We start from the raw sequence: 57,671 nt of genomic DNA on the forward strand, positions 1-57,671 counted from the left end.
CTCGCCGACGAAAACGACACCTTGCCCACGACCGCCCCGCCGGAACACCCACCGGCGGGGCGTCGCCGTCACACCACATCGGCACCCTGAACGCCGCCCTCATCGGCATTTTGAGCGTCGGGCAACACCGGGTCGGGACCTGCGGTGATCTTCCACATCGCACGGGTCGGGTCGCGCAGTTCGTGATGGTCTTCGAGGTGGCCGGTACGGATCTGGAAGGCGGCGTGGCCGTCGGGGGAGAGCATCCGCCAGGGCCTGGGGCCGGGCACAGGTTCCCACTCGTGCGCGGCGAAGAGGCGGGCGGGTGTGTGGCCGGTGTAGCGCGGGCCGCCGGAGAGGTGGTCGCGGAAGTAGTTGTCCAGTCCGTCGGTGAGTGTGCCGGTGAACGCGCGGACGATCTCGTCAGGGGTCCCCCGGTCGAAGGTGGTGATCCATGTGGGGACGCCGAGCGGGTCGGCGGCGTAGGTGAAGGTCCAGCCCTTCAAGGGGGAGTTCACGGCGCGGAGGCGCTGGCAGGGGCTGGTGTAGTACACGTCGAAGTTGACGAGGGCCTGCGTCCATCCCGTCCTGCCGTCCAGGAGGGGGCGGACGGTGTCGGTGCCGGTGGTTCCGGCGAGATAGCCGGGCGCGACGAGCACGTCTCCGCTGCCGGGGGAGGCATATGGCATAAGGGTTTCCGGTGGGGCGCGGGCGCCGGCGCCCGGCCGCGACGGGCGGTCGGCGCGGGCGGCCTTGCGGACGGGTCTGCGGCTGGGCATGCGGCTCACCGCGTGCGGGAGGGGTGGGAGAGCGCGGTGATGTGGGCCGGTACCCGTGGTGGCGGCTCGGGCGGGTGCGAGAACATCCCGGTCACCGTCGGTGCGTTGGGGGAGTGCTGGCGCGCGGCACGTGCACGACTCGCCACGTCGGACCGCTCGTTGGACTGGTCCGCGGTTGCGTTGGCCTGGCTGCGGCGGCCGAAGTCGTGCAGCTCGGCGTAGACCGGAGCGAGTTGCCGGGCGGCCGGGGTGAGGGCGTAGGCGAAATGCCGTTCGGGCCCGAGACGGGTGACGAGACCGTCGTCGAGGAGCTGCTGGGTGCGGTAGTGGAAGGACCCGCTGGCCAGCCCGGTTGCCTCGCGCAACGCGCCCGGCCGCAACGGACCGTACTGTTCGAGCGCCGTGAGGACCTGGCCGGTGCCCTTGCCGCGTAGCCGGGCGAGTGCGTCCTCGATCCGGTCGCCTAGCTTCCAGGCCCTGTTGTCGCGTTCGAAGTGGCGTGCGTGCCAGGAGGCGAGAGCGCGGTGGGCGGGGTAGGCGCGCTGTCCCAGGCGTGAGGGGGCATAGCCGCCGCGCTCGGGCTTGTCCAGCAGGCCGCCGGACCGCATGCGCAACAGGACCTGGTTCGTCTGGGGACCGTTCAGCCACGGCATGGCGGCCGTCAACTCCCGTGCGTGCAGTGGCCCGTGCTCGCGCAGGGTCTCCAGCGTCCAGGAGGTCCACAGCGGGGCGAGGACGCCGACGGCGTGGCTGATCCGGTCCGCGAGGGAGCCGGCAGGGGTGGGGTGCGGCATGGTGGTTCTCCGGGAAGGGCTCAGCGCCGTGGACGAGCAGCGGAGCGGGCGGGCACGGCGGCACGGGCAGGCGCGGCGTCGGGCGTGGTGCTCGGCTGTTGCCGGACGTGCGGGGTGCGGATACGGGCGGCGTGGGCCCGCCGTGCGCCGGGCTGCTCGTGCGCGGCGCGGTGCAGCGCGGCGGTAACGGCCGCGTGCTTCGCGTCCAGCGGGGTGGGAGCGCCCGTACGGGGCTGGGCGCGGGCGGTGACCGGTTCGAGCTGGACGAGGTGCTCGACGTCGCGGTGGATCATGTGCCGCTCTCGCACGAGGGGAGTGGGCTCGTTGAGCGCGGCGGCGGTGGCGGCGATGAGGTGGCTGGGGGTGTCGGTGGTGAAGGTCGCCTCGGCTCGGGTGAGGTATCCCTCCGGTCCGGCCCACAGCACCACCGTCTCGTCGTGGCGGCCGTAGGTGTGGGTGTCGATCCAGGCCCCGGCCTGCCGGTCGGGCGACCGGAGTTCCACCGTTCCGGGCTCGGAGGCCCGCAGCCGCTCCCACCCCGCGTCGAGCAGCGGCGTGACGCTGTCGGCCCAGTAGATCGACGGCCGCGCGAGGAAGTGCTCCCCGTCCGGCTCCCAGCCCCGCGCCAGCGCACTGGTGAAACCGGCGGTGATCTCCGGTGGGAAGTTCTGGTTGAACGAGGCCGTCCACCGAGCGGGGCCGACGGCGTCTTGGGAAGCGGAGACTTTGAAGGGCTCGTAGTCGTCTCCGAACCAGCCGAGCCGGATCCGGCCGTCCGGGCTGGTGATCAGCAGTTGGCAGAAGGTGTCGTCGTCGAGGGAGTGGTGCGGCCAGTGGGCGACCGGTTCGAACCCGGGATCACCGAAGCCCCCGGAGCCGGCGAGGTAGCGCGGGGTGACGCGGTACTCGCGCCAGCGCTCGTCCTCCGGTTCGTCGAGCATGAGAAACGTTCCTCTTCTGGGGAGTTGGTCAGCGAACGCGCCGGTGCGCCTGCTGCGGGGCAGCGGTCGCGGGCACCGCTTCGGGCGCCCCGCCCTGGGTGGTCGGCCGACCGGCGTGGGCGGAGCGGGCGCGCGCGGCGAGAGCGCGGCGGTCCTCCGGACCGCTGTCCGTACGCTGCTGGTCACGCTTGAGGCGATGGGCGGCGGTGTTGTAGGCGGCGTGTGCCTGCCGTTCGCCCACGGCCAGCAGGTAGATCTCCCGCTTGTGCTGGGAGGCGGCGGGAGCGTCGCGGTACTGGATGACCATCCGCCACGTCGTGTGCGGGTCGACGTAGACCTTGTGGCAGCCCGCCAACTCCCGTTGCAGTGCGGCGCCGCGTTCGTTGCCGTGGACCAGGTGCTGGAGTTCGAGCAGTGCCAGGTCCCGGATCTTCTCCGGCGCATCGCGCAGGTCGGCGAGAGCTTCGGGGTGGGCGGCGAACGCGTAACGGGCGCTCACGAGAGCCGCCTGGACCGGGTAAAGCCGGTGCCGGGCGTCGGCGTTACACCCGGCAGGGGCAGTTGGTTGCTGGCCGGGGCGTTGGTGGTGGTCCGGGACAGGGCTGCGGCGGCACGCCGGTCGGGCGCGCTTGCGGGTGCCGGGGCCAGCGGGAGCGGAGTGTCCCGTTTCCGCAGCCATGCGTCGGCCGCCTCGGAGCTGGTGAAGGCGCCCTCGCGCACCGTGTAGGTGGCGAAGCTGGGTGCGGTCTCTTCCAGGAAGAGCCGGTAGGGCCGCTCGGCCGAGTCGGGGTGACCGTCGTGGACAAGGACGCTGACCTCGATGCCCTCGTCGGTCCGGCTGGGGTTGTGCGTGTAGTCGTCCAGCAGCGTGTACCGGCCGCCCGGATTGGTGCGCAGTACGTCCTCCAGCCGGGAGGTGAGCGCATCGGCCGGGCGCGGACCGAGCGCGGCGCCCAGCTCGATCTCCTCGGGCGGACAGCCACGGGAGATGAGCCAGTTCTGCGCGATCGGCACGGTGGGCTGCCGGGTGTGCTCGAAGGTGAAGGAGTCCTCGAAGAAATCGCGCTGGACGCGCATGCCGACGTATTCGGCCGTACCGGGAACGTCCCAGACGGCAGCGCTGTCGTAGAGCAGCAGGAACGTGTTGCCCTTGGTGTGGTGCGCGGCCAGCTCGTCGTACATGTCCTCGGAGAGCGCCGCGGTGAAGAAGTCGTCCTCCACGCGTTCGGAGGCGGGCGCGAAGCCGTCGATCCGGTAGCCCGGCCCCGTCACGCCGCCACCTCGTACGCCCCGGGGTCTGGGGAGGCCAGCAGCCGGTGGTTCGGGCGGGACGGGCTGGTGGTGCAGGCGCTGAACGGGCCGTCCGGCGCGCGCAGTTGCATCAGCCCGGGGTCGAGGTGGTCGCGGTGCCACAGGGACGGTCCGGCGAGCCCGGCCTCGGCGTCGGTGAACTGCTGCCAGGCCAGCCACAGCGCGTGCAGCCGGGCAACGGCCTCGGGGTGCTCGGTCCACTGCGGACACCATGGGCGGGTGGAGGTGATCTCGCGTCCGTAGACCGGCAGCAGCAGGTCCTCCACCCACACCTTCAGCGCCGCCAACTCCTGCGCGTACGAGGTGCCTGCTAGCGCCAGAATGAAGACGGAACCAGAACCTTCCCCGTCGCTTTTCCTGCTTGGAGCGCCACCGGTTCCCCGGCCGGGCTCGTCCTCTTCGCCGTCCTGCGACGGCCGCTCGTCGGTGAGACGGGCGAGGGTCTCGCCCTGCTTGCGGGTCTCGGCGACCAGACCACTGACCGTGGAGACGAGGTCGTCCAGGTTGTGATCCGGTATCCGTACCGGCTCGTTCTCGTCGGCGGACTCCGACATCGACATCCCCTTTCCTGCTCGGGTGTTGGGAGTGTCGAGGATCCGGAGAAGGGAGGGTTTGGCCCGGCCGGGGAACCGGGTGTAGAGGGGCGGCTCAACCGCCGGAGCGGTGGCGGCAGGCGACCGTGGGCGGATCGAGGATCCCTATCGCCCTCGCGGCCTGCTGCGGCACGACACCGTTACCCAGCGCCGTAAGTTGGGCCGGGCGTCCGAGGCCGGGGGTGGTGGTCACCCAGCCGTCTCCGAGGCCCTGCATCCATTCCACGAACCGCGGTGAGAGGCGGCCCGCGTCGTCGGTCGGCGCCGGTGCCGGGCGGGTGAGGCTCTCCCATCGGGCGATGGCGTCGCCGTACCGTTCCCACTCCCGGGGTCCTTCTTCGTCAGTGCGGAGGTGTCGAAGAGGGCGGGAGCCGGATGCGCCGGAAAACGGGCCGCGGTTGCCCGGCAGCTCAGTTGCGCCGCCGCCGAGGGGAGCGTCAGGTCGCCATTGCCGTGGCGCTGGCGCGGCGAGCGCTTGATCCCGTCGGATGCCTTCGGGGTCGGCAGCAGCCACTCGACCTCGTCCGCGAGGTTCGGGCCGTGCCCGCCCTGCTTCCGTTTCGCCGGGTGCTGGCTCTCGCCGCTGGAGGCGAGGTTGCTGATCGGCGTCTTGAGTTACAGCATCGCGTTGCCAGGCGACGAGAAGCTGTTTCTAAGCTCCGAAGGTCTGCTGCCCTCCGGCAACTTGCCGGAGGGCTGACGTACTGTGACAATCTCCAGGAAATTCTCAATCGTGCTCATCCGTGCTCCGCGGAAAGGCCTCCAACGACGGCCCGTCCCAGTAGCGGCGTGAGGAACAGCGCAGCTCACACGGGTGGTGCCCACGCGCACCGGCCGCGCCAGCCAGTACGCCGGGCGGAGATCTTCACTCGCGCGGAAGGCAGGTCAAGCGGGTCAAGCTCGTCAACGATCCCCGCGCCTTCCGTGGCATCACGCCGTCGCCGCACTCCTCATCGCGACACGTACGCACCATCGCCGAAGTCCGCGCCGCACAGGCGAGCCAGCACCCACACCGTGCCGATGTCCATGCCCCGCCCGGCCTCGTCCGCTGCACCGGCGCGGCTGATTGGAGTGGTGCACCCTCACAAGCCGCCCCGCTCTCCCGGGCGGGGCGGCGGACGGAGTCAGGATCCGGTGGATGTCCTCCGGCACTCTTGACCTTGCACCCACAGGCTGCCTTCGGCCCAGCCGCTCTGGCAGGTGTACCGGGCCTTGCTGCCGCGGTCGACGACGACGAAATTGGAGATTGGGCCCCAATGACTGGGAGTGCACTCCTGTGCGAACAGGCTGGGCAGGTCGGTGGCGTCGACCTGCGCGCAGGTAAAGACCTGCGCCTGTACTGCGGTGGTGTGCGGTGCTGCGGCGGCTGCGGTAGCCACAGGGGCGGTCACCGCGAGAAAGACCGCGAGCGGCGCGCTCGCGAGGAACCGCCTGCCGGTACGACGGGCTTGCGGTGTTGCAGTCACGTCAGTTCTCCTTGCGGACGGTCCGGACCTGGTCGTGTCCGGACAGCTCATACCCGGCACCACCGGTTGTTCCCGGCGGGTTCACGGGCGTCCTGAACCGGATGGCTCAGTCCCCGCCCCCATCGGCCCGCAGGCATAGGAGAGTTGAGCCAAACCACCCTGCGGGCAGGCGTACGGAGCACGCATCGTTCCCTGATGCGCGCCGCACAACTTTCCAGTCTCCGGGCCGCGGCCGACAGTGTGCTTCAGACCAGGTCGCCAGGCCGCAGGTCCATACGACGTTCACGAGCCAGCTTCGCTCGGCCTTACGCCCAGGACTGACGCGGCCTCGGTAGCGGTGTTGAAAGCCCAGCTCGACGTAGGCGACGCTGTAGTGGCCACCGCTTTCGCCCGCCTGCCCGGCCGCGTCCGTGTAAGCGCTCATGACCCGATCGAGGTTGGGTCGGGACACAGTCTTGACGGGGCGGAAGAGGACTTCGTCGGACAGGTGCCGCACCAGACCGGTAAGAGAGGCCAGTTGCCTGGAGGCCCCGATCAGGTCCGGCTGATCTGTGGGAGAGGAGGGCACGGTGATGTCGGCGCGGAGCCGTTCCATGTTTTCGGCCACGAGCAGGAGCTGGGCCTGCTCGGACTCGGTGCGCTCGGCTGCTGCGGTCACGGAGAACTCCTTCGGGAACGTCGGGCAGAGGGGGCGGGAGAGGGCGCCGCCGCGCTCGGAGGCGCCTTGTTCTCGGCGCGGGGGGGCGGAGCTGCCAGCCCGTGCGGCGGCGGCACGGGCCGCAGGCGGCGGGCCCGACGGTTGTCCCGTGGCCTGCTCGGGCTCGGGGCCGGCATCGGCTGCGGCCCGGCGACGGCGGACCTCGTCGAGCGGGACGAGGGCGTGCAGCGCGTGGCTGATGAGCCGGCCGGGCGCGAGGGACTCGTCCTCGGCCAGGGCGCCGACCTGCCGTGCGGACGTGGCGGCCGTGCGCAGGAGGGAGGAGTCGAGGACCTGCTCTGCGAAGTGGTCGGCCGATCCCGCGACCGGAACGTGGCAGATGCGGCGTACGCGTTCGGCATCGAGGGAGCCGTCGGTGAGGGCGCCTCGGCGCTGGCACTCCCACAGCACCGTCAGTTCGTCCACGGGCTCGCCCCGGTGCCGCAGTGCCCCGAGGGCGCGGTAGACCTGCTGGTGGCCGGGGTCGGCGAAGTCATCGGGGCGGAGCCAGCCGACCATCCGGGAGAGCTGCTCGGGGTGGGCGGTGAGCGCGCCGAGGAGGAACTCCTCGTCGGCCAGGACCCGTTCGGCGACCTGTCCCGTTGCCGGGGCTGTCGGTTCGGGGCTGGCGGTGTTCGGCTCCACGGGCCGGGGTTCGAAGCCCCAGCGTCGGCTGAGGTCGTCGAGTACGTCGTGCAGGACCTGGGCGTGGTGCAGGGTCTCGTCCACGCCGCTGGCGCGGGCGGTGTCGGCGCGGGCGGCCTGGTGCAGGCGGACGGCGTGCTGGGTGACGCTGCGGTGGATGGCGCCCTCCAGCACCATCCGGCCGTAGACCGGTGCGTGCGCGGGGCGTGGACAGGCGGAGGCCAGGGAGTGGACGTAGGCGGTGGTGACGCCACGCGTACGGGTACTCGCCTCCTCGCGTATGTCGTTGAGCCAGGCCAGGGGGACCGGCGCATTGGGCGCGAGCTTCGTTGCCGGGTGGCTGCCCGTGCGGAGGGTGAGCATGGCGGCGTAGAGCGCGGAGTGCGCGGGCCGGTAGAAGTGCTCGGGGCGTAGCCAGCCGGCCAGGCGGCCGAGCTGGCGTGGCTCCAGCAGCACCGCGCCCAGGACGGCCTGCTCCGCCCGCAGCAGCGGCGTCATCCTGGCCCTTGGCGGGGCTCATCGCGCGCGAGCTGGGTGACGGCACGGTTCGCGGCGTCCAAGTCCGCTGCCAGGGCGTCCAGTTCATGTACGAGTGCGGGGTCGTCGGCGGGGACGGCGCCGCTGGGAGCGACCAGCCACCAGCGCTCGCCACGGCGTATGGCGGGGGTGTCGGCCAGTTGCTCGGAGGAACGGATGCTGGCCCAGGTGGGTTCGGGGCAGGTCATAGGGCACCTTGACGGGAGGAAGGGCCGGGCGGACGGGCGGTGTGGCGAAGCCCGTTCGTCTCGTCGGGGTGCTGCAGAAGGCGACCGCGGACCCGGTCATGCGGCCGGTCCGTACTGGTCCCGGCCGGCCCGTCCTTGGCCAGGGCGCGCTCGGTGATGGCGGCGGTGGCCTGCTTCGAGGCGGCGCTGAGACGGTCGGCGTCCGGCTCGCGGTACCAGGGCTTGAGATCCAGCAGCGCCGGTCGGACCCCGGTCGCCAGCAACAGCGCACTGCCCTTGGGCAGAGCACGGATCTTGTCCGGTGGGAGCACGCGTTCTTGCCGCATGCTCACGGAGGAGGAGTGGCCGGAGTCGCTGTGGGAGACCGAGAGGGTCTGCACGTCGTGATCGCCCGCCAGGCGGGAGAGTTTGTCGGCGAAGTCCGCGTCATCGATGCCGGAGCCGATGAGCTTGATCGTCGCCGCCGACCACAGGGCATCCATGCCGGTCTCGCCCCACACCCGCTGGCCCTGCCGGTAGGACTGCAGGATCGTGATCGGGATGACCCCACGGCTCCCCAGGTGGGAGTAGAGGTCGGGCAGGTCCTGGATCTTGCACACGTTCGCTGCCTCGTCCAAGACGCTCAAGAGCGGCGGGTCGAGGCGTCCGCCATCGCGCTCGGCCTGGATGACGGCCGCCCGCATCACCGCATCAGCGGCGGCGGCGATGATCGCCGAGGCTGAGCCGCCGCCGTCCTTGGAGAGCAGATAGAGCGTGTCGCGGCTGGAGGAGAACGCTTCCGGCTTGAACTCCCGCAGCTTCGAGGTGCCTTGGGGCGGGGTGACCCAGGCGGCGATGCGCGGATCGAGCAGGCAGCTCGCGTACTGCCGGGCGTTCTCGAAGATCCCGTCGCGGGTCTCCACGGCTCCGGCGACGGTGCCCTGCAACTGGGCGGCGACGGCGTCCAGGCCGGCATCGGTGAGCAGGTCGATCGGTGTGCGGTCGGCGGGGGAGGCGAGCCAGGCGGTCACCTCGGTCACCGGCCGCCCGCCCCGCGCCGCCGCGAGGAACAGCGCGGTGAGGGTGTTGGCGGCGGCGGTGGACCAGAAGTCCCCGGCGCTGGACTCGTCGATGGAGGCGGTGACGAAGTGCTGCGCCAAGCGCCGTGCGCCGGTCAGGTCGTGCGCGTCGGAGAGGATGTCCCACCACATCGTCTGCTCGGCGTGCGCGATCTGCTGCGGATCCAGCGTCCACACCGTGCCCACCCGGGCGCGCTCGTCGAGCGTCGCGGTGTAGGCGTCGTTGGCCGCCTTGTTGGAGGTCAGCAGTACCGCGCCGGGTGCGCGGAGGATCGCGGGTATGGCGAGGCCGGAGGTCTTGCCGGAGCGGGGCGCCATGATGGCCAGGAGGACGTCCTCCCAGGAGGAGCGGACCTCCGCCGAGCCGGGCTGCAGCGAGCCGAGCAGCACCCCGCGGTCGTCGGGAGCGATGTCCGCCGGCTTGGTGCCGGTGAGGCTGGGGCGCAGACCGGTGGCCTTGGCGGCGCCCTTCTTCGGCAGCAGGTCACCCAGATCGCGGTGGTCGGCGAGGCCGGGCTTGGTGGTGCGGAAGCGCAGCCACAGCTTCGCACCGACGGCTGAGGCCGTGAGCAGGAGCACGGCGGGGATGGCGTAGCAGCCGGTCAGCAGGGCGGGCATGGAGAGGCGGGGCCACAGGTTCTCGGGGTGGAAGAGGGCCTGGAGCGGTTCGAGCGGGGCCCACGGGCCGGAGCCGAAGGCGGAGTTGGCGATGTTGCCGGACAGCCAGGCCAGGCTGCCGCCGCCGATACCGAGGGCGGCGAGGGCGAGCAGGAGATACAGCAGGACGTCCGTACCGGTGGTGGTCGAGGGCGTCCTGGTACGCGCATCAGACAAGACGAGATCCAGAAACGTGCGAGAGCGGAGAGGAAGGCGCGGAGGAACAGGAAGGCTCTGGAGGCGGTCACGGAAGAGGGCTCCTAGCGGTGGTGGCGGGGCTGCGGGGCGTGCTCGGGACGGACCTGCGCGGCGGGCGGCCCCGGTACGGCGGAGGTCGGGCGCGCGGGACCGGGGCGTTGTGGGGCGGTGGCGTAGTAGCGGGCGACCTGGGCCTGCCAGCGCAGCTCCGGGGGCGGGCCGAGCGCCCGCATCTGGCCGCTGGCGCCGTGCAGCTCGTCGCTGAGATCGGTGAGCGTGGCGGCGGCGTTCTCGAACCGGCAGGCCAGCTCAAAGCCCTCGTCGACCCCGGATGCCCTGGCCTGTTCGGCGGCGGCCTCGAAGAACTGGCCGAGCCGTGCGAGGACGCCGTCTGCTTCGTCCAGCACGTGCTCGGTCGCCTCGGCGGCCTGCTCGTAGGTCTCGGCGCCGGCGAGTCGGTCGGTGAGATGGAGGATCTGGTGCCCGTAGGTGCGCTTGCCCTGCGGATCGGTGGGCGTACGCGTCACATGGGGGTCGGGTGGCACGGGGTTCCCTGGGGTCAGAAGTGGGGGTTCTCACTGGGGCGGTCGGCCTCGTCGGCGGCCTCCAGCAGTTCGGGCAGGTCCGCGGGTTCGGCATCGCGGTTGTCGATCCACCACCCGGCGCGTGTCAGGGGCCGTACGGCCTTCTCGATGGCCTGCCACTCGGCCTCGTCCATCTCGCCTTCGGTGACCAGCGTGGTGTAGGCGGCGGTTACGAGCTGGTGGCGGCAGCGGGCGGCCCAGCCGACCGCGCGCTCGCTGCCATCCAGCGGCGGCATCCGGTACCGCTCGACCCAGGTCTCGGCCTCGGCGGCCTCTTCGGCGCGCTTGTTCGCCAGCCACACGGCCTTCGACTCGGAGTCCTGGTCCTTGGAGGCTCGCCAGCACGCGGAGCAGTCACGGGAAGCGAGCCAGCGCGCATAGCCGGCACGCCGGTCGGCGGGACGCTCGGACAGGTCGACGTCGCAGGTGTGGCCGCAGGCGTGGTCGATGGGCCAGACGGTCTTCACGGGCATGGAGCAGGCTCCTTACAGATCGAGCGGAGTGTGTTCAGCGGGTGCGGCGATGTTCGGACGGCTGCGCCAGGGCCGGAGGAGCTGGCTGGTGGAGAGCCGACTGTGGGGTGGGCTCGGGGTGTTGGGGCGAGGAGGCGGTGGCTGCACGGGAGCAGGCAGCGTGGTGCTCCGGCAGCTCCTTGTGTCCTTCGCGCGCCGGTACGTCGGAGGGGGCGGGGGCGTTCCTGAATACCCCGCGGCTCATGTCCTCCAGCTCCATCACGGCGTTCATGACGTGATCGTTGAGGGAAGTGACCAGGTGCTTCATGCTGCGCAGATGCAGGGCCATCTCCCGGCCCTGGGCGGAGTCGAGGCGGTCGCACCACGTCGTCGCGGTGTCGACGAGGTCGTCCAGCTCTTCTACCGCGCCGATGCCCTCGTCCATCGCGCCCCGGATGACTTCCGAGATCCCAGCGGCCTCGCGCAGTTCGCGGGCCTCGTCGTTCAGCGCGTCCGGCGGTTGACCAGGACGGGGAGCGGGCTCCTTCCTGTCCGGTGGCACCACGGCGCGGGGATCGGCGGCGACCGGCAGTCCCGCGTCCTGGAACTCGTGCGTGGCGGCGGCCACCGCTTTGACGGCTGTGTGGTGGGCGGTATCGGACGGCAGCAGATACACATCCAGCCGCGCGTTGTACGCGAAGTGGTGCTTGCGCAGGACCTCATCCAGGAAGGGCCGGTCATCGGCGACGGCAGCGGCGATCCCGAATTCGGGGGTGGCGCCGAAGGCGACATCGGGCTCAAGCTCCAGAGACACAGGAACGTTTCTCCTAGCGGTGGTGCGCGGACTGCCGGGACACAGCCGGGCTGGGGCGGTACGTGCTCTCGACCAGCGGGCCGACCTGCGCGGCGGCGGTGCCCCTGCGGGCTGGCGAGACGGCGGTCGCCGCCTGGGCCCGTCGCTGCTGGGCGGAGGCCGCCGCGAGGGGCGGCTCCTGCGGCGGCCCGCCGGACTGCGGCGGATGCTCACCTGGGTGGAGGTCGTAGGCGGCATCCGCGCTGACGTTCTGGCGCGCGGCCCGCAGTGACTGAACCGCGAGCTGGGTGCGGCGTACCGGATCGCGGCCGGGCTCGGTCAGCGCGTAGAGGCGGCTGTCGGGGATAGGCTCGAAGCCGACCCTGCGCAGCAGATGGTCGATGACGTGGTGATCGCGGGAGGGCGCGGCCACGACGCCGGCATCGGGATGGTGGCCGATGGTGATGTGCGGAGCTTCCGCCACGAGCTGCACCTCGCAGGGTCGGGGACGTGCGGGTGGCGAGGATCCGCCCGGAAGCGGGATTTGGCGGTGCCGGAGATTTCCGCTAGCGCGCCCGGTGCCTCCTCTCGGGACCGGACGGCGCGGACCTCGAAGGACCGGGCGGCGCGGTCGGTGAAGCGGTGGGCGCGGCTGCGGTGGTGGAGCGGGCGCGGGCGGCCTCGGCCTGAGCCGTCCGGCCACCGCCCGTGCCCGCGCGCGCCCGGGTTGCCTGGTCGATCTCGACCAGGACGTCAGCGTTGTCGGCGAAGGCGAGCGCGTAGTGCCAGCCCTCGGCGTTGCGCAGGATCTCCGCCCTGTGCCGGAACTCGGCGCTCTTGGGGTGGTCGGGGAGGACCATCTCTTCCGCGTACTCCCAGGCAGCGCGCTCCTGGCGGCCCCCTTCGACTGCTTCGTGCAGGGCGGTGAGCTGCGACCTGCGGCGCGCGATGGTCTCGAAGTCGGGGTTCTCGTAGTCCTGGTGGAGGGCTCGGAAGTCCTCCTCGGCCTGGGCGAGCAGTTCGGGCCCGTGGTCGAGGAAGGGTTCGAAGGCGGCCCAGGCTTCGGCGTCCCGCTGGTGCTCGCGTGCGTCGTACCGGTCGTCGAGTGGTTCGTGGTTGGCGTCGCACAGGCTGTCGGAGACGGCGTCCCAGTCCTCCAGCGCCTTGCGCCCTCGCCCGGCGGCCTCAGGGATCGCGGCGAGGAGAGACTCGCGGGTGGTCGGGTCGAGCGGCATCGTGTGCTCCTTCGCAAGGTCGGGGGCGGACGGCGCCGAATCCGGTGTTCGGCACCGCCCGTCTTGGTGTTCTGGCTGGTCAGCCGCTCATCCGGGCGTCGGTGTCGAACAGCTCGCGCTCCCGTGGATGGAGCAGGTGTTGGGTGATGAAGGAGCGGCCTGCGACTTTCCACAGGCCGCGTCCCTTGGTGAGGGCGGAGACGGCTTGTGCCTCGACGCCGGTCAGGCCGAGCAGGGAGGCGGCTGCGGCGAGTTGGTCGGCTTCCTGGCGGTAGATGATCCGTGTGGAGCAGTCGGTGAGCAGGCCCTCGGCCAGGGCGCGGCCCCGGGAGCCCGCGTCGCCTGCGGTGAGCAGGTCGCTCAGCCGGTGGATGACCATCAGGTTCGCGATGCCGAGCCCACGGCTCAGCTTCCACTGGGACTGCATGCGCTCCAGGAGCGGAACGTGCCGCATGACGCGCCAGGCTTCGTCGTAGATCACCCACCGCCGACCGGCATCGGGGTCGGCGAGGGCGGACTCCATCCACGCGGAAGCGCACGTCATCGCGAGGACGAGTGCGGTGTCGTCCCCCGCGCCGCCCAGACGGGACAGATCGATGGACAGCATCGGAGCGCCCGGGTCGAAGGCGACGGTCGACTCCGTGTCGAACATTCCCGCCAGGTCCCCGTGCACCATGCGTCGCAGGGCGTGGGCGAGGTCCTCGGCGGCGGCTCCGAGGCGGCCGGAGGGCTTGCCGAGCGCGGCGTCGAGCTGGTCCGGTGATCCGAGGACGTGCGCGATCTGCCCCAGCAGCGGTGTGCTTCCGCTGGCCTCGGCGTGTGCGACGACTTCGTCGAGGGCGACGTCGAGCGCGGTGTGCTCCATCGGGTGCAGCTCGCGCCGCAGCACCGTCTTCGCCAACGAGCCGAGCAGGAGCAAGCGGCGCTTGCGGACCTCGCCGCGCCAGTCCTCCTCGCTGACGCCGCTCGGGCGTACGGGAGCGTCGAGCGGGTTGAGGCGTCCGGGCAGGCCGGGCCCCAGCGCGATGGTCTGGCCGCCCAGCTCTCGGGCGACGACGGTCCACTCGCCCTTCGGGTCGCAGGGAACGTAGATCTTGTATCCGAAGGCGACGGCCCGTACGGCGAGGGACTTGGCCACGGCGGACTTGCCCATACCGATCACCCCGGCCAACAGGATGTTGGGGTTGGTGAACCCGTCGAGGCGCCCGTAGAGCGAGAACGGGTCGTAACAGAACGCCGCCTCCGCGTGGACATCCCGCCCGATATAGATGCCCTGGGCGCCCAGACCGCCTTCGGCCAGGAACGGGTAAGCCCCCGAGGCCGTCGCGGTCGTCATCCGGTGAGCGGGAAGCTTCAGACTGCCGCCGCGGGCAGAGGCCGGTCCAGGACGCCCGGCCGCCGGATAGGTGGCCCGCAACTCCGGGTCGAGACCGGAGGCGGTCGCATGGGTCTCGGGGCGGTTGGCGTGGCGGGCCTGGTCTCGGGCGGTGGCCAGATGAGCCCGCGCGGCACGCGAGGTAGCGCGGTCGCTCTTGGCAGGGACGAACAGCGGACTGGCGGTGGCGCGGGGGCGTATCGACGGGGACATGCGAGGTGGTGCTCCTGGTGGTCAGTGGCGGGTGAGGCCGGTGAAGGGGTCGCGCAGATCGGCCGGTGTGTGATCCCGGCGCACCCGAGCGGAGGCGGCCAGATGCCGTTGGCACACCGTGAGTTCGGGAGCGCCCTCCGGAAGCCGGGCCCGGCACGCCTCCCGGCCGGGCGGGCGCCCGGTATCCGGGTGCGGGGCGGTGTGGAAGGCGGCGTGAAGGTGGTCGGCGGCCTGCCACAGCCGGATCCGGCACGCCCGCAGGTGGTCACCCTCTACTCCGGCCACGGGGGAGGTGCTGATGGTGTGCGCGTCCAGGAGCCCGTAGAGAGCGACCAGGTGCGCGTGCAGCGAGTCAAGTTCCGTACGGGAGGCGGCGATGGGGGCGTCGGGGAGGTTGATCGCTCGGTGGAAGTCGAGTGCGGCGGTGGCGAACGGAACGAAGTCCGAGGCCAGGTCGGGCAGGGGATCGGTCGGCATGGAGAAGGGGCCTTCGGTGGAGCGCGACAGGGGGCGTGGGCCGGTCTATGCGGCGAGGGCGAGGGGGAGGGCCGAACAGGTGAAGGCTTCGGCCTGCTGCCAGGTCAGCCGGCGCAGGTCGGTCATGGTCGAGACGGCGGCGGTCTCGATCGCGGCGCAGGCGGAGTTGAGTTCGTTCTCGGTCTCGGCGCTGACGGTGAGGAGACCGGTGACGGCGACGTCGGCGTGCCCGGCGATGAGCTGACGTTCGCGTTCCTTGACGTCGGCGTACTCCACGGCGTCCTCTTCGGAGTCGACCTGGCCCCTGCGCTGGCGTTCGGCGGCGTCCGCGATCACGCTGGCCTTCTTGCGCTGCACGTCCTTGAGCGCGGAGTCCAGCCCCTTGGGGGTGTAGGCGATCGAGAGAGTGCGGCGGACCCCGGAGGTGAACAGGAGCTGGTGCAGGAAGCCGGGGGAGGTTTCGGTGCGGGGCCAGTTCTCGATCCAGTACGTCGCGTGGTGCGCGGTATCGGTCTGGACGCGGTCGCTCTTCTCCACCAGGACCACGGGGCCGGCGGCAGCGGGGTCGGCCTGCGGGCGCCCGGTCTGGGACCACTGGTCGAGCGCGGCGGAGGAGGCGGGGTCGTAGGCAGTCCGGATGACCGCTGCGACCTCGCCTGCAGAGAGCCAGCCGCTGGGTGCGAGGCCGGAGTTGCGGGCGGACTGGTCGAAGGTCGAGGTGAGCTGGCCGAGCACGGCAAAGGCGCCGGTGAGCCCGCCACCGCCCTGGTTGATCAGACGGCGCGCTGCCCGCGTGTCGAGGGCGAGGGCGACGTACGCCTCGTGCGGCGCGGCAGCCGGTCCGGCGGCCTCCAGCAGATCCCGGTAGACGGCCCTGGCCAGCGGGGTATCGGCGTCGCCGTGCTCGCTCCAGTACCGGTTGAGCGCGTCACCGCTGTCGGGGACGGTGCGCTCCAAAACCTGGACGCGGGCGACGTGACCGGTGCGGGCGAGCGCCGCCAGCGTGCGGCCCCAGCCGGTCACGTTGGCGGACTGGGCGGCCGGGTCCAGCAGCGCGAACGCGCGGGCCGAGACGCGCACCACCGCGGTCAGAGTGCCCGCATGCGGATCGTGGACCGCGCCGAAGTGCCCGTTCGGTGCGGTGGTGACGCGCAGCGAGGCGGCCGTACCGGGCAGGTGCAGCAGCCCCTCCCGGCGCGGCCGGGTGGCGGGCCGGGCCAGCCACACCAACTGTCCCCTCGCACGCCGCAGTACGTACCGGAGAGAGATGGGTGCCCAGTCGGCCAGCGACCGTCCCCGGTGCCGTACGAAGACGCCCGCCAGGAGCAGGGCCCACAGCGGTATGAGCTTGAGCGCGCCGAGGACGCCGGAGGCGAGCAGGACCGCGAGCAGCAGCAGACCGGCGGTCGCGACGCCGAGCAACTGCGGTACGGACAGGCCCATCAGCACGCCCCGGCGGGTGCGGTGGGGGAACTTCACGGTGGCCGGACCGTCGGAAGAAGAGGTCTCGGAGAACATGGCAGAGCCGTCCTTGAAAGCAGAGGCGAAGAGGGAAGGAGGACGGGGGCGGGGCCGGGCGTGGCCTGAGCCCGCCCCCGTCAGAGGTGGCTCTAGGAGCCGGAATCACCGGACGGGCCGGGGTAGACCCACCGCTGCGGTGTGGCACCGCCCTGCGGCGGCGGACCGCTCGATGGCGGTGGTCCGCCCGCCGAAGACGGCTGGCGCATACTCCCCGTCGACCGGTGGGAGGAGCCCTGGCCACCACTGCTGGAGCGGGCACCGGATTCCTGGCCGGGGCGGCGGATGAGGGGCTGGCTCTGGTCGCCGTCGGTCGGGGGGCGGCGGATGAGCGCGCGGCCCTTGTCGCCCGCAGCGCCTGGGTCTTCGCCGAAGCGGAAGTGGGTCTGTTTCGGCTTGCCTTGACCTCCGCCGGAGCCGCCGCTCGGGTCGATGCCGGAGGCGACCCCGTCGGCACCCTGGCCGGGGACCTTCGACGGTCCCTGCGGCGCCATGCCGCCGGTCTTGGCCTGCATCGCGAGCTGGCCCGCGGTCTTCGCCGCCCCGGCTGCCGTACCCACCCCGGCGACGCCGGTGCGGTGCAGGTCGTCGTGCCCGCCGCCGTCGGCAGCCCAGTGCACGAACTTGTAGGTCGCGTAGGGACAGAGCAGGACCAGAGCCATGACGACCATGCCCGCCATGGCGTCCGAGAGCGCCGCCATGCCGCCGTCGGAGTCGGACTTGCCCATCGCGGAGACGCCGAGCAGGAAGACGATCGTCATCAGCAGCTTGGAGACGATCAGGGTCGAGGTGGCCTCGATCCACCCGCGTCGCCAGCGCTTGGCGACCTCCCAGCCGCCGCCCGCTCCCGCGAAGACGGCGAGCGTGACGAGGACGAGAATGCCGACCTTGCGGGCGACCATCACGGCCCAGTACAAGAACGCGCCGACCGCGCAGCCAAGCGCGATGATCGCAGGCACGCCCCAGCCCAGGCCATACATCGCCCCCAGCTCGTTCACCTTGATCACACGGCGGATCGCGTCGTCGACCGAGGAGTTGGCCGCCTTGAACAGCCCGGCGGACAGGGCGTCAACGACGGTGAGGGCGACGGTGGTGCAGGCGATGGCGGCGAAGGCGAACAGGACGCCGACCATCGTCCCGAACGCAGCCTGCGCCAGGGCGCGTTCATCCCGGCGCCAGGCGGCGCGGGTGAGCTGGAGACAGAACGTCCCCACCGTGAGCACCAGCCCGATGGGCAGAATCAGCTCGTAGTTGTGGCGGAACCACTCGGCGTTCAGGTCGACGGCGGTGGTCTTGTCCACCGCGCGGGTGGCCAGGTCGGCGGCGGACTGGGCGACCTCGCCCATGGACTTGGCGATCCAGGCGCCGATGCCGTCCGTGATCGCCTCACCGGTCTTTCCGGCCACGCCGCCCACGGCGCCGCAGACCGTGTTCATCAGCGGAAGGTCACAGGCCCCCATCGGTCACCTCCTTGCATGTTGCGGCGCGGCTCACGGGGCGACCTCCGGCAGAACTCCGGATAGGGCGCAGTCGTGATGGGGCCGGCACTGGACGGCGATGGTGGTCGAGCGGGGTTCGGCCCCGGCGCCCGAGCCCTTCCAGGCCAGGGACTGCTTGCCGGTCACGGTGACCGCGTAGACGTACGCCTGGGTGATGCCGCCGGGGTCTTGGGACATGGCGGTCTTGAACGCCTCGGGGAAGTGCCCCTCGTCCACCTTGGCGGTGGCGTGCTGGCGGTTGTCGTGCATCCGCGACCACAGCGCCTTGCCGGGCACTTCACCGGTCACGGACTTGAAGTCGGCGTACTTCTTCTCGCCGGTCATCCAGCGCTTGAGTCCCGCGAGGTGTTCGGCGCAGGAGAAGTGCCGGGCGTCGTACGTCCACAGCGTCTTGGCCGCGGCCTTCGCGAACGTCACCGGATCGCCCGTGCGCGGTGGCGCAGCGACGGCCTCCTCCGTGCCCGGACGCGGCGCGGGGGAGTGCGGCGTGGTGGTGGCTTTCGGGTGAGCGTCCGCTGGCGGTTGCGGAGTTTCGGACCGGGTCAGGTAGGCGAGGAGACCGGCGAGGGCCAGCAGCACGGCCAGGAGGATGCCGATCATCGCCGCGCGCCGGAGCACCGACGAGGGCGCGATGGAGGAGTCCTGGGAGGAAGCGGGTCGTTTCTTCAAGGTCGGCATCAGTGGACCTGCGTCCCCATCGCGGAGAAGAAGGCGACGATCCCGTTCGCCGCCCCGAGGAGCAGTGCTACGCCGGCACAGATCGTGGTGCCCTTCTTGCCGTTCTGCTCGGCCTGATGACCGCCGCTGTGGTGGCCCCAGGCCCAGATCACCGCCGAAAGGGCAAGGGCCCCGACGGTGGCGATGATCCCGAAGAGGTTGATCGAGCCGATCACCTTCTTCAGCACGTCGAGACCGGGCAGGCCGCCGCCCTTAGGTGAGACGCCGGGGTCGTAGGCCAGTTGCTGGAGATGCTGCGCGAGCTTCAAAGGAACTCCTGTTCACCTCCGGGCATGCGAAAGCCCCGGAGGTCGTGCGAGAGAGAAATGAGGAGGGGGAGGGGAGAGGTGCGTCAGGTGACGCGGCGCGCGGCGAGGATCGAGGGCTGCCACTCGGCGAGCCGGGTGATCTTGGTGACGTCGCCGGTGCGCGGGGCCTGCAGGATCAGGCCGTGACCGAGGTACATGCCGACGTGCTCCGGGCGGGCGGCCGTGCCGCGGGTGAAGAGCAGATCCCCTGGCTTCAGCCGCTTCGGGCTGACCGCCTTGCCCTCGGTGACCTGCGTGTACGTGGTCCGGGAGAGCGTGATGCCGCCGGCCTTGTAGGACGCCTGCATCAAGCTGGAGCAGTCGCACCGGCCCATCGGGTCCTTGCCGTGCGCATCCGCGCACGAACCGCCCCACTGGTACGGCGTCCCGAGCTGCCCCAGCCCCCAACGGATCGCCTTACGCACCGGCTTGGGCGCCGACGCCGGGATCTTGTAGCCCTCCGGGACGGACCCCTTCGGAATCGGACCGAACGATGACCCGTCCTCGTCGCCGCACTCGTCCTCGGCGGGGACGTCCGCCTTGTCGCCGTTGCTCTTGTCGCCGTTGCTCTTGTCGGTGTCCTTGCCGGAACCGGCTCCGTCCTTGAGGGATTTGGCGAGGGCCTTCTGCAGCGCGGTGGCCAGCGGCTCCCACTTCGCGTACGCGTCGGGGAAGCCGCTCGCCTGGACCGCTTGGGCGGCCTGGGCGACGGTCATGGACTGCCAGCCCGAGACCTTCTTCAGGTGCGTGTAGAAGGAGGTCGAGGCGTGGACCGGATCGCGGACCTGCTGTGCGGTGCCCCAGCCCTGGCTCGGCCGTTGCTGGAACAGCCCGAGGCTGTCCCGGTCGCCGTAGGACAGGTTCCGCAGGCCCGACTCCTGAAGCGCGGTGGCCAGCGCGACCACCTGCCCCCGGGGCGGGATCTTCAGCGCGACGCCGGTGGCCTGGATCTTCTTGGCGTTCGGGACCTGTTCGGTGGGGGCATCGAGCCCGGACACGTGGACCGAACCGGCCTTGCCGCCGCCGAGGATCGAGCGGACCTGTTTGCTGACCGCCGCAGCGTCAACGTCACTGCCTGCCTGGTCTTTTACAGGCCGCTTCGGCGCCGTGCGCACCGGCCATCGCCATCGCCAGCGGAGCGATCAGCAGCATCGGCGCAACCGCCACCGCACCGACGGCCACCAGGGTCTTGTTCACGAGCGCGGACCGGTCACCGGGCGGGAAGCGAGCCGGCCGTCTGGCCGTGGTGCCGGGCATTTCAGGGGGTGCCGCATGGGCAACTCCTTGTGTGTAGGTGGTGCGGTGCGGGCGCTCTCGTCGAAAAGGCCACCGGCACCGCGCCGGTCAAGAATCCGAAGTCCCCTTGCAAGGGGTGGCGGAGCCGGTGGCCGGGATCAGCTGATCCCGGCCACCGGGCCGCTTTAGCGGAGAGCGGCAGCAAGCCGCGCTGGTAATCTCACGCGCCACATTCCACAGACGCCCTTTCTCCGGTCAGGAGATGTTCGACAGCACGCTGAAGTGAAGCGTCCGTTGGACGGCGCGACACGCATCAGCACAGCTCAACTGGGGCGGAACCGGGTTCTTCCCGATGAGCGTGCCGAGACTGTAGGGACGAATTCCGGCCGCACCAAACGAACCGAACCAGGCGCCGATCCAGGCCCGCTTCTGGCTTGGTGCGGCCGGAATCCCGCACTACTGTGCAGCGCGCATCGGCCCCCGCCCCGAAATTCCTGGGGCAATTCGCCGGGCATTCCCCTGCCATGCGCCCGTCCCCCTGCGGGGTTCGGGCGTGCGTGCACCGCTTCCTGAGAGAGAGCCCGTTATGCCCTACACCCTGCACCGTGGCGACGCGCTGAGCGTGCTGTCCGAACTCCCGGACGCCAGCGTCGACGCCCTGATCACCGACCCGCCCTACAACTCCGGCGGCCGAACCAGCTCCGAGCGCACCGGACGGACTGCGAAGGCGAAGTACACCGCAGCAGATGCCGAGCACCAGCTCGCCAACTTCCCCGGCGAGAACCGCGACCAGCGCTCCTACGGATACTGGCTCTCCCTGCTGCTGACCGAGTCCTACCGGGCCACCGTCGAATCCGGCACCGCCCTGATCTTCACCGACTGGCGCCAACTGCCCACCACCACCGACGCGCTGCAGGCGGCAGGGTGGACGTGGCGGGGCATCGCATCGTGGCACAAGCCGGTCTCCCGCCCGCAGAAGGGACGGCTCAAGCAGTCCTGCGAGTACATCGTCTGGGGCACCAAGGGCCCCGTCGACGCCAACCGCAACACCGTCTACCTCCCCGGCCTCTATCAGGCCAGCCAGCCCCGCAAGGGACGGGTGCACATCACGCAGAAGCCCGTGGAGGTGATGCAGGAACTGGTGAAGATCTGCCCCGAAGCCGGCACCGTCCTCGACCCCTTCGCCGGCTCCGGCTCCACCGGAGTCGCCGCCCTGCGTGAAGGCCGGCAGTTCGTCGGTATCGAGCTGTCCGACCACTACGCGGACATCGCCGAACAGCGCATGGCCGACGAACTGACCCAGGACGACTTCGACCTCGCCGGACCCCAGGAATGACCCCCGGGCAAGAGACCGAGGAGGAAGACAGAACGCACGAAGGGGCGGTCGCACACCCGATGCGGGTACGCGACCGCCCCTTCGTGCGGCGTGGTCAGGAGGCCGCGATGCTCCGCAGGATCAAGTCCTCGGCCCGCTCCAGGTCGGCCTGGGAGCGCAGGCTCACCTCGACCCCCTTGATGCCGTGACAGCCGACATCGGTCACATCGCGGGTGAAGCCTTCCTCCAGCTCCACCGTCTTCGGATCCAGCTTCAGGTTCACCGCCACGACCTCCTTGCGCGGCAGCACCCGCACCGAGGCGAACTTCTGCAACCGCCGGTAGGTCAGGTAATGCTGCTGCGGCTCCATCCACGCCCCCTCCGGCAACAGCAGACGCTCATCGACCGCGCCGAACAACTCCTGCACCTTCGCGGGAGCCCCCTCCAGCCGCTGCTGCGGCACGCTCACCTCCGGCACCGGCTCCGCCGTGCTCGAAACCGCCGGTGCCTTGGCGCGAGAGGAAGGCCCTCCGGCTCCGGCGACCGAGGCGATCAGCCGCAGCGTGAGCACGTCGTCGAAGACCCGGTAGGAGACCAGATCGATCCGACGGCCGATCTCCTCGACCGCCACCGTGTCGTGGTACGTGAACTCCCCGGCCACACACACCACCCGCGGGTTGCTCCAGTCCACCGCCCCGGCCGCCTCCGCACCGAGCCGGTCGGCGACCAGCCGCTCGAACTCATGGTGGTGGTCCCGCAGCCACACCAGATATGAGAGCGCCTGGTTGATCACGTTCTGATCGCGCGACCGCTTGTACTCCACGATCACCGGAGTCCCGCTCTCATCCAGCCCGAGCGAATCCACCCGCCCCCGGTGCCGCCGACCGGTCCGGTACTCCGAGGCCAGGAACCGGATACCGAGCATCGCCTCCATGTTCGCCTCGATCAGCGACTGCAACTCCCGCTCCACCGCCACCGACGCACCCGGAATCTCAGTCGCCCGGCCACCTCTGACCCGGAAGACCTTCAGGTCACCCATGTACTCCTCCCCGCTCCAGCACAATCACTACCGGGCGAGAATCGTTAAGGCCACCCGTGTATTCCCCGACGCGCGGCGGAAATGAGCTGGCTGCGCGACGGGCGGGTCAGCATAGGGGTTCACCGGCCGCAGAGAGGGCACCGGCCCGTCGATCTTCCTCGGGTCTCCACCGACAGACCACGCTCCCGGAGACGTTGCAGGTGATACGCCACTGTCGACGCGCTCGACAGACCCACGGCATCCGCCAGCTCCCGCATCGTCGGCGGCTCGCCACTCTCGACAACGATCTCGCGCGCCGCGCGGAGGATCCGCTCCTGCTGCTCGTACCTCACGTCCTCCCCTCCTGGAGCTGATCAGCGGCCTTCCGTGCTTGCCTGCACAGCTCTACTCGGGCGGCGGGAGATCCCCCCGCCGCTGGGTCGATGAGCGGGTGCCAGAACAACCGAGCCGACAGCCACAACAGCCGACGGCGTACAGCCGTCGCATCGACCGGGCCGCCGGCCAGTTCGTGATAGGCGCGGTTCCGGGCGTGCTGCAGCGCGACGAGATCCTGGGGGAAGCGGTCGGACACCATGGCGCAAATTCAATCACGTGTTCGATTTTATGGTCATGCTCCGGTACCCACTGAAGCGTTGTGCTGTGACTGAGCGCTTCAGTTGGCGAGTGTGCACGCCAGTTGGCGCATCACTGCTCACCGAGGATTGGTCCGAGCCCGTACGGTGCCCACGCCAGGCCCGGGACACCCAGGCAGGAGCGATGGGCGACGGCACGCTGCTGACGCCGCAGGCGATACGAGCCGAGATCCGGCACCTGGGGAAACTATGCGGGTGGGCCGTCGAGCTGTCGCCGCTCATCAGCTGCCAGCGGGGAAAAAGATGCGCTCTGGTCAGCACGGCCTCCACGCACCGCGGGTGCACACGGCCGAGCACAACCGCTGCGGGGTGCTTGCGCCGGACAGCCTTCCGCGGTCCGGCGTCAGCATCGGTTGTCGCGGGCGTCGGTGGGATCAACGCTGAAGCAGCCACGGTGCCGTCCCAACACCGGTGGCCAGCAAGAGCACCAGCCGGTAGGGGAAGTGTTGGATGGTCAGGTGAATTCCCCCGACACGCAGTTCTAGAAGCGGCTGCTGTACTTCACGTTCTTCCGGTGGATGGGGGGGGGCAGGGGATCGGCTCATGACGGCTTCCCTTCCTTCTGTGAGTGGGTGACAAGAAGAACGGCCCCACCAAGAGCGGGGCCGTGAGATGGCGGGAACGCTATGGGAGCGGGGAGTGCCCCTATGGGTTTCGTCAACCTGTGGGGGCTGGTTGGGGGTTGTAGAAGGTGCTGTCGCGGAGCATCGCGAGGAGCACGTCGGCTCGTCTGCGGGCGAGGCAGAGGAGGGCTTGGGTGTTTGTGTCCTGAACGCGAAAGGGATCTGTTTGTAGGGCAGCTCCCAGAAGCGATGCTGTGCGAGAGATGAAGGTATGGCCCTTCGAAGTCGCCCTGCGGGGGGAGGCTTCAAACCGCCTCATGCTGCGTTGGCTGAAGACCGTCGTGGTGAGCGATGAGGAAAAGGCATCCAAGAGGTGTCAGGTGGGGACTGGGAAGACGAGTGCAAGCGAATCACTGCTGACGTGTCGTAAGACCTTCAGATGGCATCAAAACCGGGGTGTATACCCAGCTCCGGGATAAGCCTGGCGGGTGCCCGTTTATTGGCCAGGTGGTGTCCGGCATGCAGGTGACGTGAGCCCAGTCTGCTGCTTTCGCATGGAACAGGAGAAGGCATGTCCCGACACTGCCCGCCCTTCTGGGCGGGCGACAGGGAGAGCTCCAAGCGGCCGAAACCGTGAGGGGTTGAGTACCGGGGCGGGACATGCCGGCGGACCGGTCCGTAGTAGTGGTGAAGCCCCTGTAACGAGGGTGGAGCGAAGGGATCGGGTCGTCCGTGACTGAGTGTGTCGTATCAACCGGAGCTGTCCGGGAGGAGTCCGATGGACCAGTTGAAGTCACCAGCCAAACCGTTCGATATTTCGAAGTCGGAAGTCAAGGAGGCGTGGGAGGAAGTCAGAGCGAACAAGGGTGCACCCGGAGTGGATGAGCAGAGCATCGACGACTTCGAGAAGGACTTGAGGAACAACCTCTATAAGGTCTGGAACCGGATGTCATCGGGCTCATACTTCCCTCCTCCCGTCCGTGCGGTGGAGATTCCAAAGCCTCATGGCGGTGGCATGAGAATGCTCGGCATTCCCGCGGTCGCCGACCGTGTGGCTCAGACCGTGGTGGCCCGGCATCTGATGCGAAGGGTGGAGCCTGTTTTCCACCAAGATTCCTTTGGATACCGGCCCGGACGGTCTGCGCTGAACGCGGTGGAGCGTTGCAGGGAACGCTGCTGGAAACGGGACTGGGTGGTGGAGTTCGACATCGCCAAGTTCTTCGACAGCGCGCCCTGGGACCTCCTCGTCAAGGCGGTAGAAGCCCACACCGATGCCGTTTGGGTGAAGTTGTATGTGGAGCGGTGGCTTGCTGCCCCGCTCAAGTTGCCCGACGGTTCCCTGCTGGATCGCGAGTGCGGGACCCCGCAAGGGGCTCCTGTCTCGCCGGTCCTGGCGAACCTGTTCCTGCACTATGCGTTCGATCTCTGGATGAATCGGGAGTTCCCCACCGTCTGGTTCGAACGGTATGCGGACGACGCGGTGCTGCACTGCGTCTCGGAGAGGCAGGCCGTCAAGGTGCTGTCCGCTCTGAAGGACAGGATGGCCGAGGTCGGATTGCGACTGCATCCGGACAAGACCCGGATCGTGTACTGCAAGGACGGGAAGCGCCGAGGCTCCTTCGGAGCCACGGCATTCACCTTCCTCGGGTTCACGTTTCGCGCCAGGTGCAGTCAGGATCGCAACGGCAAGCAGTTCTTGTCGTTCGACCCCGGCGTCAGCAAGGACGCTCTGAAGAAGATCAGCGGCGAGGTGCGGTCCTGGCACCTGCACACGCGCTCGGATCTGTCCTTCACCGATCTCGCCTGCAGGATCAATCCTGTGGTGGCGGGGTGGATCAACTACTACGGCCGGTTCAGGCCGAGCCAGTTGACCCGTTTCTTGAAGCGCATCAACGCCTACTTGGTGCGTTGGATCCGCCAGAAGTACGAGCGGCTCGCGCCGCTGCGGAAGGCCCTTGCGAAGCTGCGGGAGATCGCTCAGCGGTATCCCCGCATGTTCACGCATTGGCGCTGCACGACCGTGGCTGCATCAGGCTGGTGATCAGGGCGACAAGAGCCGTGTAACGGGAGACTGTTACGCACGGATCTGTGAGAGCCGAGGGGTGTGATTCCCCTCGGCTACTCGGCGGTGTTTGCCCTGCTTGATCTTCTTGTCGTAGTAGGTAGGCAAGGGCGGAGGTCGCTCCGCTGGATCGGGCGACGTTCACCGGTAGCTGCCTCTCATGCTCTGGCGCCGCGTGCGCCCAGCAGCGCTCGATCCGAGTGGTAGATGTCTTTCCTGCCTTCGTCCTCGAGGAAGCCCTGCGTCCGGCCTGTTGGTGCGGTCGAATACCGATATGCCTTCTACTCCTTCCCGCTCCCTCCGAACGCGCCTCATCACCCGCCGCGCCTCCCGTCCCCGAACCAGCCCGAGTGCTCGGAGGGGTCGGCCACAACGCCGAAGCGACCGTAATGGGCCTCAGTCGCCTGGGCGTTTGGACTGGGCGCGGAGGATTGAGCTGGGATCGGTGGTGCTTGCGTCCCTCGTCGCGGTCGGAGGGCTGTGGTACACCGCGATACAGACCCAGCAGGCCAACCAACAGTCACGGGCAGAGCGGATGCTGGCCAAGGAAGCGCAGATCACCGACCGCTACACGGCTGCGGTCGAGAACCTCGGCGACAAAAAGGTGGATGTGCGGCTGGGCGGTGTCTACGCGCTGGAGCGCATCATGCAGGACTCCCCCCGCGACCACCCCACCATCGCCAACGTCCTCAACACCTATGTCCGCACCCACGCCGGAGAGAGGCAGCTTAGGTCCGCAGATAAGAGCCGGGGAAAGAGCCAGGACACACCAAACGGTGACGAGAAGAACGGCGAACTCCCTGCCGATGTCCAGGCCGCCCTCACTGTCCTCGTCACCCGCGACACCAGCCACGACAGGAACTTCACCCTCAACTTCATGAACGCCCAACTCGCCGATGCAGACCTTACCGCCCCGGATGACCCACGCCGGAGTGCCATGGCCCAACTCCAGGAGGCGAACCTGCGCGATGTGAACCTGCGCGGCGCGGACCTGAGCGGCGCGTACCTGCGCGGCACGAACCTGCGCGGCACGAACCTACGCGACGCAGACCTGAGCGACGCTTACCTGCGTGGCACGATCCTGCACGACACGAACCTGCGCAACGCGTTCCTAAGCGAGGCGGACCTGCGCGGCACGGACCTGCGCGACACTAACCTGCGCGCCGCGGACCTGCGCGCCGCGGACCTGAGCGGCGCGTACCTGAGCGGCGCGTACCTGAGCGGCGCGATCCTGTTCAGCGCGGACCTGCGCGGCACGGACCTGAGCGGCGCGGACCTGAGCGGCGCGGACCTGAGCGGCGCGGACCTGAGCGGCGCGGACCTGAGCGGCGCGGACCTGAGCGGCGCAGACCTACGCGACGCAGACCTGAGCGGCGCGAACCGGAAATACGCAGCCCGGCACGGGGCAATCACCTGAGTGATGGTTCAGTGCTCCACAGCTACCCTGCTGGAGACGTCCGGTGCGGCGAGCCAGGCCAGTAGGCAGGCGTGCGACCACACCGGCCCGGCGGGGACATCGACGACCTGTACGTCACCCATGGCAAGAGCACATCGCAGAGCCCGAGCCGTACATGGGGAAAGGCCCAAAAGAACAGCAACAACCGGGCCGTACCGGTATCCTGCTCAACTCGCCAAAACAAATACTCAGTCACAGCTTGTGACTGAGCACTTCACTTGGCCACTTAGCGGAGTGTGTGTACCAATCTGAGGGCCCCGCTCAGGTGGTGCCGGGGCCGCGACACCACCTGAGCGCGCCGTCTGGCATCACGTCGACGGGAAGACGACGCTTACGTCGTCTGCTGTGATGAGTCGCCCACGAGTGGGGGCGAGCAGCTTGCCCAGCCAGCCGTCTTCTTGCGGCAGGAGCGCCTCGATCCTCGTGCGGGCTGTACCGCGGGCTTCGGCGTTGTTGTCGCCGCACAGCGCGTCGTACTGGCGGAGACGGTCGGCCAGCACGTCGTAGAGCCGTACAGCCGCGCCGTGATTGAACAGTGCGACCTTGTCGTGAGCCGCTTCGGCAGCGTCGTCCTGGGTGGCAGTCGCCGGGGTGAGCAGGCAGCCGAAGACGCGGGTCTTCGCAGAGCGCCTGGTCGCGACCTCGATCTGTCCCAGCAACTGGTTCACGTCGCCGCGGCTGAGCGGGTGGGGGTCACCTGCCGGGACGGTCTTGACCTCCCAGACCCGGCGCTCAGCCCGTTTGCTCGTGGACCACGTCCACTGGCAGTCCGTAGCACTCTGCTCCTTCTTCGGGGGGCGTTCGCCGCTGGCGCCCACGAGGCGGGCAAGCCTGGTCAATCCTTCGCACTGCTGATCATGGCTACCGGTGAGCAGGACGCGGCCTTCAGAGAGAACACGGTCGAGTCGGACACCGGCTTCACGCCGCCACTCGTCCCACGCGAGGAAGAACCGGTCGGTGTCGTCAGCGGTGTGCTCGGAGCCTTCGAGGTCGGCGACGGTGCGCGCCAGGCGGCGGAACCAGGTGGTCCGGGGCCCGCCATCGATGGCGTCCTTCAGAGCCCTGCGCGCGGCGGCCCGGTCTTCGGGCCGTCCTCTGGCGAAGAGGGCGTGGGCCTCCACATAGCGCCAGAACGCTGCATGCTCGGTTTCTCCGGCCCTAGTGAGTAGGGCGGCTGCTTCGTCCGCTTTCTGGGCCGCTCCCGAGTGGTCGCCCAGCCAGAGGTCAGTCGCCGCGGACACCTCGGCCTCGGCGCTGGAAACCTCGCTGTTCCCGCTGGAGCCACGGCCGGGCCGTGTCCTGCGACGAGGGCTTGTGGGGGCGGCGGCTTCGCCCTCTGCGGAGGCTGGTTCCCAGAAAGCGGCGCAGGCCCGTACCGCACCTTTCCAGCCCTCTTCGTGGGTCTCCAGCGCGGCGCGGATGGTGGGTTCGATGCCTGTAGGGATCGACTTGCGGACCGCCGGGTCGGCGAGCATCTGCGCGAAGCTCGGGTCCAGTCCGAGGTAGAGGGCGCGGTCAGTCTGTTCGCGGTTGGCGCGTCCCAGTGCCTGGGTGACTCGCTGGCCGACGCGGTGGCGCATGAAGCTGGCGTCGCCCAGGTAGGCAACCACGAACCGCTCGAACTCACTGCTGGCTTGCGGGACCGTGGTGATGATGACCAGCTTGCACAGGTCGCCCGCGAGGTCGAGACCGTCGTAGCGGCCGGCGGTGATCAGGTGTCCGTTGGCGGCTTCGCTCCAGGTCTCGACCATCGCGTCGTCGCCGGGACGAAGACGGTAGACCGGTTGTCCGTTATTGGTGAGGATATCCTGAAGTGCGTCGGCCTCCGCGTGGCTGGCGCACAACCAGGCGGCCCGGCCGCCAGCCTCGTCGATTTGGGCGAGGGCCCAGCCGAGGACCTTCGGGTCGAAGGGGTGCTCGGCGCTGGGGTTGAGTACCAGGAGCCGCTCGCCCGTCGCGCCAGACGGCGGCGGGGTGGCGGTAGTCAGGCGGGTGACCGGCTCGCCACCGACTCGCCGCTGGAGGTCGTCCATCGAGCCGAGGGTGGCCGACAAGTAGATGCGCTGTTTGGCCCGGCTGTACTGGCTGTTGAGGGCGGTCGGGGGGTGGTAGGGGCGGATCTCGATGCCGGAGGGGCCGATGAGGATGCCGCATTGGGTGAGGTGGTCGCGGACGGTGGGCCAGACGTACATCGCCTCGTCCTTGAGTTCGTGATCTGTGACGAGCCGTGACGCCTCGATGGCGTCGCGCGCCGGGCCCGCGATCGCGTCCCAGTCCCGGAAGGAGAGCAGTTCGGGCGGGGTGCCGGGCCGGGCGGTGCCGTCGAGCATCGCGCGCAGGCCGGGATATGCGTCGGTGTGCGCCACCACCAGTTCGCAGATCACCTGGTAGAGCTGGCGAGCGGGACCGGGCTTGTCGGGGATGCGCAGGGTCTGCAACCCGCTGAGGGGCTGCTCGGCGAGATGGGCGTCGTCGAAGATGACCAGATCGGCGGGTTTCGGGACCGGGTTGCTATTGAAGTAGACCCAGTAGTTCATGACACCGACGGACTGGGCCTGTTGGTAGTCGTCGAGTTTGGCACCGCCGTACTCCCCCGCGGCGAAACGGACTACTTCCAGTCCCAGCGCTTCGGCTTCCTCCTCGACCCGCTCGGCGAGTTGCCGGGTGCCAGTCAGGTAAGCCACTGACCACCCGCGTGAGAGAGCGTGATCGGCGATCAGCAATGCCAGCAGTGTCTTGCCTTCGCCGGTGGGCATCTCGATGGCCAGGTCCCTGGCGTCGAGGTGCTGCTCCGCGTACGCCGCGAGTACCTGGCGCTGACCAGGTCGAAGCCGAGCGAACCTCGACGATTCGAAATCCGTGAGATTTTGTTCGAAATCCGGTATCTCTGCGTATACCACCGTGCGCTCCTCACTCGTCACGTGAGAACTCTACGGCGCGGGGCGGTGATCCTTGCGTTCTAATTCCCCTTCGCGCAGCGGGCGTTGACTGCGTCGCGCGACATCCGACGTGATCCTTCCCTGTACGTCAGAACGCGGGGCCACACGTGGCCAACTGTGGTGCTCAGAGTGGGCCAACTGGACTGCTCAGTCACAGTGCTGTGATCGCCGTCACAGAACAATCGGCCGGGTGTTGCCGCTTAAGGTGAGGCCATTCGGATCGCGCGCGTCGAAGGGGGCCGTTCCTCGTCGCTGTTCTTGCTCCAGGACCAGTGGCTCTGCGTGAGCTGGACTGGGGAGATGGTGCCGCTCGTGGTCGAGGCCGCCAGGGGCGCGGTCGAAGACCACGGGTGCCGGTCAGCCTTGAGTCACCCCTTCGGGGCACGTGGACCGCATGTCGGGCCCGGCGCTGCCCAGCCACGCGTGTGGGGCGGAGACACTCCGCTTACCAGCGCCATTTCCGGCATCTCAGACACCCCCGAGGATCAGCATGCCCGCCGACACATCCACTGTCGATATCTCTCACCTGCGCCTTCTCGTGCATCAACGTCCTGTCGCCAGCGCTTCGGAAGAGATCGTCCGATCCCACGGCGACGACCTGGACGACTTGAGAGAAGCTCTCCGGGAGCACTTCGCCCCCCTCGGTGGATACTGCGAGGTGGGAAGCGATCTTCATTCCGTCACCATCGGCAGTGCCGAGACCCGTCTGCGCCCCAGGCTCGATGGCGACTCCTGGCACGCCGACCTCTTCCACGCTGGCTGGCTCAACTCCCCGTACAGCGGCGTACCAGCCGAGTACCGACAGCAGGTCGCTGACTACGTCGACCGGGCGCACGAGCTGGATGAGGGATGCCTCCAGGAGTCCGACCTCCGGGAGGCTGCCGGACGGGGCGGGGCACCTGCCGTCGAGCGGCTCGTCCGCGATCACCGCGACGTTCTCGACCAGCACTATGCAGTGCTAGACGACCTCATCGATGAACTCGTCGCCCCGGAGGGCCAGTGGCTGTTCCCTCGGGCGCGGGAACTTGTGTACTCCGAGGTCCAGACGCACCACATGCGCCGCGAGTGGCTCGGCAGCGCTGCGCTCGGCTACCTCTGCGGCGGCTCAGCCGGTCACCGTCCCGACACCATTTTCGGTGGCGTCCGGTACGACTTCCGCCGTGGCTCGGTGGACTTGGCGCGGCCGGTCCCAGACGAGCCCGAGGAGGAGGCCGTCAAGGCGTGAGCGCTTCCTTGCTGTGCCGAGCCCCCAGTGCCCCTCAAGGCGTGCAGTGGCGACATTTCCGGCGCCGGGAACGACAGGGGCCCGGGGCGACGATCATCCGAACCTTCGAACGCTCCGCCGATGGTCGACCCTCGCGAAGCAACCACTATGCGGTCCCTCACTGAACCGCCGGCGTCGGCGCACTGGAGATGACAAGATGAGAGATGCGTTTGAACAGCACCCAAGCGCGAGGTCGTTGACAAGCAGGGCAAAGCTTGTCGCCGGTCTTCCTTCTCCCGCGGTCGACGTGCAAGGAGGAGGGAACACCACACACCACACCAGGAGCGGACCAACAGTTCCAGGGGATAGCCGGTAGTAGCGGGTCGGCTCCGCGTGGATCTGAAACGTCGGCGGGTCCTCAGCCAGTGGCCACTGTTGTCAGGTGGTCGGGCTGAGGCTGCTTGCCCCGAGTTCGACCGCCGTGAGCTGGATGGGATGAAGGTTCCCCCTCATGCTGCCGAACTTCAGAACCCGGCTGATGCTCATTGTCGTCGCCGTGCTTTTCTCCCTCGTGATCGCCCTCGCGACGGCGCTTCTCTTCCACGCCGCGAGGGGGTCACTCCTGATCGCGTTGACCGCCGGAGGAGGGGCATTCGTTGCCGCGATGACGCTGGCTATCGGTGTGCTGTCGCTGTTGCTTCAGTAGCCCTACGCCCCGAGCCACGGACGTCAGGCGAGGCCGGTCACGGGTAGGTTTTGTGTAGCCCCTACAAGGCAGCTCTCCGGCCAACCAGCGGGTCACAGTCCGGCCCTCAACGACGACCCTCCGCTCACAGGGGAGCGCAAGGGGAGCGCGGACGCCTTTGGAAGGGGCAACACGGTGCACGAACAGCGGGACCGTGATACGTGCTCTGATCTGGGAAAATGGCATCCTGGGCCACCCCGCAGCATGCGGCAGCATGAGCCCTAACGTGCTCGTAATGCGTAGGTTAGGGCTGTGGGCGTCAGGGGCTTGCTGAGGGGCAGCGGCCCTCTGCGCGGGTGGTCAGGTTCGTGGGTGTGAGCCGCACTTGTTCGGCAGGAACCCGTAGTGGCGCTTCGGTTTCCGTGTTCCACAACACGACATGGCTGTCGGCGGTACCGAAGGAGATGTACGGTCTCTGGGGAGTGAGCGTTCCGCCCTTCTCGTTCAGCCTTTTCGTGGGCACGGACGGGGTCACGCAGACCCAGGACGGGTTCACTCCGAAGTACGGTGGCGCGGGCGTGCGCTCATCGGCGGCGCGGTTCAGAGCGGTCGCCGCCCGCTGCGGAGAAGAGAACGTGACGTCGAGGGCTGCCAGTTCAGCCAGCGCTGCGACCAGTGCGAAAACGAGCACTTCGAAGTACGCGTTGCCACGAACGAGGTGAAAGTAGCGGGCGAGGCCCCAGCCTGCGGCTACTCCGAGAAGTGCCACGAACGAGGGCCACAGCAACTGAACCGTCGCTGCGAGTTCCCAAGCGGTGCTGACTTCGGTTTCCGCGGGTGTGAGGGACAAGATATCCGCGTACAGGTCGTGGAGGAGCGTCCGCGTGACCGGCAGCAGGGAAGCGGCGAGGGTGACGAACACCGGCAGCACGGCTACGAGAAGGCCTTGCCAGCGCCAGCGCTGTGTGAGGAGTACGAGTCCGGCGATGTAGTAGCTGGACAGTCCGTAGACCAGTGCGTCGCGGCGGCTCACTCCCTCATTCACTCCAGGGATGCCCAGCGACATCAACAGCATCAAGAGGCTGAAGATGAGAGCGACCGGCACCGCTCGGGCCCGGGTGCCCCCAAGAGGCAGTGCCAGCGCTCGCCGCCAGCCGACGGCGGCGCTGCCGATCGCCAGAGTGCCGAAAAGCACCTTGCCCAGCGGCGGCGCGTCACGGGCGAAGCTGAGCAGCAGGGCGGCGCCGATCAGCAGGCTGGTGAAGAGCAGCACCGCCCGGTTTGCCTCGCCCTCTCCGTACGGCGGAATACCGGCCCCCTCCAGCCCGTCCAGTGGGCGGACGTCCACGTTGGTACGCGGGCCCTCGGGCGGAAGCTCCCGCGCTGCTCGCCGCGCGCCCTCCTGGCTCGCCGCACGTACCCCCTGTGCGTTGAGGTCGCACAGGCCCAGCCGGACCGCGGTGCGGTACAACGCGCTGCGTGTCCGCCACAGCAGTCGGGACCATGTCGGAGCGTTGGCAGGCGGGGCGGTACCCGGATGGTGCCGGGTGGAGTACACCTGCCAGGTGGGCTGGAGGGCGCGGTCGCTCGGTGTGGACAGGTACAGCCGGTCCTGAAGAGGGACTTCCGCGCTTCGGGCGGCGTCAGCCACCATCCAGCCAGCCCGTTTGTGGGCATGCCACCGCGAACCCGGAACGGGTACTTCTACCCAGTAGAAGCAGGATTCCCCCGTCGCCTCGAACGAGCGTCGCGCGATGCGGCGTTCGTGAGGGGTGAGGTCCCGTGTGACCCAGCCGCGGGCGGCGAACTCTACTTCCGCCTTTCCCCAGGATTCGGGACCGCCTTGCGCCTCTACGAGTGTGCTGAGCGTGGTGGTTCCCGTAGCTGGTCGGTTGTCGCGTTGCATGCCTCTCCCCGATGACCGTTTACTGCCGAGCGTGGGCAGTCAAGCACCGAGGGGTGACAAAGAAGACGGGGCGAAACCTGCTACAAGACGGCGGCGGTCAGGTGCCGGAGGGCAAAGTTTCTCCGCCTCTCTCGTGTCGAACGCTGGCCGACGGACGGCTCCCTCACATGAGTTGCAGGCACCGGAAACAGACCCGGGGGCCGATCCGTATCCGAACGGGGCAGGTAGCTGGCCGATGGCCGGGACCGGGGCACGGACCAAACCTGGCAGGGACAACCCAGGGACTTCTCAGGGACTTTCAGCTCTGTCACAGGGACTTCTGGGGGACTTTCCGCCGTACAGAAGGGTAAGCCCGTGACAGAGCTGAAAGACGTGAATCACCTGGTCAGAGGTGCCGCGCTCAGCATTCGATGACGTTCACCGCGAGGCCGCCCCGGGCGGTCTCCTTGTACTTGACCTTCATGTCGCTCCGGACCGAATCGACCCTGGAGCGGACAGGTAGGGTCGGGTTGCCTTACCGGAGGTTGGCGGACACGAACGTCGACAACCCGCACCGGAAGGTGCGGCTGAGTTTTCTGGGGTGAATCCATGGCGATCAAGATCGTCCCTGGGGGGCCGCAGAATCTCCGTACTCTGCACCCCGATAAACGTGCAGGGCAGCGAGACTGCTCCCCGCGCACGCGGGGATGAACCCCACGTCGCGCTCAACCACAGCGGCAAGCTGTCCTGCTCCCCGCGCACCCGCCCCGGCCCTGGCCACGCGTCATGATGGCCGGATGAACACGAGCGCATCGGGCCCCATGGCCGACGGGCCCACGCTGACACAGATACTGCGGCAGACCGGTTCCGGTGTCCTGGATGTGGCGGTGGCGCCACGGGGTACCGACGTGCCGGTGACCGATGTGGTGCTGCACGATCCGGGGGACGCGCATGGCAGTTCCAGGGAGGCGGCCGGACTGGTGCTGCTCGCGGTGGGTCTGGAGGCCACCTCGCCGGAGGCGGAGGAGGTGGTACGCGCGGCCGGCCACGCGGGGGCTACCGCGGTGGTCATGCGGTGCGGTGCGCAGGGTGTGCACCCGGCGCTCGCCGGAGCGGCTGCGCAGGGGCGTACCGCGCTGCTGACCCGGGGCCCCGGAATCGGCTGGACCGACGTGCTGGGCCGTTTGCGTACCGCCCTGGCGCAGAGCATCGAGACCGGCTCGCAGGCCGTGGACGGGCTGCGGCTCGGGGACCTGTCCGGTCTGGCCAACACGGTGGCGGACCTGGTGGGCGGTGCGATCACCATCGAGGATCCGCAGTCGCGGGTTCTGGCGTACTCCCGGATGGACAGCGAACCCGACTCGATGCGAAGACTCACCATCCTGGGCCAGCAGGTTCCGCGCTGGCGCGTCGAGGAGCTGCGCGAGAGTGGTTTCTTCCGGGCACTGTGGAGCGCCGAGGGCGCGGTTCGGCGGCCCGCCGAGGGCCCGTACGCCGAGCGCCTGGCCGTCGCGGTGCGGCACGGGAGCGAGGTCCTCGGGTCGATCTGGGCAGCCGCCGACGGGGTTCCGCTCTCCGAGGAGTCGGAGGCGGCGCTGCGCACCGCGGCACGCGCCGCCGTGCCGCACCTGGTCCACCACAGGGCGTGGGGCCGGGAGGCGGCCAGGAGACAGGAAGAAGCCGTAAGGACGCTGCTGGCGGGGGACGGCGACGTCGAGCAGGCCGCGCAGTTCCTTGGTCTGGCGCCCGACCGGTCCTACGCCGTGGTGGTGGCGGAGGCCCACGACACCAGGACGCTGGACGCCACGGTCCGGGGCACGGACGGCGACGGCATCGCCGCACCCGTCGAAACGGCCGAGCAACGAGTGCTGGACGTACTGGCTCTGCAGGCAGCTGCCCACCGGCGGGGATGCGTGACGGCACGCTCGGGCCGGCGTCTCTTCGTCCTGGTTCCCGCGACGGAAGACACCGCCGAACCGGTGCGGCGACTGGTGGCGACGGCGCGTTCGGTGCCGCGCACCGTGGTCTTCGCGGGGGTGGGCCCTGCGGCCGGGGACCTGACCGGTCTGCCCGCTTCCCGGGAGGCGGCCGAACTCGTGGTGCGGGTCCTGCGGCAACGTGCGTCGGCGGGCCCGGCGGCCTCCGTGGAATCGGCCTGGGCACTCCACGGCGAGGTCGCGTCGCCGGCCGCGCTGCTGCGTGTCATGGATCATCTGGAGCCGCTGTGGCGGGACATGTCGGGACCCGTGCATGACATGGTCGCGCACGACCAGGTGCACGGTTCGGAGTACGGCGCGTCGGCCGCGGCCTACCTGCACGCGCTCGGTGACACCACGAAGGCCGCGGCACGCCTCAACGTCCACCCCAACACGCTGCGTTACCGGCTCCGTCGGGCCCGCGAACTGTTCGGTGTCGATCTCGGTGACGCCGACGGACGGCTGCTGGCGGACATCGGACTGCGCCTGGCCCGCCGCACGCCGTGAACAGGAAGGAATGCCTTGAACGGGGTGGAGTTCCTCGGACAGGGTGGAGTGCCTCGAACGGGGCGAGTGCCGTGAACGGGGCGGGCAGGCGCGGGACATGCGCGTCGGCTTCATGATCATTCTCTTGTCGGGGAGCACATCCGTGCAGCTCGGACATGGTCGTCCGAGCTGAAGACGTTCCCTTCCCCTCCGTTGAAACTGTCATGGCGACTCGCGTTCGTCCGGGCAGCTCCCTCCGGGGTGCCCAGCGGCGTCACATGCGCAGGACGGGTCGCGTCTCTTCCGACGTAGGTATCGAGGTGTGGTGCACGTGACTTCCGGTCTGGCCAATCGACGGCGAACGGCCCGCGAGGCGGCGTTGAAGGCCGCCGTCGCCGAGGAACTGCTCGGCCCGCACGCGCCGGTGATCGGCCTCCTGGACGTGGACGGGGTACGGGCCGCCGTCGCCGACCTGCACCGTGCGTTCGAAGGGCCGGCGACGGTGCAGCACACGTTCGCGGCCAAGGCATGCGGCCTCGTCCCCGTGCTGCGGCTGCTCGCGCAGGCCGGAATGGGGTGTGAGGTGGCCTCACCCGGCGAACTGCACCAGGCACTTGCCGCGGGCTTCGACTACGACCAACTCGTCTTCGACAGCCCGGCGAAAACCGTGGAGGAACTGGAGTTCGCGCTCAGCCACGGCATCGCCGTCAACCTGGACAACTTCCAGGAACTCGCCCGGGTCGACCGCCTGCTGGACGGCCGGGACGCCACCGGCCCCATCGGGCTACGGGTCAATCCGCAGGTCGGTGCGGGAGCCATCGGTGCCATGAGCACCGCAACCGCGACCTCCAAGTTCGGCGTCGCGCTCCGGGACCCGGGAGCCGTCGAGGCGGTCATCGAGGCGTTCGCCGCCCGGCCGTGGCTCGATCGGCTGCACGCGCACGTGGGTTCGCAGGGGTGCCCCCTGCCCCTCATCGCGCAGGGAGTACGGGCGGCGTACGAGCTGGCCGAGCAGATCAACGAGACGCTGGGGCGCCGCCAGGTGACCGGCCTGGACATCGGAGGCGGTCTGCCGGTGGACTTCAGCACCGACGAGGACCTGCCCGGCTACGCCGACTACGTGGCGGAGCTGCGCGCCGCAGCGCCCGGTCTGTTCGACGGCCGCTACACCCTGGTCACCGAGTTCGGCCGCTCGCTGCTCGCCAAGAGCGGCACCATCGCCTCCCACGTCGAGTACACCAAGTCGGCCGGCGGACGCGACATCGCGGTCACCCACGCCGGGGCCCAAGTGGCCACCCGCACCGTCTTCATGCCGGACGCCTGGCCGCTGAGGGTCGGCGTCTTCGACGCCAGGGGCCAGGCCAAGCAGGGACCCGAACGGACCGTGGACATCGCGGGCCCCTGCTGCTTCGCGGGGGATCTGACGGCCGTCGGACGTGACCTTCCGCCCATCGCTCCGGGCGACGTCGTCGCCCTGTACGACACCGGCGCCTACTACTTCTCCTCGCACTTCTCCTACAACTCCCTTCCCCGGCCGGCCGTCTACGGCTACCGCGTGGACGCCGAGGGGCGGGTGACCTTCGCCCCCGTGCGGTCGGCTCAGAGCCTGCGCGAGGTGGTCGAAGAGAGCGGAGCCGCGCACACCGAAGCCCTGCTGGCGCTGGCCACGGGCACGTCCACCTCCACCTCCACCTCCTCGTCCTCGGCTACGGGCACGTCCTCGGCCACGGCCCGGACCACGACCACGGGCACGGGCACGGGCACGGGCACGGAGGACACCGTGCCGGGCCGTGACGAGCAGGTGATCGCATGACGCGGGTGCTCATCTCCGCTGACATGGAGGGTGCCACCGGGACAGTTCTGCCCACCGATGTGGAGGCCGGGACCCCGGAGTACCAGCGCTTCCGCCGCCTGCTCACCGGGGACGTCAACGCCGCCGTCGCGGGCTTTGCCGATGCCGGAGCGGACGAGGTGATCGTCAACGACGCCCACTGCGGCATGAACAACGTGCTCATCGAGGAAGTGGATCCGCGCGCACTGCTCATCACCGGCCGCCACAAGCCGCTCGGCATGATGCAGGGCCTGGAGGACGGCGTCGATGCCGTGGCCTTCGTCGGCTACCACACGGGCGCGGGGGAGCAGGGCGTCCTGGCGCACACGTACCTCTCGCACAGCATCCTCGGGGTCCGTATCGACGGTCGCCCCGCCGACGAGGGAGCGCTCAACGCGCTGGTGGCCGCCGAGGCGGGAGTCCCGGTGGTGCTGGTCACCGGCGACGATGCCACCTGCCACCAGGCCGCCGGGTACGCGCCCGGCTGCCGCACCGTCGCCGTGAAGAAGGCGATCTCCCGCCACGCGGCGGTCTGTCGTACCCCTGCTGCCACCTCGGCCGAGATCCGCCGGGAGGCCGCAGCGGCGCTGAACGCACCACCGACATGCCCCGCGCCGGAGGTCACAGGGCACGTGGTAGAGATCGACCTGGACAGCCCTCACCAGGCGGAACGCGCCTGCTCGCTTCCCGGAGTTACCGCCTCCGGGCCGCGCGGGGTGCGTCTGGAGAGCCCGGACGCCCGCGAGGCGCTACGCCGCTTCCGTGCCCTGACCTGGGTGATCGGCGGCGGTCGCGAGGACGACTGGACCTGACCGAACCGTCACCGTCCCCGGAGTCCCCCCAGCCCCGCTCGCCCGGCCCGACACGGTTCCGCGGGCCCCCCAACCCCGGAGCACCGCACGGAGGTACGCCCCGTGGCCGCTCCCTGCCCCCTCAGGAGTACCCATGCCCACTGCCGCTCAGGACAGAGAACAACCACAGCTGAACCGTTCACTGCGCAATCGCCATATGTCGATGATCGCCATCGGCGGCGCGATCGGTGCGGGGCTCTTCGTGGGCAGCGGATCGGTGATCAAGACCGCGGGGCCGGCCGCGATCATCTCCTACTGCCTCGCCGGGGCACTCGTGCTGTGCACCATGCGCATGCTGGGTGAGATGGTCGTGGCACGGCCCTCCACAGGGTCCTTCTCCGATTACGCACGGAGCGCGATCGGCCCCTGGGCCGGGTTCACCATCGGCTGGCTCTACTGGTACTACTACGTCATCATCGTGGCCGTCGAAGCGGTCGCGGGTGCCGCGATCCTGCACAACTGGCTCGATGTGCCGCTGTGGGTACTCGCCATGGGCCTGATGGCCGTGATGACGGCCACCAACTTGTTCTCCGTGAAGTCCTTCGGCGAGTTCGAGTTCTGGTTCTCCTCCGTCAAGGTAGCCGCGATCGTGGCCTTCCTGATCGTCGGCGGGCTCCACGTCTTCGGTGCCTGGCCGGGCAGTTCCCTCGACTTCTCCCATCTGACCTCGCACGGCGGCTTCGCTCCGAACGGATCGACGGCGATCTTCTCGGCCATCGTCGTGGTCATCTTCGCCTTCGGCGGCGCGGAGATCGTCACCATCGCCGCGGCCGAGAGCAAGGAGCCGCAGCGATCCGTGGCGCGTGCGACCACCGGCATCATCTGGCGGATCATCCTCTTCTACGTCGGCTCGATCGTCCTCGTCGTCACGATCGTTCCCTGGGACAGCGCAAAGGTGCTGGCCAGTCCCTATGTGGCCGCGTGGAACGCGATCGGCCTCAAGGGCGCCGGCACGGTGATGGACGTGGTGATCCTCACCGCTGTGCTGAGTGTGCTCAACTCCTCGGTCTACGTCTCCTCGCGCATGCTGTTCGCACTGGCCTCGCACGGTGACGCTCCCAAGTGGTCGGTGAAGACCAACAAGCGCCAGGTGCCGGTCCGCGCGATCCTCGCCGGGACCGCGGTCGGATGGATATCCGTGATCCTGGCCTACCTCTCACCGGACACGGTGTTCAGCTTCCTGGTCAACTCCTCCGGCGCTGTCGCGATCTTCATGTACCTCATGATCGGCATCTCCCAACTGAGAATGCGGCGACGCCTGGAGCGTGAGGACCCCGGGCGCCTGACCCTGCGCATGTGGCTCTTCCCGTACCTGACCTGGCTGGTGATGGCCGGCTTCGCCGCCGTCCTGGTGGCCATGGCAGTGATCGACGACCAGCGGGCGCAGCTGTTCACCAGCCTCGGCAGCCTCGCCGTCGTCCTGCTCGCCTACGCGGCACGCCGCGCCTTCGGCCCCCGCAGCGAACCGGCCCCCCAGGACACGGCCGACTCCGCCACGGACCGGGCAACGCAATCGGTCTCCGCGACCTGATCCCCCCGGGGGGCTTCCTCCGGCCCCTCCCCGCCCGTACCGGCCATGCACGTGCCGCCGCCGGTACCGTGCCGGTTGCCTGGCGGAGGTTGGCGGACACGAACGGCGACGAGCGGATACGAACGGCGACGAGCGGATACGAGCGGGCACGAACAGCGACAACCCGCACCGGAAGGTGCGGGTTGTCTTTCCTTGCGTGACGGTGCGGAGACGCATGTCCTGTCCCGCGACCTGGGGTTGTGTCAGGCGGTAGACAACTGCCACCCGGCGAGACCGTTGAGGGCGTCGTGCACCACCGTCCATCGCATGGTCAGAGCGTCACAACCCGGGGGGGGGCATGAGCCCGGATGCGGGCTGCCGGAGCGGAACTCGGCCTGCTGGAGCGGAACTCGCGTGGACAAGGCCCTGGGGCTGGGCGCGTGTGACGCACGCGATCGCGCTGTGCGGCCGACGAGTCTTCCCTGGTCCTGGAATGGCCCTGCCCTGGCCCTGGTCGGACGGGCGGATCAGCGCAATCCGGCGAAGAGATCGTTCTCGGGTACGGGCGCGCCGGTGGCGTCCTTGACACGTAGGAAGGTCTCCATGCCCATCAACTCGCCGAAACGCTCCTTGCCCATCTTGAGCAAGAAGATGTTCTCGCCCTGGCTGGCGTGCGCGGCCAGTGCATCGAACTTCTGACCGCTGAACGGGGTGGTGTCCACCCAGGTGGTGACCTCGTCGTCGGGGAGGCCGATCTCGGCCATCGCGGCGGCCTCGGCAGGATCCGGTTCCGGCATGTCCTCATGGAACTCGCGCATGGTCTCCCCGAACCGCTGCATCACCGAGCGGGGCATCGTCGTCCAGTACACCTTCGGCGTCAGCGTGATCATCTCCAGCGCCGCCATCGTGATGCGGTGGGCCTGGATGTGGTCGGGGTGCCCGTAGAAGCCGTTCTCGTCGTAGGTGACGACCACGTCGGGTCGGTAGTGCCGCATGAGTTCCGCGAGTCGGGCGGCGCCTTCCTCGACGGGGCTCTGCCAGAAGGATCCGGGGGCGTCGTTGCTCGGCCAGCCGCTCATCCCGGAGTCGGCATAGTCCAGCGTCTCCAGATGGCTGACCTTCAGGACGTCGCAGCTCTCCTTGAGTTCTTGATGGCGCATCACGGCGACGGCCGACGGATCGTGCCCGGGCTCGCCGGGCTTGACACCCTCCGCTCCGTCACCGCAACCGCCGTCGGTACACGTTACGAGAACCGTGCGCATACCTTCCGCCGCGTACCGCGCGAGGACCCCTCCGGTACCGGTGGCCTCGTCGTCGGGGTGAGCGTGTACCGCCATGAGCGTCAAGGGACGGTCAGTCATGAAAAAGTCCTCCTGCTGGAATACATCGTGGTCCGAGTGCGCGGCGGGCATGCCGCGACCCCGGGGCCCGGATCCTGGTGGGGCGGGCGACGTAGTGGTCCCCCTGTTCCCCGTCCGCGGCGCCGCCCCCTCGACCCATGCAACCGTGCCGGCCGGACCGGATGTTCCCGGCGCCGCGTTTCGCCTTCCAGGCGTCGGTGTCACCACACGACCGCGACGAGTTACAGGCGTGACCTGCGCGTCTCAGCGGCATGTCGGATCCGGCTCTCTTCCGGCACCGGCTATGAGATTCCGACACGGGATGTGAGACCTACACACGCCTTCTCGTCAGTTGTCTGCTGCCACTGAGCGTGTTTGGCTGCGGCTCTCAAGAGGGAGGACCGCCTCTCACTCCGCGCGCAGGGACACTTCGGCGGTGGCAAGAGGCGAGGCCCCCTCGGGGACCCGCATGCCCTGCAGCTCTTCAGCGGCAGAATGAGCGACAGGCCCGACCGTGTCGGCACCGAGCCCAGCGGGAGTGAGATCGCACAGTCGCGTATGCGCCGTCGCCCTCGCGCTGTTCCCTCTCACCGTCGGCCAGCCGCACCAACCCGCGCTCGTCAGTCTCGTGCATCCGCGCAGGCGCCGTCGCCACGGCGTGAACCCGCAGTTCTTGACCGGCCCGGCCGGGCACCTGGTGCTTCAGCTGCTGGGGTGGCGGGATTTGAACCCACGACCTCTTCGGCCCGGACGAAGGGGCAGCTCTCAAGGCCCAGTTCGGAGTCTGGGCTCCGGTTGCTCTGAAGGAGGTTGGCGGACACGAGTGTCGGCGATCCGCACCGCAAGGTGCGGTTGAGCTTCCTGGGGTGGTCCATGGGGTGAGCAAGACCGTCCTGGGGATGGCCGCAGAATCTCGGTACTCCGCATGCCCGAGACGGGCGTAAGCGATCCGCGCCGCAGCAGTGGGGCTGCGAGCGGAGGTTGGCGCCGTATGTCGCCCCGCGAGGGGCGGCGGCCACGGCTTGCTCCTCGGGCCAGTCAGGGTGACCCGCGACCCGCGAGTCCTGGTGGCGCACTGAAATGGTCATCTTCCGGGGGAGGTTGGTCGCTCGCGACCGTGGTGGGGCGGGAGTGAGCAGTGGCCTCATTCGCCAGGTTGGTTTATCTGCTGCGCTCGCGTCGCGGCCGTACCCCTTCCTTAGTCTTCGCTCCGTAGTCACTCGACTACTCGAAGTTGAAGGAGACAGGGATGCGTCCCAAATCCGTAGGCCGCCTGGCGGCCGTTGCCTCAGCCACGCTGCTGCTGGTCGGCATGGCGAGCACCAGCCCGGCTCAGGCGCAGGGGCCTGGGCCGATCGTGTACTCGATCGAGTTCTCCAACCCCCAAGAGAAAGACAACGACAACCTGCCCGAACCGTACGGCTATGTCTCCGTGAACGGGGTCGGCCGGCAGACGACGTTGTGGGAGCACCCGGACCGGGACCTCAACACCCCCACTCTGCCGCGCTATCCGGAGTCCGGTGTCACACACAGGTTCGTCGACCATTCCGTCAGGGGGGTGTGTGCTGAGGTGGGGGAGGACGACACCGGCATCAACAGGGACGACGTTCTCGCCGCCGGCTGCGCCCCGTACCACGGCCCCGGGGAGTACACCATCCCCGGCGAAGACGGATCGGTGACCGTCACCATCCACCACTTGAGCTGAGCCTCACGTCGCCGTAACCGTTGCCCCGGGAAGCCCGTACTCCCGGGGCAACGCGCGGTCCGCGAGGGGAAGGTCGGGCGGGCCCGGGCCCGGGCCCGGGCGCGGCCAGCGGCCGGCGGTTCCGACTTCTGGGCTCGGGGCGGCCGGAGCTGGGGTGGCCGGAACTGAGCCGGCCCGGGTACAGGGCAGGTCGGCGGGCGGAGAGGTGCTGGATTCCGCAGTTGGCGCGGACGGGCGGACCAACGCATCGCGCGTTGACGGACCACAACGCGCACCGCGCATCGCCGGACCACAACGCGCACCGCGCATCGCCGGACCACAACGCGCACCGCGCGTCGCCGGAACATAGACCCGCTGGAGGCCCCCGCACCCGGGGCGGCCCAACCGGCGAACCCGGGCCTCATCGTGCCGGAGGTCTGCGGGCGCCCCGGGGGAGAGGGGCGTGCGCTCCGTCTCAGTGGGGCTCCCGCTCGTCGAAGGTGATCAGCTGACGCCCCCGGACCCCGCCGCCCGCGAGGCGCCAGTGCGCCTCGCCGGCCTGCTCGGGTCGGAGTACGGAGGCCGTACGGACGGTCAGCGTTCCCCTGGCGGCCAGCGCCGCCAGTTCGGCGAGGGCCTCGGTCTTGCGGGGGTGGGCGAGGACGTTCGCCTCGTGCTGGGTGATCCCGCGCTCCAGGGCGAGGAGGCCGGGGCGGCAGGTGACGATCCGGCCCCCGTCGCGGATGGCGCGGAGTACGGGTTCGCCGACCACGGCCGCGTCCACCACCGCGTCCACGCCCTCAGGAACGGCCCAGCGGTACCGGTCGGCGAGGTCCGCCACCTCCCCGTTTCCGGGCTGCACCTCGCGCGGTACGAGGATTTCCGCGCCGAGCTGCTTGAGCAACTGCTCGTCCTGCGTGGTCGCCTCGGCGACGACCCGCAGGCCCCGGTGCGTGGCGAGCTGGATCACGAAGCCGCCCAGCGCGCCCGCGCCGCCCGTCACGGCGAGCGTGGACCCGGCGGGCAGCGCCAGCAGGCCGAGTGCCTGGTGGGCGGTGAGGGAGTTCATGGGCAGCCCGGCTGCTTCGACCGGGTCGAGGCCCGGCGGCACGAGTGCGGTGTCCTCGACGGAGACGATGACGTATTCGGCCTGCGCTCCCCCCTGTGGGCGGAACGGGTTGACGAACGCCATGACCTGGTCGCCGAGCGCGAACAGGGTGTCGGCGCCCGCCGCGTCGACGGTCCCGGACACGTCCATTCCCGGTACGTATGGCGGGCCGAACTCCGCTACGTACTGGGCGAGTTGACCCGACCTGAGCATCAGGTCCGTCGGGTTGACGGCGGCTGCGGCGACGCGGACTCGCAGCTCACCAGGCCCCGGGTCGGGGATGGCGCGGTTGACGACTTCGAGCACCTCGGGGTCGCCGAATTCCAGGATTCCGACTGCGCGCATACCGAAGGGTCCTTCCTGTGCTGAAAGAGATGATTCGGGGAGAGCCAGTCGCGGGGTGGTGTGCGGGGCCGGGCTGGTCCCGGCCTGGTCTTCGGCCAGGGGCCTGGTCTTCTGTCAGGCCGGGAGCCCCCCGGCGGCGTTCGAGGGCGTACAGGGATCCGGTGGCGGGCCGGGGCTGGGGCCGGGGCCGGGGTCCGGTGGGGTGAGCGCGGCGGGCAGCCGCAGCGCGGGTGCGGGGCGTGGCGGCGGCAGTTGCCGCCAGCCCTCCCACCGCGCCCGTTCCCGTAGCTCCGGCTCGCCGCCCACGAGCACGGCGTGCCCGGACAGTTCCAGCAGCGGCAGGTCCGAGGAGTGGTCCCCGTATGCGGTGGACGCGGTCAGATCGACGCCCCGCGCCCGTGCCCAGGAACGGGCCGCTTCCGCCTTGGCGCTGCCGATCATCGGGGTGTGCACGCGGCCCGAGTACAGGTCGCCGACGATCTCCGGTTCCGTGGCCAGCACCGCGTCCACGCGGAGGTGCCGGGCGAGTGGCGCGAGCGCCGCCGGGAAGGAGCCTGACACGAGAACGACAGGCTCCCCCGCCGCCTGGTGCTCGCGCAGGGCCGACACGGTGGGCTCGTGCAGGAACTTGCCGTGCGCCAGTTCGCCGCGGAACCACTCGGCCGCCAGCTGCGCGACGTAGGACGCGTCGAGACCCTCGTAACTGGCGAAGTACGCGCGGCTGGTCTCCGTACGCGGCAGCCCTCCCGCCGTCATCGCGCGCAGCCGCTGCCGTTCGTGCCGGTAGGTGTGCGCGGCACGGCCCTCGGAAGCGAACCGGTACTCCAGGAACCGGAACAGCGTGGTGCCCCTGGTCAGGGTCCCGTCCACATCGAAGAACGCCGCCCCGCGCGGTGCCGGGGCCGGATCAGCCATGGGGCCGTGCGTCCTTCCCCACGAGCAGGGCCGCGGTACGGGCGACGTCCGAGGCGTCCAGGATCTCCGCGTCGGTGACCTCGACCCCGTACTCCTTCGACAGGTGCACCGCGAGTTCCAGGAGCACGAGGGAGTCGAACTCCATGTCCTCGTACGGGGTGAGGGCCGTGGACTCCTGGGGCGCCTCGAACTTGCCGCGGACGGTGGCCAGTACCTCCTGGCTCAGCTCACGAACAGTGGCATCGGCCCCGGGCTGGGCCTGGGTCCAGGGCTGGGCCTGCGTCCGGGTCTGGGTCTGCATCTGGGTCTGGGTTTGGGTCTTGGGTTGGTTCTGGGCCTGGGCCTGGATCTGATTCTGGATGCTCATGGTGTGTCCTTCCTCGGTGTTCCGGAACGGATCAGTGGGAGGCGTGGGTCAGGCCGGGACGATGTCGGGCCAGGTCAGCGCGGCGGACCCCCAGGTCAGTCCGCCGCCGAAGGCGGTGAGCAACAGCCGCTCTCCGGCCTTGAGACGGCCGTCGGCCGCGGCGTCGGCGAGGGCGAGCGGTATGGAGGCAGCCGATGTGTTGCCGACCTGGTCGAGGTTGACCACCGCGCGCTCGGCCGGGACGCGGAGCTGTTCGGCGACGGCACGCAGGATGCGCGAGTTGGCCTGGTGGCCGACCAGGTGTCCGATGCTGTCGGTGGTCCAGCCGATGCGGTCCAGCAGCGCCTGCGACGACTCGGTCATCCGCTGGACAGCGGACAGGAACACCTCGCGGCCCCGCATGGTGAAGTACTCGTCACCCGGTGCCGGCGCCGTGCCCTGGGAGCGCTGCCGCGACCCGCCGGCCGGGATACGGATCAGATCCTTCTGTTGGCCGTCGGAGCCGAGGTCGAAGCCTTGGAACGCGCCGTCCTGGCCCTCCTCACCTGCCGTCAGCACGGCCGCGCCGGCCCCGTCCCCGAAGATCACGGAGGTGGTGCGGTCCTTCGGGTTGAGGATGGTGGAGTACGTCTCGGCGCCGATGACGAGCGCGTTGCGCGCGCGACTGGCCAGCACGGCGTTGGCCGCGGTGTCCAGGGCGTAGATGAACCCGGAGCACACCGCGCTGATGTCGAAGGCGGCCGGGGCGCCGAGCCCGAGTCTGGCCGCGACGTCCGGCGCGGTGGCTGGGCAGGGGTGGTCGGGGGTCGTGGTCGCCAGGACGACGAGGTCGACGGTGCCCGGTTCCGGGGCGAGCCCGGCGGACTTCAGCGCACGGTGACCGGCTTCCACGGCCAGGTCGCCGGTGGAGATGCCGGGGTCGGCCCAGCGGCGGGTGCGGATTCCTGTCCTGCTGGTGATCCATTCGTCTGTCGTGTCGAAACGGTCCGCGAGTTCTTCGTTGTTGACGCGGCGCGGTGGCAGGTAGGCACCGAGGCCGGTGAGTACCGCTGGCTGGAGCATGACGTCTCGCCTCCTGAGAAGAGCCGTGAAGGCCGGGAACGTGAAGGCCGGGGAGGGGCGGGAAGGGGCGGAAGGGACCGAGCGCCGGGGAAGACCGCCGGCGTGGAGCGGCGGCCGGCCGCCGTCAGGCGGGCAGGAGGTGCGCGACGGAGCAGGTCAGCCGCTGCCCGGCATAGGTGGTCAGCACGTCGGCGCTGCGCCAGGTGCCCTGCGCGCTCTCCAGCAGCCTCGGCTCGCTCAGCGACACCTCGAACCGGCTCTCGCCGGCCCCCGCAGGGCGCGTGCCGTCGGCCGCGCGGATGACGGTGCGGCGCATCCAGAGCGTGTTGCTGTCGGCCCTGGCCACGTCGTCCAGCGAGTACAGCAGGACCTGGGCCAGTTGGAGTGCGGAGACGAACAGATCGACCATGGTCGCCTCGCCGCCCGGTGAGAGCGCGAGGTCCGCCCGCGCCAGTGAGGCCGACGTGTCCACCTTCACGTCGGTCAGTAACTGGGCCCGGTCCCGGTGCGGGACGCCGAACGGCGCGTCGTTCCAGACGCCCGGAAGCTCGGCCGCTGAGCCGTAACGGCCCGCGCCGGGCCAGGAGTCGCACGCCGGCCGGCCGGTTCCCACGGCAGCCTCGACGCGTACGGTCAGCAGACCGATCCGGCATTCCATGTTCACGGTGCCGCCGTCCGGCGCGTCCACCAGACGTCCGGAGACCGCGAACGTGTCGAGGTCGTCCTCCTGCGGCTTGCGCCCGGCCTTGATGACGCACGAGCGGACCGTGAACGGGGTGCCGGGGCCGAGCCGGCCCGCGTGTGCGGCGTACAGGCCGGTCAGCTGTGCGCCGAGCAGCATGACGTCGATGGTGGACAGGTGAGGGCGCTGACTGGTCCCGCCCTTGCGGGACCAGGTGCCCGGTAACTCCAGGCCCGCCGTGGCGGTGATGGTTCCGTCGTCAATGGCGATGCCGGTCAGCGAGTGGTGCACGCGCTTGAAACCCTCGCCGAAGAAGCGCCCTTCACGTGCGCCGAGGAGATCGTCAACGGTTCTCAAGGTGACCAGAGGTGGTGCGACGGTCATGGACTTTCCTTCGTAGGCAGCGATCGCCCTTCGGGGTGCGGCTGTTGAACGACGGCGGCGACGTCCGGGACCCTCAGCAGAAGTGGACCGGGTGTCGTCGGCGTCCGGCTGTGATGTGCCCCTCGGCTTCCTGAACCATGCTGGGTTCCTGGCCCGGGCCGTCGCACGGCCCGAGCCTGCGGTCACCTGGGGCCCGGCATCAGGAGGTGTGTGCGGCCTGTACCGGCTCCGGGGTGCCCGGTACGGGCTCGGACAGGGCGGGATCAATGTGGTCGTCGGTCCCGGTTGTCCGCTTGCTGAGGTTGAGCACCACGAGGAACGTCAGCGCGATGCCCACGGCGATCGCCCAGGTGGCGGTGATGATGCCGTCCGTCAGCTGCGCCGTGTCCCCCGTACCACCGCCGTTCACCGAGTTGGCGATGGCGATCAGCACGGCGAGACCCACCGCACCGCCGATCTGCTGGCCCGTCGTGGCGATACCGGAGCCGATGCCCTGGTCCTGCGCCTGCACACCGGTGGTCGCGGCGGCGAACATGGTCGTGAAGACGATGCCCTGGCCGAGCGAGAGGAGCAGGAGCGACGGGGCGAGGACCCAGTACGAGACATCCTGCGTCAGCGTCAGCGCCAGCGCGACGGTGCCGGCGACGCCCATGGTGAGCCCGATGAACAGGGTGTTGCGGACGCCGAACCTGGTGGCCCACTTGCCGCCGACGATGGTGCCGATCAGCACGCTGCCGGACGGGACGACGAACGCGAAGCCGGTGGTCCAGGCGCTGTACTCCTGCACGACCTGCCAGAACTGGGTGAGGAAGTAGGCCAGCGCACCGAAGGTGGCCATGAACAGGAAGGTGATGCCGGCGCCCGTGGACAGGTTGCGGTTGCTGAACAGCCGCAGCGGGACCATCGGAGCCTTGGACCTGCTCTCGATGAGCAGGAAGAGCAGCAGCATCACGACGGCGACGGCCAGCGTGGTCAGTACCTGCCCCGAGCCCCAGCCCGCCTCGGGGCCCTGTACCAGCGCGAAGACGAACAGCGTGGAGGCGAGGGTGCCGGTGACCGCGCCCGGCAGGTCGAAGGCGCCCGAGGTCTTGGCATGGTCGGCCGGCAGGAGCGACATCGCCGCGACCATTCCGGCGCCCGCCAGAATGACGTTGACGTAGAAGACCGACGGCCAGCCGAACGCGTCGGTCAGCAGACCGCCGAGTATGGAACCGAGCACCATGCCGGAGCCGCCTGCCGCGCCCCACACGGACAGGGCGCGGTTACGCTCCCTGCCCTCCGCGAACAGGGTGGTGACCAGGGAAAGCGTGGCGGGAGCGAGGAACGCGCCGCCGAGGCCCTGCACCGCGCGGGCCACGATCAGCAGCCACGGCTCCTGGGCGAGACCGCCCGCCAGCGAGGAGGCCGCGTACAGGAACAGGCCGAAGATGAACATCCGTTTGCGGCCGAACAGGTCGGTCGCGCGTCCGCCCAGCAGCAGGAAGCCGCCGAAGGCGACCGCGTAGGCCGACACCACCCACTGGAGGTTCTGCGAGCTGAAGCCGAGGTGCTCGCCGATCTGGGGGAGGGAGACGAAGACGATGTTGTAGTCGACGGCGATGATCATCTGGGCGAAGGCGAGCAGAGCGAGCACTGCTCCCAGTTGTCGCGGCCGTGCGGACACGTTGCTGGACACAACGGTTTCCTTTCTTGAGGGGGGACTTTTTTCGAAGGAGGGGAAGGGAACTCAGGGGAGGAACGCGGGACTTGGAGAACGGTCGGGAACTCCGGGGAGGAAGACGGAACTTGGAGAGGGGGAGGGAACTCCGGGGAGGGGAACGCGACGCGAACGGTCGGTCAGTACCGCATGGCGTAGGCGATGCGGCGGGGGAGCGACTTCTGGCGCCGTGCCTCGTGGAAGCGGGCGTCGGCCTTCAGGTCCTCGATGTCGGCCAGGACGCGGCGCCGCGCCTCCTCGATGGCCTCCTCGATCGGGACGACCACCGGCAGGTCGAACATCTCCACGATCTTCTCGATGCGGTCAGGGATCGGGCCGCCGACGATGCGGTAGGGAATGTCCATCCGGTCCAGCGCCTCGACCAGCAGGTCGTCGGAGAGCCGGCGGAACTTCTCGGAGACCGGACGGTGGCCGTCGGGCTCCATGTCGAACTCGACCGGCAGATGCACGTAGGCGTCGTAGACGCGCTTGGCGCGGGAGCGGGTGATCTCACCCAGGGTGTCGGTGTAGCGCTGGTAGAAGTGCTTCACCGGCAGGCCGACGACCTTCTTGATGCCCTTGATCCACCAGTCGGCGCCCGGGTTGATACCGACGCGCATACGGCCTTCGAAATAGACCCACTCGTGGAAGACACCGCCGTCCGAGATGAACGCGTCACCGCTGGACTCGTTGTGCACGCGCTCCTCGAAACGCCGCAGACCGAGCTTCACCAGCTCCATCGCGTTCAGCTCCATGACGGTCTTGCCCGGCACGAGGTCGACGAGCAGCTCGCGGGAGGTCTTGGCGTGGGTACGGGGAATTCCGGTCGCTATGGAAAGGGCTTCGGTGGTGGTCGACTTTCCCGTCGAATAGGTGCCGGAAATCGCGAGTTTGAGCTTTGGATTGTCCTTGAAACTGGGGACTTCGAGAGCCGTCACAGAGGTGTCACCTTTGCAGGAGAAAGCCCAACGGGCCTGGTGGGATGGGTGGTTACTCGCGGGTGGGTGTCGTGGTGAGACGTACGGCCTCTTCGACGTCCATGACCGCCGTCTCCGCGACCCCGAGGTGCTCGGCGGCCTGCTTCAGGCGGTCGGCGAGGTCTCCGTCGACCGTGCGGACGGGCACGCCCGTCGCCTCCAGCGCCGGCAGCAGCAGGGCGTCGGAAAGGCGCCGGAAGTTCTCGTTGACCGGGCGGTTGTCCGGGTCGAGTCCGAACTCGACGGGAACGTGCACGAAGATGTCGTAGGCGGTGCGGGCGTGGCGCTTCATCAGCAGCCCGATGTCGTCGACCGCCGCCTCAAGCACCGCGGTCTCGGTGCTCCGGTGGCGGTTCTCCAGGGGGATTTCGGTACCCGGGCTGGAACCGGCCACCAGCCGCAGCTTCGCGTACACCCACTCGTGCACGGTGGAGCCGTCGGAGACGAACCCCTGCGGCTGTGCTGCTTCACCGAGCAGCCGCTCGGCGTAACGGTGCACGGTCAACTGCATCAACTGGCCGTTCGTCCAGTTGTTGACGCTGTGTCCTTCACCGCCGAGCGGCTCCCTCATAGGAGACCCGTGGGTACGCGGAAGACCGGTCAGATGGGCGAGCGCCGTGGAGAGAGTTGTCTTCCCCGACCCGTAGGCGCCGACTACTGCTATTCGCTTGATCACCGGTCCAGATTCACATGGAAACCAGGTACGTACCAGTGTCCGTTAATGGTATTGCCAGGAACAACAGGTATGCGGGGAGCTGCAATCGCAGAGGTCGGTTGCACATACCTGCGGGAAGCGCAGAACGCTTCCCGCAGGGGTGAAAAGGGAGCCCGGGTACTGGAGTTGACTGTTCCGTTGTGTGCGGTGATCGGTGCACGGTGAAGTCAGTACCCAGGAATCCCGTTCACACATGTCGGAACGAAGGTGGGAACTGCCGTCGGGGCGTAGGAACTCCCCTCGGGGCGTGGGGTCTTCGGAACGCGGGTCTTCGGAACGCGGGACTTCGGAACGCGGGTCTTCGGAACGCGGGACTTCGGAGCTCGGGAGCTTCGGAACGTGGCAACGCCGGACGGGCTCAGCTCGTGGCGCCGTTGAGGCGCTTGCGCAGCGCCTCGGTGTGCGGGAAGACGGCCCGGTTCTCCTTGCTCCACCGGATCGAGTCGAGGCCGCGCTCGGCCGACCCGGTGAACCGCGGGGCCACCTCGCTCGCCAGCAGGTCGAAGCTGCGCTTGACCTTGTCGAACGAGGCCCAGTTCACGACGTAGGTGAGGAACGTGCCGAACCCGCCGGTCGTCTCCTGGAGCCGCTGGATCGCCTCGACGGCGTCCTCGACCGAGCCGATGATCGCGCGGCCCTGCTCGACGGTCGTCTCCAGCTCCCGCGACTCCGGTACGCCTTCCAGGCCCGCGGCGACGTCCGCGCCGACCGACTCGCCCCAGTACCCGTGCAGCCACTTGCCGAAGCCGGCCCGCGCGTCGCGGTACGCCTCCTCGCGGGTCTCCGCGATGTGCAGGGGTATGGCGATCCGCCAGTTGCGCCGGTCCACGGTCTGGCCGTGCTCCTCGGCTGACTCCTCCGCGTACCGCCACTGCTGGGCGAGATCCGTGGACGGCCAGCCGGGGGGCGCCGCGCCGAAGGAGAGCAGGCCGAGCCCGTACTGGCCCGCGATCTGCGGGCTGTTGGGCGTGCCGACGCTGGAGATCGCCATCTCGATGCCCGGCTTGCTGTAGCGCGGCAGTTGCATCTTGGCGTCCTGGAGCGTGTACCAGTCCGTCTTCTCGGAGATCCGCTCCTCGCCGTTGACCAGCTCCAGGATGGTCGGTATCGCCTCGCGCGCCATGCGCTTCAATTCGCCCGCGTCGAGCCCGAGCATGTGCGCGTCGTTGGGCGTGGCACCGGGGCCGACGCCCAGGATGTAGCGGCCACGGGTGAGGTGATCCAGCATGATCGTCCGGGTGGCGACATGGAACGGGTGATGGAACGGCAGCGTCACCACGCCGTTGCCGAGCTTGATCTGACGGGTGCGCTCGGCCGCCGCGGCGATCAGGGTCTCGGGGGCGCCGATCGTCGGCCAGGACAGCGAGTGGTGTTCGCCGAACCAGCACTCGTCGAGGTTCAGCTCGTCGAGATGCTCCACGAGCTGGAGGTCCCGCCGGATGGTCAGGTGCGGGTCCTGGCCGGGGGCGTGCAGGGGGGAGAGAAAGGCTCCGAAGCCGGTGTGCATGAGGGCTCCTCAGTTGGTGGGAAAACGGTGTTCTTCGGGCATGTTGCGGTGGCCCGGGGCGGCCCAGGCCGACCCGTGGCCGGCGGGTGCGGGTGCGGGTGCGGGTGCGGTGCGGGTGCGGGGGAGGAGGGAGAGTGGTCAGGCGCGGGTGCCGGTGCGGGCAGCCGTCGTGATGCGGTCGAGCAGCCGGTGGTGCGCCGCGGCGTGTGCGAAGTCGGGCACGAGGGAGGTGCCTTCCGTCAGGTCGGTGCGCAGCTGGACGTACGCGTTGGCGACGACCCCGGCGGGCCCGTCCAGACCGGGCACCAGCTCGTAGCTCTCCGGCACCGTGAGCCGGCGGGGTTCGGCCTCCTCGCCGCGGCTGCCGTGCAGCTCCACCTGCCCGAACTGGAGGTGGCCCGAGCCGCCGGTCACCACGAGGTCGCCCTCGGTTCCGTTGATCTCCCACAGGAAGTTCGTGCCGCGCGACGAGCCGCCCCGGTAGTGCAGGGAGGCCACGGCCCCGCCCGAAAGCTGCCCCGTCACCGCGATCTGGTCCTCGGCCGTCATGGGCAGCGAAGCGCCGGTCTCGGTGACCCGGACCTCGGGGCGGCGGGTGGCGGTGGTCGCTGACAACGAGTCGAAGCCGGAGAGCACCATGGTCAGCGCGTCGAGGGTGTGCCCGAAGGGAACGGTGAGCATGGTGGCGCCGTTGGCGCGGTCGGCCACATAGGCCGACCGCTCCTGAACGGCCGGACCCCAGCCGCCGCCCGAACCGACCAGGGTGGTGGACAGGACCTCGCCCACGTATCCGTCGGCGACCAGGTCCCGCAGGTAACGGACCACGGGCGCGGAGCGTGCCTGGAGGCCAACGGCCGTCCGGGTGCCCGACTCGGCCGCGAGCGCGGCGAGTTCGTCGGCCTCTGCGAGTCCGTTGCCGAGCGGCCACTCGCTCAGCACGGTCTTGCCGGCACGGAGAAGCGGAAGGATCAGCTCCCGGTGGCGGGGCACCCGCACGGTGACGACCACGACGTCGATGTCGTCCCGGGCTGCGAGAGCACCGGCGTCCGTCCCGGCCGCCGAGTCGGGCAGCCCGAAGGCGGCGGCGGCCTTGCGCGCCGACTCGGGCGAGGACGCGGTCAGCGCGCGCAGCTCGTAGCCTCCGGCCGCGGAGAGCGCGGGCAGATGCCCGCGGGCGGCCCAGCCACCGTTCGCACTGAGTCCGACGATCCCCACACCGAGCGGGGCAGCGTTGTGCGCCACGAATCTTCCTTTCGAACGAATGCGGAGTGGACCAGAGGGAGTTGCGGCCGGAGTTGCGGCCGGACGGGCCGGAACCGGAGCCGGGCCGGGGCTCGTTGCCGGTGCCGACCGCGTCAGAGCTGGGCGTAGCGCCCGTAGAGCCCGCGGAAGAAGACGAGGGGGGAGCCCTCGCGAGGGGCGTCCATGTCGTGCACGCGGGCGAGGACGACGGTGTGGTCCCCGGCCGGGACCTCTTCCTCGACGGAGCACTCGATCCAGCCGATGGACCCGTCGAGCACGGGCCCTCCGCCCGGCGACGGCGTCCACGGCACGCCGCTGAACTTGTCGGCGCCGCTCGTCGCGAAGCGCGTGCTGAGCTGGCGCTGCCCCTCGCCGAGTATGTTGACGCAGAAGCGTGCCGCTGACCGTACGCCGGGCCAGCTGGTGCTGGTCCTGGCCACGCAGAACAGTACGAGCGGCGGCTCCAGTGACACCGAGGCGAACGAGTTGACAGCGAGCCCTACCGGGGTGTCGTCCTCCTCGCGCAGCGCTGTCACGGCCACCACTCCGGTGGTGAACCTTCCGGCGATGGCCCGTAGACGGCGCGAGGCGACCGGCGTTGCCGGGGCCGTCGGGAGTGCCGGGGACGCCGGAGCCGTCGGGGACACCGAGGACGCCGGAGCCGTCGGGGATGCCGAGGACGTCGGGCACGTCGGGGAGGTAACCGTCGAGGACATGTCCCCAGCCTCAGGGCGGCCCGCACCATCTGCCAGTGCGCAGACAACATATTGGTCGCGCCAACAGACACGCCGCGAACCCGCCCCGGCGCACGGGAGGAAGCAGGACGGGGCGTGCCTGGACACGGCCCTGACCTGACCTGACCTGACCGTGAACGTACGGTCGGGGCAGACACGCGGCGCATCTCCCGGCCTTCGCCCCGTCCCGTCCCGCCCTGTCCCGTCCGGCTCAGGCGGTGAGCGGCTCCCAGCGTCGCCGCGGCCCGCTGCTCGGCACGGAGCCGTCGGGCGCCTCGGGAGCGGGCGCCTCGGGAGCGGATGCCCGGGGATCGGACACCTCCGGGTCGGACACCTCCCGATCGGATGCCTCGGGAGCGGGCGCCCCGGGATGGGACACCCCAGGACAGGGCTCATCGTGCAGGGCCAGTCGCCCGAAGACCGCGCCGGCGAAGTGGCCCGCGTATCCGATCGTGCCCGGCCGGGACAGCTCCGCGACGATCCGCTTCCTGCTGTGCACCGCCCGCGCGGGATCGGTGTCGGAGAACGCGTTCCACGACAGGTCGGCCAGTTGCAGGGGGGAGTGCAGGACATCGCCGACGACGACGGCGCGCGCGCCACCCGGCTCCCCTCCCGCCCCCTCTCCCCCGATCACGTAGGAGAGGTGTCCGGGAGTGTGGCCCGGTGTGGCGAGCGCCCGGACGCCCGGGAAGATCTCCTCGCCGTCCGACACCGCGGCGGCGTGTCCGGCGACCGCGCGAGGCTCGCCGCGCCACTCCTCGGCCGACGTGACGAACCGCGCGTTCCGGAGACCGGGATCGGTGGCCCAGCCGACGTGATCGTCGTGCAGGTGCGTGAACGCGACGCAGCTCACCGAAGCGAAGGTGCGGCCCACGGCGGCCAGGCTGGCCGGAAGCGCGCCGCCCTCGATCCGCCCGAGGGGCGCGATGGTGCGGTCGGCGGGGATACGGGCGGGACCGAAGCCGGTGTCGACAAGCATCGCCTGGTTCCCGTACTCCACCAGCAGGGCGCCGACGGAGCCGACGAGGCAACCGTCCGCGTCGAGATGGTCCCCCTTGCCCGACCAGAACGAGTCCGGCGACGCCGGGTACCACGTGCGCGGGTGCAGTTGCACGTACCCGTCGGGCAGATACGTCAGCCGGTGGGTACCGACCGTGACGCTCACCGGTTTCATCGGGGCCAGGCTGCTGACGGACCCGGTCACCGGGTCTCGCCGAGCGGATCGACGGTGTTCATGCCCTGGGACAGCGTCACATGGGAGAGCCGCCGGAGCGCCGCCTCCGTGCCGGTGCCAGGCGTGGGCAGGAAGACCGTCATCCGCATGGCGATGCGCCGGGTGAAGTCGAGGGTGGCGCGGGTGAAGTGGAGTTCGCCCACGTCACGGTGGCTCAGGACCTCAGGGCCGCAGGAGTCCTCCACCACCTCGTACCGGTGCCACAGCTCGGCGAAGTACGGGCTCACCGAAAGGAGTTCATCGGCCAGCGCCGGGATGGCGGGCTCGTCGAGATGCTGCGCGGCGTGGCTGCGGAACCGGGCGACCAGCGTCGGCGCGGCCTCCTCCCAGCTCGGGAACGCCGAGCGCACGTGCTCGCTGGTGAAGAACTCCCGCAGCACGTTGTAGGGCCGGCCGTTGGCCTCCTGCGCCGCGTCGATGCCCAGGAGCGCTTGGGCGGCGGCGTTGGCGACCACGATGTTCCAGGCGTGGTCGGCGATATAGGCCGGGTTGGGCCACCAGTTGTCCACGAACGGGCGCATCGGCTCGGCCTCCAGCTTCGCGGCCGGCGGATGCGGAACCGCCTGGACGCCTGCCAGCTGACGCATGTACAGCCGCTGGTTCTCGCTGAGTTGGAGCACGCGGGCGATGGAGTCCAGCACGTTCCCCGAAACGTTCTCCGCCCGGCCCTGTTCGATCCACGTGTACCAGGAGACGCCGACCCCGGCGAGCAAGGCGACTTCCTCCCGACGCAGCCCGGAAGTGCGGCGCTTGCCGGCGTCGGGGAAACCGACCTGCCTGGGCGTCACTTCGGCGCGACGCGTCATCAAGAATCGGCCGAGATCGACTAACTGCGGAGACACAGCCCTGCGGGCTGAAGAAGTGTTCCCCATCTGCACAAGTCCCTTCTGTTCAACGCGGAGCAGAGGGTTGATCAGGTTTCATGCAACTCCCCGGTGCCGCCGTACCTCTGTAGCAAAGGTACGCGTCCGAGTACCGCGGTACGGCTACGCGAT

The 57,671-nt window shown here is 69.6% G+C and carries 51 protein-coding genes and 1 pseudogene; 10 read left to right on the plus strand and 42 right to left on the minus strand.

What is annotated here, in order from left to right; genetic code table 11:
* Nucleotides 1–68: 68 nt before the first annotated feature.
* From NMN56_RS08500 to NMN56_RS08610, 23 genes and pseudogenes are all read right to left on the minus strand, one after another.
* Nucleotides 69–668 (minus strand): SPDY domain-containing protein, encoded by a 600-nt coding sequence (locus tag NMN56_RS08500; protein ID WP_274042305.1) that lies wholly within the window; start codon nt 666–668, stop codon nt 69–71.
* Nucleotides 669–763: 95 nt separating this feature from the next.
* Entirely contained in the window at nt 764–1,552 is a 789-nt protein-coding gene (locus NMN56_RS08505) for a winged helix-turn-helix transcriptional regulator (protein WP_274042306.1), read from the minus strand.
* Nucleotides 1,553–1,572: 20 nt separating this feature from the next.
* Entirely contained in the window at nt 1,573–2,493 is a 921-nt protein-coding gene (locus NMN56_RS08510) for an SPDY domain-containing protein (protein ID WP_274042307.1), read from the minus strand.
* 28 nt (nt 2,494–2,521) lie between these two features.
* A complete protein-coding gene (locus NMN56_RS08515) occupies nt 2,522–2,992 on the minus strand; it encodes a hypothetical protein (RefSeq protein ID WP_274042308.1) in 471 nt (156 codons plus the stop codon).
* Nucleotides 2,989–3,765 carry a hypothetical protein gene (locus tag NMN56_RS08520; RefSeq protein WP_274042309.1) on the minus strand — a complete coding sequence of 259 codons (777 nt, stop codon included), beginning with the start codon at nt 3,763–3,765 and terminating at the stop codon, nt 2,989–2,991. Before NMN56_RS08520 ends, NMN56_RS08515 begins: the two co-directional genes overlap by 4 nt.
* Entirely contained in the window at nt 3,762–4,358 is a 597-nt protein-coding gene (locus NMN56_RS08525) for a DUF4913 domain-containing protein (protein ID WP_274042310.1), read from the minus strand. Before NMN56_RS08525 ends, NMN56_RS08520 begins: the two co-directional genes overlap by 4 nt.
* 94 nt (nt 4,359–4,452) lie before the next feature.
* Entirely contained in the window at nt 4,453–4,590 is a 138-nt protein-coding gene (locus tag NMN56_RS08530) for a hypothetical protein (RefSeq protein ID WP_274042311.1), read from the minus strand.
* Between the two features lie 931 nt (nt 4,591–5,521).
* On the minus strand, nt 5,522–5,863 hold the full coding sequence (locus tag NMN56_RS08535) for a hypothetical protein (RefSeq protein ID WP_274042313.1): 342 nt from the start codon (nt 5,861–5,863) through the stop codon (nt 5,522–5,524).
* A gap of 106 nt (nt 5,864–5,969) precedes the next feature.
* The gene (locus NMN56_RS08540; RefSeq protein ID WP_274042314.1) at nt 5,970–7,703 is read right to left on the minus strand and encodes a DnaB-like helicase N-terminal domain-containing protein; all 1,734 of its coding nucleotides are present in this window, start codon (nt 7,701–7,703) and stop codon (nt 5,970–5,972) included.
* A complete protein-coding gene (locus NMN56_RS08545; RefSeq protein ID WP_274042316.1) occupies nt 7,700–7,930 on the minus strand; it encodes a hypothetical protein in 231 nt (76 codons plus the stop codon). Before NMN56_RS08545 ends, NMN56_RS08540 begins: the two co-directional genes overlap by 4 nt.
* Entirely contained in the window at nt 7,927–9,822 is a 1,896-nt protein-coding gene (locus tag NMN56_RS08550; protein ID WP_430542507.1) for a type IV secretory system conjugative DNA transfer family protein, read from the minus strand. The genes NMN56_RS08545 and NMN56_RS08550 overlap by 4 nt, the downstream gene beginning before the upstream one ends.
* Before the next feature lie 83 nt (nt 9,823–9,905).
* Complete coding sequence (locus NMN56_RS08555; RefSeq protein ID WP_274042317.1) at nt 9,906–10,388, minus strand: hypothetical protein; 483 nt, start codon at nt 10,386–10,388, stop codon at nt 9,906–9,908.
* Between the two features lie 14 nt (nt 10,389–10,402).
* Nucleotides 10,403–10,900: a hypothetical protein gene (locus NMN56_RS08560; RefSeq protein WP_274042318.1), complete on the minus strand. Its 498-nt coding sequence runs from the start codon at nt 10,898–10,900 to the stop codon at nt 10,403–10,405.
* A 34-nt stretch (nt 10,901–10,934) separates the two neighbouring features.
* Nucleotides 10,935–11,693 (minus strand): hypothetical protein, encoded by a 759-nt coding sequence (locus NMN56_RS08565; protein ID WP_274042319.1) that lies wholly within the window; start codon nt 11,691–11,693, stop codon nt 10,935–10,937.
* A 13-nt stretch (nt 11,694–11,706) separates the two neighbouring features.
* Nucleotides 11,707–12,156, minus strand: coding sequence for a hypothetical protein (locus NMN56_RS08570; RefSeq protein WP_274042320.1), 450 nt, complete (start codon nt 12,154–12,156; stop codon nt 11,707–11,709).
* Between the two features lie 82 nt (nt 12,157–12,238).
* Nucleotides 12,239–12,907 carry a hypothetical protein gene (locus NMN56_RS08575; protein WP_274042321.1) on the minus strand — a complete coding sequence of 223 codons (669 nt, stop codon included), beginning with the start codon at nt 12,905–12,907 and terminating at the stop codon, nt 12,239–12,241.
* Between the two features lie 79 nt (nt 12,908–12,986).
* On the minus strand, nt 12,987–14,495 hold the full coding sequence (locus NMN56_RS08580; RefSeq protein WP_274042322.1) for an ATP-binding protein: 1,509 nt from the start codon (nt 14,493–14,495) through the stop codon (nt 12,987–12,989).
* 21 nt (nt 14,496–14,516) lie between these two features.
* Nucleotides 14,517–14,972, minus strand: a complete 456-nt coding sequence (locus tag NMN56_RS08585; protein WP_274042323.1) for a DUF6238 family protein — start codon at nt 14,970–14,972, stop codon at nt 14,517–14,519.
* 45 nt (nt 14,973–15,017) lie between these two features.
* Complete coding sequence (locus NMN56_RS08590; protein WP_274042324.1) at nt 15,018–16,490, minus strand: SCO6880 family protein; 1,473 nt, start codon at nt 16,488–16,490, stop codon at nt 15,018–15,020.
* 92 nt (nt 16,491–16,582) lie between these two features.
* The gene (locus tag NMN56_RS08595; RefSeq protein WP_274042325.1) at nt 16,583–17,950 is read right to left on the minus strand and encodes an SCO6881 family protein; all 1,368 of its coding nucleotides are present in this window, start codon (nt 17,948–17,950) and stop codon (nt 16,583–16,585) included.
* A gap of 30 nt (nt 17,951–17,980) precedes the next feature.
* Entirely contained in the window at nt 17,981–18,667 is a 687-nt protein-coding gene (locus NMN56_RS08600) for a hypothetical protein (protein ID WP_274042326.1), read from the minus strand.
* On the minus strand, nt 18,667–18,975 hold the full coding sequence (locus tag NMN56_RS08605; RefSeq protein WP_274042327.1) for a DUF6112 family protein: 309 nt from the start codon (nt 18,973–18,975) through the stop codon (nt 18,667–18,669). Before NMN56_RS08605 ends, NMN56_RS08600 begins: the two co-directional genes overlap by 1 nt.
* A gap of 83 nt (nt 18,976–19,058) precedes the next feature.
* Nucleotides 19,059–20,166: pseudogene (locus NMN56_RS08610) on the minus strand (C40 family peptidase).
* 670 nt (nt 20,167–20,836) lie between these two features.
* Here NMN56_RS08610 and NMN56_RS08620 point away from each other — a divergent pair.
* Nucleotides 20,837–21,586 (plus strand): DNA-methyltransferase, encoded by a 750-nt coding sequence (locus NMN56_RS08620; RefSeq protein WP_274042330.1) that lies wholly within the window; start codon nt 20,837–20,839, stop codon nt 21,584–21,586.
* A gap of 94 nt (nt 21,587–21,680) precedes the next feature.
* On the opposite strand, the gene NMN56_RS08625 is transcribed toward NMN56_RS08620, so the two are convergent.
* The 3 genes from NMN56_RS08625 to NMN56_RS43505 all read right to left on the minus strand — a co-directional run bounded on the left by NMN56_RS08625 (nt 21,681) and on the right by NMN56_RS43505 (nt 23,178).
* Complete coding sequence (locus NMN56_RS08625) at nt 21,681–22,604, minus strand: DUF5655 domain-containing protein (protein ID WP_274042331.1); 924 nt, start codon at nt 22,602–22,604, stop codon at nt 21,681–21,683.
* 119 nt (nt 22,605–22,723) lie between these two features.
* Nucleotides 22,724–22,936 (minus strand): LexA family protein, encoded by a 213-nt coding sequence (locus NMN56_RS08630; protein ID WP_274042332.1) that lies wholly within the window; start codon nt 22,934–22,936, stop codon nt 22,724–22,726.
* Nucleotides 22,933–23,178 carry a hypothetical protein gene (locus NMN56_RS43505; RefSeq protein WP_488199810.1) on the minus strand — a complete coding sequence of 82 codons (246 nt, stop codon included), beginning with the start codon at nt 23,176–23,178 and terminating at the stop codon, nt 22,933–22,935. Before NMN56_RS43505 ends, NMN56_RS08630 begins: the two co-directional genes overlap by 4 nt.
* A gap of 1,399 nt (nt 23,179–24,577) precedes the next feature.
* On the opposite strand from NMN56_RS43505, the gene ltrA reads away from it, so the two are divergent.
* Both ltrA and NMN56_RS08640 read left to right on the plus strand, forming a co-directional pair.
* Entirely contained in the window at nt 24,578–25,840 is a 1,263-nt protein-coding gene (gene ltrA, locus NMN56_RS08635) for a group II intron reverse transcriptase/maturase (protein ID WP_274042333.1), read from the plus strand.
* A gap of 433 nt (nt 25,841–26,273) precedes the next feature.
* Complete coding sequence (locus NMN56_RS08640; RefSeq protein ID WP_274042334.1) at nt 26,274–27,278, plus strand: pentapeptide repeat-containing protein; 1,005 nt, start codon at nt 26,274–26,276, stop codon at nt 27,276–27,278.
* Between the two features lie 347 nt (nt 27,279–27,625).
* Here NMN56_RS08640 and NMN56_RS08645 read toward each other — a convergent pair whose 3' ends face one another.
* A complete protein-coding gene (locus tag NMN56_RS08645) occupies nt 27,626–30,238 on the minus strand; it encodes a DEAD/DEAH box helicase family protein (protein ID WP_274042335.1) in 2,613 nt (870 codons plus the stop codon).
* Between the two features lie 508 nt (nt 30,239–30,746).
* Between NMN56_RS08645 and NMN56_RS08650 the strand changes: the two genes are divergently transcribed.
* Together NMN56_RS08650 and NMN56_RS08655 are read left to right on the plus strand one after the other, a co-directional pair.
* The gene (locus NMN56_RS08650; protein WP_280842731.1) at nt 30,747–31,481 is read left to right on the plus strand and encodes a hypothetical protein; all 735 of its coding nucleotides are present in this window, start codon (nt 30,747–30,749) and stop codon (nt 31,479–31,481) included.
* 490 nt (nt 31,482–31,971) lie between these two features.
* Nucleotides 31,972–32,166, plus strand: a complete 195-nt coding sequence (locus tag NMN56_RS08655) for a hypothetical protein (RefSeq protein ID WP_274042337.1) — start codon at nt 31,972–31,974, stop codon at nt 32,164–32,166.
* Nucleotides 32,167–32,464: 298 nt separating this feature from the next.
* Here NMN56_RS08655 and NMN56_RS08660 read toward each other — a convergent pair whose 3' ends face one another.
* The gene (locus NMN56_RS08660) at nt 32,465–33,799 is read right to left on the minus strand and encodes a hypothetical protein (RefSeq protein WP_280842732.1); all 1,335 of its coding nucleotides are present in this window, start codon (nt 33,797–33,799) and stop codon (nt 32,465–32,467) included.
* A 1,028-nt stretch (nt 33,800–34,827) separates the two neighbouring features.
* On the opposite strand from NMN56_RS08660, the gene NMN56_RS08665 reads away from it, so the two are divergent.
* The 4 genes from NMN56_RS08665 to NMN56_RS08680 all read left to right on the plus strand — a co-directional run bounded on the left by NMN56_RS08665 (nt 34,828) and on the right by NMN56_RS08680 (nt 40,705).
* On the plus strand, nt 34,828–36,513 hold the full coding sequence (locus NMN56_RS08665) for a PucR family transcriptional regulator (protein WP_274042339.1): 1,686 nt from the start codon (nt 34,828–34,830) through the stop codon (nt 36,511–36,513).
* A 310-nt stretch (nt 36,514–36,823) separates the two neighbouring features.
* Nucleotides 36,824–38,305, plus strand: a complete 1,482-nt coding sequence (locus NMN56_RS08670) for a type III PLP-dependent enzyme domain-containing protein (RefSeq protein WP_274042340.1) — start codon at nt 36,824–36,826, stop codon at nt 38,303–38,305.
* Nucleotides 38,302–39,135, plus strand: coding sequence for a M55 family metallopeptidase (locus tag NMN56_RS08675; protein WP_274042341.1), 834 nt, complete (start codon nt 38,302–38,304; stop codon nt 39,133–39,135). Before NMN56_RS08670 ends, NMN56_RS08675 begins: the two co-directional genes overlap by 4 nt.
* A gap of 133 nt (nt 39,136–39,268) precedes the next feature.
* Nucleotides 39,269–40,705 carry an amino acid permease gene (locus NMN56_RS08680; protein ID WP_274042342.1) on the plus strand — a complete coding sequence of 479 codons (1,437 nt, stop codon included), beginning with the start codon at nt 39,269–39,271 and terminating at the stop codon, nt 40,703–40,705.
* A 506-nt stretch (nt 40,706–41,211) separates the two neighbouring features.
* Here NMN56_RS08680 and NMN56_RS08685 read toward each other — a convergent pair.
* Nucleotides 41,212–42,045: a PIG-L family deacetylase gene (locus NMN56_RS08685; protein ID WP_274042343.1), complete on the minus strand. Its 834-nt coding sequence runs from the start codon at nt 42,043–42,045 to the stop codon at nt 41,212–41,214.
* 1,228 nt (nt 42,046–43,273) lie between these two features.
* Here NMN56_RS08685 and NMN56_RS08690 point away from each other — a divergent pair.
* On the plus strand, nt 43,274–43,729 hold the full coding sequence (locus NMN56_RS08690) for a hypothetical protein (RefSeq protein WP_274042344.1): 456 nt from the start codon (nt 43,274–43,276) through the stop codon (nt 43,727–43,729).
* Nucleotides 43,730–44,183: 454 nt separating this feature from the next.
* Here the strand turns inward: NMN56_RS08690 and NMN56_RS08695 are convergent, their stop codons facing one another.
* The 13 genes from NMN56_RS08695 to NMN56_RS08755 form a co-directional block, all read right to left on the minus strand.
* Nucleotides 44,184–45,161 (minus strand): NADP-dependent oxidoreductase, encoded by a 978-nt coding sequence (locus tag NMN56_RS08695; protein ID WP_274042345.1) that lies wholly within the window; start codon nt 45,159–45,161, stop codon nt 44,184–44,186.
* 114 nt (nt 45,162–45,275) lie between these two features.
* Complete coding sequence (locus NMN56_RS08700) at nt 45,276–46,076, minus strand: HAD family hydrolase (RefSeq protein WP_274042346.1); 801 nt, start codon at nt 46,074–46,076, stop codon at nt 45,276–45,278.
* Entirely contained in the window at nt 46,069–46,443 is a 375-nt protein-coding gene (locus NMN56_RS08705; RefSeq protein ID WP_274042347.1) for an acyl carrier protein, read from the minus strand. Before NMN56_RS08705 ends, NMN56_RS08700 begins: the two co-directional genes overlap by 8 nt.
* Before the next feature lie 48 nt (nt 46,444–46,491).
* Complete coding sequence (locus NMN56_RS08710; RefSeq protein WP_274042348.1) at nt 46,492–47,505, minus strand: beta-ketoacyl-ACP synthase III; 1,014 nt, start codon at nt 47,503–47,505, stop codon at nt 46,492–46,494.
* A 124-nt stretch (nt 47,506–47,629) separates the two neighbouring features.
* Nucleotides 47,630–48,571, minus strand: coding sequence for an AvrD family protein (locus tag NMN56_RS08715; protein ID WP_274042349.1), 942 nt, complete (start codon nt 48,569–48,571; stop codon nt 47,630–47,632).
* A gap of 199 nt (nt 48,572–48,770) precedes the next feature.
* The gene (locus tag NMN56_RS08720) at nt 48,771–50,246 is read right to left on the minus strand and encodes an MFS transporter (RefSeq protein ID WP_274042350.1); all 1,476 of its coding nucleotides are present in this window, start codon (nt 50,244–50,246) and stop codon (nt 48,771–48,773) included.
* 161 nt (nt 50,247–50,407) lie between these two features.
* Nucleotides 50,408–51,205, minus strand: coding sequence for an ATP/GTP-binding protein (locus tag NMN56_RS08725; RefSeq protein ID WP_274042351.1), 798 nt, complete (start codon nt 51,203–51,205; stop codon nt 50,408–50,410).
* 52 nt (nt 51,206–51,257) lie between these two features.
* On the minus strand, nt 51,258–51,920 hold the full coding sequence (locus NMN56_RS08730) for an AAA family ATPase (RefSeq protein ID WP_274042352.1): 663 nt from the start codon (nt 51,918–51,920) through the stop codon (nt 51,258–51,260).
* A gap of 397 nt (nt 51,921–52,317) precedes the next feature.
* Nucleotides 52,318–53,466, minus strand: coding sequence for an LLM class flavin-dependent oxidoreductase (locus NMN56_RS08735; RefSeq protein WP_274042353.1), 1,149 nt, complete (start codon nt 53,464–53,466; stop codon nt 52,318–52,320).
* A 138-nt stretch (nt 53,467–53,604) separates the two neighbouring features.
* A complete protein-coding gene (locus NMN56_RS08740) occupies nt 53,605–54,708 on the minus strand; it encodes a Gfo/Idh/MocA family protein (RefSeq protein ID WP_274042354.1) in 1,104 nt (367 codons plus the stop codon).
* Between the two features lie 113 nt (nt 54,709–54,821).
* A complete protein-coding gene (locus tag NMN56_RS08745) occupies nt 54,822–55,355 on the minus strand; it encodes a flavin reductase family protein (RefSeq protein WP_274042636.1) in 534 nt (177 codons plus the stop codon).
* Nucleotides 55,356–55,653: 298 nt separating this feature from the next.
* Nucleotides 55,654–56,616 (minus strand): MBL fold metallo-hydrolase, encoded by a 963-nt coding sequence (locus NMN56_RS08750; RefSeq protein ID WP_274042355.1) that lies wholly within the window; start codon nt 56,614–56,616, stop codon nt 55,654–55,656.
* 26 nt (nt 56,617–56,642) lie between these two features.
* A complete protein-coding gene (locus tag NMN56_RS08755) occupies nt 56,643–57,548 on the minus strand; it encodes a helix-turn-helix transcriptional regulator (protein WP_274042356.1) in 906 nt (301 codons plus the stop codon).
* Nucleotides 57,549–57,671 lie beyond the last annotated feature (123 nt).

The sequence above is a fragment of the Streptomyces iconiensis genome (assembly GCF_028657195.3).
GTDB lineage: Bacteria > Actinomycetota > Actinomycetes > Streptomycetales > Streptomycetaceae > Streptomyces > Streptomyces iconiensis.

Bases quoted from the DNA above. Each gene is read 5' to 3' on its own strand.
- NMN56_RS08700 (WP_274042346.1), bottom strand. From the start codon at position 46,076: ATGGCTGATCCGGCCCCGGCACCGCGCGGGGCGGCGTTCTTCGATGTG.
- NMN56_RS08650 (WP_280842731.1), top strand. From the start codon at position 30,747: ATGCCCGCCGACACATCCACTGTCGATATCTCTCACCTGCGCCTTCTC.
- NMN56_RS08620 (WP_274042330.1), top strand. From the start codon at position 20,837: ATGCCCTACACCCTGCACCGTGGCGACGCGCTGAGCGTGCTGTCCGAA.
- NMN56_RS08540 (WP_274042314.1), bottom strand. From the start codon at position 7,703: ATGACGCCGCTGCTGCGGGCGGAGCAGGCCGTCCTGGGCGCGGTGCTG.
- NMN56_RS08675 (WP_274042341.1), top strand. From the start codon at position 38,302: ATGACGCGGGTGCTCATCTCCGCTGACATGGAGGGTGCCACCGGGACA.
- NMN56_RS08685 (WP_274042343.1), bottom strand. From the start codon at position 42,045: ATGACTGACCGTCCCTTGACGCTCATGGCGGTACACGCTCACCCCGAC.
- NMN56_RS08655 (WP_274042337.1), top strand. From the start codon at position 31,972: ATGCTGCCGAACTTCAGAACCCGGCTGATGCTCATTGTCGTCGCCGTG.
- NMN56_RS08705 (WP_274042347.1), bottom strand. From the start codon at position 46,443: ATGAGCATCCAGAATCAGATCCAGGCCCAGGCCCAGAACCAACCCAAG.
- NMN56_RS08545 (WP_274042316.1), bottom strand. From the start codon at position 7,930: ATGACCTGCCCCGAACCCACCTGGGCCAGCATCCGTTCCTCCGAGCAA.
- NMN56_RS08525 (WP_274042310.1), bottom strand. From the start codon at position 4,358: ATGTCGGAGTCCGCCGACGAGAACGAGCCGGTACGGATACCGGATCAC.
- NMN56_RS08710 (WP_274042348.1), bottom strand. From the start codon at position 47,505: ATGCTCCAGCCAGCGGTACTCACCGGCCTCGGTGCCTACCTGCCACCG.
- NMN56_RS08505 (WP_274042306.1), bottom strand. From the start codon at position 1,552: ATGCCGCACCCCACCCCTGCCGGCTCCCTCGCGGACCGGATCAGCCAC.
- NMN56_RS08715 (WP_274042349.1), bottom strand. From the start codon at position 48,571: ATGACCGTCGCACCACCTCTGGTCACCTTGAGAACCGTTGACGATCTC.
- NMN56_RS08750 (WP_274042355.1), bottom strand. From the start codon at position 56,616: ATGAAACCGGTGAGCGTCACGGTCGGTACCCACCGGCTGACGTATCTG.
- NMN56_RS43505 (WP_488199810.1), bottom strand. From the start codon at position 23,178: ATGGTGTCCGACCGCTTCCCCCAGGATCTCGTCGCGCTGCAGCACGCC.
- NMN56_RS08755 (WP_274042356.1), bottom strand. From the start codon at position 57,548: ATGGGGAACACTTCTTCAGCCCGCAGGGCTGTGTCTCCGCAGTTAGTC.
- NMN56_RS08595 (WP_274042325.1), bottom strand. From the start codon at position 17,950: ATGGGGGCCTGTGACCTTCCGCTGATGAACACGGTCTGCGGCGCCGTG.
- NMN56_RS08690 (WP_274042344.1), top strand. From the start codon at position 43,274: ATGCGTCCCAAATCCGTAGGCCGCCTGGCGGCCGTTGCCTCAGCCACG.
- NMN56_RS08500 (WP_274042305.1), bottom strand. From the start codon at position 668: ATGCCATATGCCTCCCCCGGCAGCGGAGACGTGCTCGTCGCGCCCGGC.
- ltrA (WP_274042333.1), top strand. From the start codon at position 24,578: ATGGACCAGTTGAAGTCACCAGCCAAACCGTTCGATATTTCGAAGTCG.
- NMN56_RS08580 (WP_274042322.1), bottom strand. From the start codon at position 14,495: ATGTCCCCGTCGATACGCCCCCGCGCCACCGCCAGTCCGCTGTTCGTC.
- NMN56_RS08695 (WP_274042345.1), bottom strand. From the start codon at position 45,161: ATGCGCGCAGTCGGAATCCTGGAATTCGGCGACCCCGAGGTGCTCGAA.
- NMN56_RS08560 (WP_274042318.1), bottom strand. From the start codon at position 10,900: ATGCCCGTGAAGACCGTCTGGCCCATCGACCACGCCTGCGGCCACACC.
- NMN56_RS08665 (WP_274042339.1), top strand. From the start codon at position 34,828: ATGAACACGAGCGCATCGGGCCCCATGGCCGACGGGCCCACGCTGACA.
- NMN56_RS08660 (WP_280842732.1), bottom strand. From the start codon at position 33,799: ATGGTGGCTGACGCCGCCCGAAGCGCGGAAGTCCCTCTTCAGGACCGG.
- NMN56_RS08600 (WP_274042326.1), bottom strand. From the start codon at position 18,667: ATGCCGACCTTGAAGAAACGACCCGCTTCCTCCCAGGACTCCTCCATC.
- NMN56_RS08585 (WP_274042323.1), bottom strand. From the start codon at position 14,972: ATGCCGACCGATCCCCTGCCCGACCTGGCCTCGGACTTCGTTCCGTTC.
- NMN56_RS08735 (WP_274042353.1), bottom strand. From the start codon at position 53,466: ATGCACACCGGCTTCGGAGCCTTTCTCTCCCCCCTGCACGCCCCCGGC.
- NMN56_RS08510 (WP_274042307.1), bottom strand. From the start codon at position 2,493: ATGCTCGACGAACCGGAGGACGAGCGCTGGCGCGAGTACCGCGTCACC.
- NMN56_RS08680 (WP_274042342.1), top strand. From the start codon at position 39,269: ATGCCCACTGCCGCTCAGGACAGAGAACAACCACAGCTGAACCGTTCA.
- NMN56_RS08590 (WP_274042324.1), bottom strand. From the start codon at position 16,490: ATGTTCTCCGAGACCTCTTCTTCCGACGGTCCGGCCACCGTGAAGTTC.
- NMN56_RS08625 (WP_274042331.1), bottom strand. From the start codon at position 22,604: ATGGGTGACCTGAAGGTCTTCCGGGTCAGAGGTGGCCGGGCGACTGAG.
- NMN56_RS08575 (WP_274042321.1), bottom strand. From the start codon at position 12,907: ATGCCGCTCGACCCGACCACCCGCGAGTCTCTCCTCGCCGCGATCCCT.